A 57,503-nucleotide genomic window follows, 5' to 3' on the forward strand; every position below is an offset into this window, starting at 1 on the left:
CAGTGAACTCCCTCCCAACCGCGCAACCAGGTGATCTGGCGCTTCGCTAACTGTCTCGTGGCGCAAACACCTCTATAAACCATTTCATCGTATGAAATCTCGCCTTCAAGATACGACCACATCTGGCGGTATCCCACACAACGAACGGAAGGCATGTCCGTATGCAAATCTCCACGGGCAAAAAGCGCCCGCACTTCTGCTTCAAAATCTGAAGCCAACATCTGATGAAAACGCTGCTCAATTCGTTGATGGAGCAGTTCACGGCTCGCCGGGGCGATGGCGAACTGATGCACCTGATACGGCAGAGCGTCTCCTGACGTTTGCGTCAGTTCCGTTAAAGTTTTACCCGAAATGAAAAAAACTTCCAGTGCCCGGGAAAGCCTTTGCGGATCGTTTGGATGGATCCGCGCTGCGGCAACCGGATCAATCTCTTCCAGTTGCTTGTGCAAAACGTCCCAACCCTGCTCTGCCGCCTGCTGCTCAATCTTTGCCCTCACTTCAGGATCTGCCGATGGCAGAGGCGATAACCCCTCCAGCAGCGCCTTAAAGTAGAGCATGGTTCCGCCAACCAACAGCGGTATACGTCCCGCGGCGGTAATCTCGGCCATCTCGGCTAACGCATCGCGGCGAAAATCTGCCGCGGAATAAGCCTGCGCCGGGTCGAGAATATCCAGCAAACGGTGCGGTGCCGCACGCAGTTCCTCTGCGCCGGGCTTCGCCGTGCCGATGTCCATCCCTCGGTAAATGAGGGCAGAATCGACGCTAATCAACTCTACTGGCAAAACTTTACGTAGCTCAATGGCTAACGCCGTTTTGCCGGAGGCCGTTGGGCCCATTAAAAAAATTGCCTTTGGCAGGCTCGCCTTACTTACATCATTCATGTTTCAGGGCGGTCATCGCCTTTTGTAAATCAACAGGTTGTAACAAACCCCCTGGCGGCGCTTTCACCAGCTGCGGGCAGAGACGTTCCACCTCCGCCAGCACGGTAATCGCCTGCGCCATACTCCACGGCGAATGTTCGCTGGCCAGACGGCGGGCGATCCACTGCGCGGTATCGGCGGCATCAAACGTCGTTTGCTGCGCCAGGTAGCCTATCAGTTCAGGAATCAAGTTTTGTAAATTTTGTTGGCGTAAGGGTAAAGGCACTGCGCGAATTGTCACATGCTGCGCGTCCAGTACGATTTCGATGCCCATTTCGGCCAGCTGCGCCTGTACCTGCTGCAAAACCCTTGTTTCTTCCGGGGATATTTTCAGGCGAACGGGGATCAGCAGCGGCTGCGCGCAGGCAGCATTCACGCCGGGCGTTAGCTGCGCCTGCTTGAGCCAGCGCTCCGCCACGGTAAGGGCCAGCAACATTAGCTTACCCTCGCGTTCAAGCAGGGCCACGTCAGGCGCGACGATGGTCAGCACCCGGCCAAAACTCTGGCTATGCCCATCCAGAGAGGGTGTTGAAACCGTGATGTGCTCTTTATGCTCTACCGACGGCGTATCCAGCAGTTTGCGGTACAGCGCTCCCTGCTGCTTTTGATAGCCCGGCTGGGCGTTGGGATAGTTCGCCCCGGTCGGTCGCGGAGCGTTACCCGTCGAGGCTAAGCGCGGCGCAGACGGCTCGCGCACCGCCGCCGGTTCGGCAAAGTGATTCCGTCCGGCCGCCACGCGGTTTTCCGGAAGCGGACGCGGCTCGGGTTGTTCCTTTGCCAGCGGCAGCTCTGGCGTGGCCTGCTGCTGCAATACAGCGGCCACGCCCTGATAGATAAAATCATGCACCAGACGCGACTGGTGGAAACGCACCTCATGCTTGGCTGGATGCACGTTAACGTCAACCTGATGCGGGTCAATTTCCAGATAGAGCACAAAGGCGGGCTGCTGATCGGCGCCGAGCTTATCCTCGCAGGCCTGGCGAATAGCGTGGTTAATCAGGCGGTCACGCATCATGCGGCCGTTAACGTAGCAATACTGGATCTCAGCAAAGGCGGCGCTGCTCGCGTTCGGATCGGCAACCCAGCCGCGCAGGGCCAGATCGCCATGCTGCCACTCAATAGCCAGCGCTTTTTCCAGGAACGGCGTGCCGCAGATGGCCCCCAGCCGACGCTCCTTTTGCCCGCCTTCCGCCACCGCGCGATACTGGCGCATCACCTTACCGTTATGGCTGAGGTTAATGGTGACGTCAAAACGCGCCAGCGCGATGCGGCGGATGATCTCGTCGATATGTCCGAATTCGGTCTTTTCGGTTCGCATAAACTTGCGGCGAGCGGGCGTGTTGTAGAAGAGATCCAGCACCTCCAGCGTGGTGCCTACCGGATGCGCCGCTGGCTTGACCGTGACGTCCATATCGCGCCCTTCGGCGTAGGCCTGCCAGGCTTCCTGCTGTTCCGCCGTGCGGGAAGTAAGGGTCAGGCGGGAAACGGAGCTGATACTGGCTAGCGCTTCGCCGCGAAACCCCAGGCTGATAATCGCTTCCAGATCGTCCAGTGAGGCAATTTTGCTGGTGGCATGACGCGCCAGCGCCAGCGCCAGCTCGTCTTTTTTAATGCCGCAGCCGTTGTCGCGAATGCGGATGAGCTTTGCGCCCCCGCGTTCAATATCGATATCAATGCGGGTTGCCCCCGCATCGAGGCTGTTTTCCACCAGCTCTTTCACTACCGACGCAGGGCGTTCCACCACCTCACCGGCGGCGATTTGGTTCGCGAGCTGCGGCGGTAGAACCTGAATCGGCATGAATTCTCCTTAATTAGTCGCGGTCATCTCACCCGGCAGCGCTGCACTGGCCGTCTGGGCTGCACCGCCCTGTGGTGCAGACTGAAGCGGATGCGCCTCAAAGTATTTACGCAGGCCGTTATAAATCGCTTCGGCAATTTGCTGCTGATAGCTGTCGCTTCCCAGTAGACGCTCTTCACCGTGATTGCTGATAAAGCCGGTCTCTACCAGAATCGACGGAATATCCGGCGAGCGCAGCACGCCGAGGCTCGCATGCTCCGGGCGACGCTTGTGCAGCGATCCAACGCTTTGCAGCTGATTGAGTACGTTAGTGGCGACATCATACCCGACGCGCTGAGAATGACCGAACTGTAAATCCAGCACTGCCTGGCTGAGATACGGATCGGCCTGGCTGTTTGCCAGCACATCGCCTGCCCCGCCTAACAGTTCCGACTGCTTCTCATGCTCTTCAAGCCAGTTGGCCATTTCGCTGTTGGCGCGACGGTTGGACAGCACCCACACGGACGCACCGGTGGCGCTACGGTTCGGCGCTGCGTCCGCATGAATTGATACCAGGAAGTTGGCGTTCTGTTTGCGCGCCACGTCCGAGCGTCCCATCACGGAGATAAAGTAGTCCCCGTCGCGGGTTAACACGCCTTTAAACATCGGATCGTCATTCAGAAGCGCGCGCAGCTTGCGGGCAATGGCAATGGTGACATTTTTCTCACGCGTGCCGCCCGGGCCAATCGCGCCGGGATCTTGCCCGCCGTGTCCGGCGTCAATGGCGATAATCACCTTATCGCCGCTAGCTGGCGTACGTCGCGCGCTGACCGCCGGACGCGTCACCGTGTTGCTGCTGGTCACGGCGGTAAGACGGTCATTTTGTGATTTAAACGGATTACGGGCAGGCTCAGACGGTCGTGAGGTATACACCGGTGCCTCTACGCGCTTTGCCACAACGGGTGCAGGCGGTGGTGGCGGCACGTCGGCATTGATGGTGAAGACCACCGTATAATTCGCGCCGTTTTGCTGCTTAACCGCCTTCGTTTTGCCTTTTTCGGTGAGGTCAACCACCAGGCGCAGAGACTGGGCATCCTTCGGAGTACCCGAACGGATGCTTTTCACCAGATTATTACCGCTGAACTGAAGCGGCAGCCCCTGGATCACCCCGGACTGTTTAATATCGAGCGCCACGCTGCGGCTGTCGATTTGTGAAAAAGCATATTCAGGATCGCCCATAAAGCTGAACGTAATGCGGGCCTGGCTATCGCCATTCGACACCTGAATATCCGAGAGGCTTGCCGCCCCGGCCTGCGCGCACAGCAGTACCGTGGCAGCCAACACCCAACTTTTAACGCGATTAATCATCCCGTTATCCCTACGCTCAACCGGCTAAACGCGCCAGTAAGGAACAGCCTGATGAGGAAACCGCACTGATGCGCGCCTCACGCCCTTGTGCCTGGTAATCTAAGTGAATTTCGACATCCGGGTCAGGCAGCACACCCGCACCTTGTTGCGGCCACTCCACCAGGCAGATGGCGTCGTTGGCAAAGTAATCGCGGATCCCCATAAATTCCAGCTCCTCCGGGTCCGCAAGACGATATAAATCAAAGTGGTACACCATGATATTTTCAAGCGTGTACGGTTCTACCAGCGTGTAGGTCGGGCTTTTTACGTTCCCGTTATGGCCTAACGCCTGCAAAAAACCGCGGCTGAAGGTTGTTTTACCCGCGCCTAAATCGCCATACAGATAAATGACGGTCGCCCCCTGACAGGCCTGCGCCACGCGCTTGCCGAGATCTAAAGTGGCTTGTTCATCAGGTAAAGGAATCGCTCGATTAGTCATTTTCTACGTCAATCACATCCGGGTTAACAACACGCCGCAGCGTGCAAAAAAGATCGGTGGCCAGCATACCGCGCGTGCCATAACGGGCAGCCAGCCCGTCAGCCGCCGCACCGTGGGCCACGCAGCCAGCACAGGCTGCATCATAAAGGGGAAGTTTCTGTCCGAGCAATGCGCCAATGATGCCGGAGAGCACATCGCCCATGCCGCCGCTCGCCATGCCTGCATTACCGGCATCAATAATGCCCACGGCGTCATCGCTGGCGATGACGGTTCCCGCCCCTTTCAAAACGGCAACACCTCCGTAACGTTTTACCAGACGTTGGGCAGAAAGTAAGCGATCGCTTTCAATTTCTGCCACGCTACAGTTAAGCAGCCGCGCGGCTTCGCCGGGGTGTGGCGTCAGAATGCGATTGTGACGCTTATCCGGATTTATTGCCAGAAGGTTAAGCGCGTCGGCGTCCCACAGCATCGGTTTACGAAAGTTCTCGACTTTTTGCAGGGCCTGTTTACCCCAGCTTTGTTGCCCGAGCCCGGGGCCAATTACCACCACATCCGCCCATTCGAGGCTCTCCTCCAGCGACTGCGGGGTAAGCTCGTGGACCATCAGTTCCGGACGCGCGGTAACGATCGGCGCAATGTTTTCGCTGCGGGTGAGCACGCGCACTAAACCGGCACCGCTGCGCAGGGCCGCTTCTCCGGCCATGCGAATCGCGCCTGCGGTACCGCTATCGCCACCAATAATCACCAGCCGACCATGGTCGCCCTTATGGGACGTGGGCCGGCGCGGCGGCAGCCACCGTGCAAGCTGAGAGGCATCAAAGCGGGAAAGCTGGGTTTCCTGCCCCGCCAGCCAGTTTTCCAGCCCCAGCGCGTTGTGGTGCAGGATACCCACCACGTCCCGCGCCTTGCCGGTAAGCAGGCCCGGCTTCAGGGCGATAAAGGTCACGGTATGCGCGGCCTCGATCGCCGCTCCCGGCGTCGCGCCGGTTTGCGCCATCAGGCCGGAGGGAATATCCAGCGCAATCGCCGGAGCGGGATGCGCGTTGGCGCGCGCAATCAGGGCGGCGACGTTATCGCGAGGGGCGCGCATCAGTCCCGTTCCCAGCAGCCCATCAACAATCACGTCCACGTCATCGGGCCAGGCGATATCAGGCGCGTGAATAATGCCCCCGGCATTCAGCCAGGCTTCTCTCGCCGTACCGGCTTCTTCCGGCAGCGGTTTATCACTCTCCAGCGCCAGCAGGGTGACGCGCAGCCCCGCCGCCACCGCCAGACGAGCCACGACATAGCCGTCGCCACCGTTATTGCCGTGCCCGCACAATATCAGGTAATGCGACGCATCCGGGTAGGCCATGCGCGCAACGTTGAACGCCGCCTCGCCCGCGCGCTGCATCAGCTCATAAAGGGTGATGCCCAGGCTGTCTGCGGCCTCTTTTTCGGCGCGTCGGAGGTCATCCGCATGCCAGATGGAATGTGGTATACTTGCGGGGTTTTTCTTCACAGTATGGTCCGTCATGTCACAGCCCCTCGATCTCAATGAATTAGCGCAAAAAATAAAACAGTGGGGTGCTGAACTGGGCTTCCAGAAGGTCGGTATCACCGACACCGATCTCTCTGCCAGCGAGCCTAAGCTACAGGCATGGCTGGATAAACAATATCACGGCGAAATGGAGTGGATGGCGCGTCACGGCATGATGCGTGCCCGCCCTCACGAGCTTTTGCCGGGTACGTTACGCGTCATTAGCGTACGCATGAACTATCTTCCCGCCAGTGCGGCCTTTGCGCGTACGCTAAAAAATCCCTCTCTGGGCTACGTCAGCCGTTACGCTCTGGGGCGTGATTACCATAAGCTTCTGCGCAACCGCCTAAAAAAGCTCGGGGAAACCATTCAGCAGCACTGTGTTTCGCTGAATTTTAGACCCTTTGTTGATTCTGCGCCTATTCTGGAACGTCCAATCGCTGAAAAAGCCGGGCTTGGCTGGACAGGTAAGCACTCACTTATCTTAAGCCGCGACGCGGGCTCGTTCTTTTTCCTGGGCGAGCTGCTGATTGATTTACCGCTGCCGGTAGACGGCCCGGTGGAAGAAGGCTGTGGGCGCTGCGTGGCCTGTATGACCATCTGCCCAACGGGCGCTATCGTTGAGCCGTATACCGTTGATGCGCGTCGCTGTATCTCCTACCTCACGATCGAACTGGAAGGGGCTATTCCGGAGGAATTCCGCCCGCTTATCGGCAACCGCATCTACGGCTGTGATGACTGCCAGCTGATCTGTCCGTGGAACCGCTATTCACAGCTGACGGACGAAGAAGATTTTAGCCCGCGCAAGGCGTTACATGCCCCGCCGTTAATCGAGCTGTTTGCCTGGACCGAAGCCTGGTTCCTGAAAGTGACGGAAGGTTCCGCCATTCGTCGTATCGGCCATCTGCGCTGGCTGCGAAATGTGGCCGTCGCGCTGGGCAATGCCCCGTGGGATGAAGCGAATATTCAGGCGCTCGAAAGCCGAAGAGGTGAGCACCCACTTCTCGATGAACACATAGAATGGGCGATTGCGCAGCAAATCGAGAAGCGAAATGCCTGCGTGGTCGAGGTGCAGTTACCGAAAAAACAGCGTCTGGTCAGGGTCATTGAAAAAGGGCTTCCGCGGGATGCGTGATATATTCACAGCCTGTGAATAAAAATAGGAACTCAGGCGCCATCAGGCTTAGCAAACAGGTCAAGTGATCTCAATAACATTTTGACATGAAATTTTATCAATATAATTCATGCAATTAGGAGAATTTCATTCACCCTGCTAACTTTTTGAACGGTTCTGGTTTAGCGACTTTTCTGTGGATAACTCTGTTTACAAGAGTATTTCAAATACAACGAAAAATGTCCCCAACGACGAAACTCGCTGTGGATGATTTTGATAAGAAGTAAAAATTTGGAGCGGGAAACGAGACTCGAACTCGCGACCCCGACCTTGGCAAGGTCGTGCTCTACCAACTGAGCTATTCCCGCAAATCTGTACTGCTTTTGTTGCTGTCGTAACGTGTAATTCTCTGTCGTTACGGGAGGCGCATTATACGAGAAATCCGTTTAGCTGCAACCCCCCTCAAAGCGATTTTTTCGAAATTAAGTTCAAGTGCTTATTTAATCGGCAAGCTGAACAATTTAACGACAAAAACCCGGCCGCGCAAGGCGCCGGATCGCAAAATCACAGCTTAATAAAGTTTTCGCGATAGTACGCCAGCTCCGCCACAGACTCGCGGATGTCGTCCATTGCCTGGTGCGTCCCCTGCTTTTTGAAGCCGTCGAGAATTTCCGGTTTCCAGCGGCGGGCCAGCTCTTTCAGGGTGCTCACGTCCAGATAGCGGTAGTGGAAGTAGGACTCCAGCTCCGGCATGTACTTAAACAGGAAACGACGATCCTGGCCAATGCTGTTGCCGCAGATAGGCGATTTTCCTGCGGGCACCCACTGCTTCAGAAATTCAAGCGTCGCCAGCTCCGCTTCGCGGTCGCCCATGGTGCTGGCCTTCACGCGCTCCACCAGCCCGCTGCCGGTATGGGTTCGCACGTTCCACTCATCCATCAGCGCAAGCTGGTCATCAGACTGGTGCACCGCAATAGTTGGGCCTTCCGCCAGAATATTGAGGTTAGCATCGGTGACCAGCGTGGCGATCTCAATAATGCGATCGCGCTCGGGATCCAGCCCGGTCATCTCCAGATCGATCCAAATCAGGTTATTTTCGTCCGCGCTCATGTTATTTTCCACCCTTCTCGCATAACCGGCAGTAGCAGGTTAACTAGTATTAATTAGAGTGTATCATAGAGGTTTTGCCCGCTACGGGCGACCAGGAGCCAGCGCGATTGAGTAAAAATAAACTCTCCAAAGGGCAGCAGCGCCGCGTGAACGCCAATCACCAGCGCCGTCTTAAAACCACTACGGAGAAGCCCGATTACGACGACAACCTGTTTGGCGAAGCGACAGAAGGCGTTGTGATTAGCCGCTTCGGTATGCACGCCGATGTCGAATCCGCCGACGGGAACATCCACCGCTGCAATATCCGTCGCACCATCCGTTCACTGGTTACCGGTGACCGCGTGGTCTGGCGTCCAGGCAAAGCGGCAGCGGAAGGGGTAACGGTTAAAGGCATTGTTGAGGCCGTACATGAACGCACGTCGGTCCTTACCCGCCCCGATTTCTATGACGGCGTGAAGCCGATTGCCGCCAATATCAACCAGATTGTGATCGTTTCGGCGATTTTGCCCGAGCTTTCGCTGAATATTATCGACCGTTACCTGGTGGCCTGCGAAACCTTGCAGGTTGAGCCGCTTATCGTCCTGAATAAAATCGATCTGCTGGATGACGAGGCCATGGCCTTTGTGAATGAGCAGATGGATATCTACCGCCATATCGGTTATCGCGTACTGATGGTTTCCAGCCGCACCAAAGATGGCCTGAAGCCGCTGGAAGATGCGCTGACGGACCGAATCAGCATCTTTGCAGGGCAATCCGGCGTAGGTAAATCGAGCCTGCTTAACAACCTGCTTGGCCTTCAGCAGGAGATCCTCACTAACGATGTGTCGGACGTCTCCGGCCTCGGCCAGCATACGACCACCGCCTCACGCCTCTACCACTTCCCGCACGGCGGCGACGTGATTGACTCTCCGGGCGTGCGTGAATTTGGTCTCTGGCATCTTGAGCCGGAACAAATCTTCAACGGATTTGTCGAATTCCATGACTATTTAGGCGCTTGCAAATATCGCGACTGTAAACATGACAACGATCCGGGCTGCGCAATCCGCGAAGCGGTAGAGAACGGTGAAATTGCGGAAACCCGTTTCGAAAATTACCACCGTATTCTCGAAAGCATGGACCAGGTAAAAACGCGTAAAAACTTTTCTGATTCTGATAACTGACAACTAAGCTAAGCGTCGCTAAAATCGTCCCCCTTTTTTCAGGTTCCGGCGGCGCGCTGCCGGATCAGGAACGACAAAACAATGGCCTGGAGGCTACCTTGTTAAACTCATTTAAACTTTCGCTTCAATACATTCTGCCGAAACTGTGGCTCACTCGCCTGGCGGGCTGGGGCGCGAGCAAACGAGCGGGCTGGCTGACCAAACTGGTCATCGATCTGTTTGTGAAATACTACAAGGTCGACATGAAGGAAGCGCAGAAGCCGGATACGGCCAGCTACCGCACGTTTAACGAATTTTTCGTGCGCCCACTGCGCGACGAAGTGCGCCCGCTGAATACCGACCCTAACGTGCTGGTCATGCCTGCGGATGGGGTGATCAGCCAGCTTGGTAAAATTGAAGACGACAAAATTTTGCAGGCGAAAGGCCATAACTACAGCCTCGAAGCGCTGCTGGCCGGGAACTACCTGATGGCGGACCTGTTCCGCAACGGTACGTTCGCCACCACCTATCTCTCCCCGCGCGACTATCACCGCGTTCATATGCCGTGTAACGGTATCCTGCGCGAAATGATCTACGTGCCGGGCGATCTGTTCTCCGTAAACCACCTGACGGCGCAAAACGTCCCTAACCTGTTTGCCCGTAACGAGCGCGTCATCTGCCTGTTCGATACTGAATTTGGCCCAATGGCGCAGATTCTGGTGGGTGCGACCATTGTAGGCAGCATCGAAACCGTCTGGGCTGGCACCATCACCCCGCCGCGCGAAGGCGTGATCAAGCGCTGGACGTGGCCTGCCGGTGAAGCAGAAGGCTCCGTTGCCCTGCTGAAAGGCCAGGAGATGGGCCGCTTCAAGCTGGGCTCAACGGTGATTAACCTGTTCGCACCGGGCAAAGTTAACCTGGTTGATGAGCTTAAGAGCCTGTCAGTGACCAAACTCGGCCAGCCTCTGGCAATCTCTACCGAAACCTTCGTGACGCCGGATGCAGAGCCTGCGCCGCTGTCTGAAGAAGAGATCAAAGCCGAACACGACGCCAGCCCGCTGGTTGACGACAAAAAAGACGAAGGCTAACAACAGAAGGATCGCTGACGTGCGCCCGATTATCGTATTACTGATGGCCTGGTGCCTCAGCATGGGGGCGTACGCAGCGACGGCCCCCGACGCCAAACAGATAGCCCAGGAGCTGGAGCAGGCAAAGGCGGCGAAACCCGCTCAGCCGGAGGCCGTTGAGTCGCTCCAGTCTGCACTGAACGCGCTTGAGGAGCGGAAAGGCTCCCTCGAGCGCGCGCAGCAGTATCAGCAGGTTATCGACAATTTCCCTAAACTCTCACAGACCCTGCGTTCGCAGTTAACTAACCTGCGCGATGAGCCACGCGAAGTCCCGGCAGGCATGACCTCCGAGGCGCTGAACCAGGAGATCCTCCAGGTCAGCAGCCAGCTTCTGGAAAAAAGCCGCCAGGCGCAGCAGGAGCAGGAGCGGGCGCGTGAAATTGCCGACTCGCTCAGCCAGCTTCCGCAGCAGCAGACCGATGCCCGCCGTCAGCTGAACGAGGTGGAACGCCGTCTCGGGGCGCAGACAGGCAGCACGCCGCAAAACCAGGCGCAAAATCTTGGGCTACAGGCGGAATCCGCCAGACTCAAAGCGCTGGTCGATGAGCTTGAGCTGGCGCAGCTTTCCGCTAATAACCGCCAGGAGCTGTCGCGTATGCGCTCCGAGCTGGCGCAAAAGCAGAGCGAGCAGCTTGACGCGTATCTCCAGGCCCTCAGAAATCACCTCAACAGCCAGCGTCAGCGTGAAGCTGAACGTGCGCTGGAGAGCACCGAGCTGCTGGCCGAAAACAGCGCAAACCTGCCCGCCGGCATCGTCGATCAGTTTAAGGTTAACCGCGAGCTTTCCGCCGCGCTGAATCAGCAGGCGCAGCGTATGGATTTGGTCGCGTCGCAGCAGCGTCAGGCCACCAATCAGACGCTCCAGGTTCGTCAGGCGCTCAACACGCTGCGCGAGCAGTCCCAGTGGCTTGGCGCGTCGAACCTGCTGGGCGAGGCGTTACGCGCCCAGGTTGCTCGCCTGCCGGAGATGCCGAAACCGCAGCAGCTTGATACCGAAATGGCGCAGCTGCGCGTTCAGCGCCTGCACTATGAAGATCTTCTCAACAAGCAGCCGCAAATCCGCCAGATCCGTCAGGCCGACGGAAAGCCGCTCACCGGCGAGCAGAGCCGTATTCTGGAAGCGCAGCTGCGCACCCAGCGTGAGCTGCTGAACTCTCTGCTACAGGGTGGCGATACGCTGATCCTGGAGCTGACAAAGCTGAAAGTTTCCAATAGCCAGCTGGAGGACGCGCTGAAAGAGGTGAACGAGGCGACGCACCGTTATCTCTTCTGGACGTCTGACGTGCGGCCGATGACCTTCGCCTGGCCGATTGAAATCGTGCAGGATCTGCGCCGCCTCATTTCGCTCGACACCTTTAGCCAGCTGGGCCTCGCCAGCGTGATGATGATTACCAGCAAGGAAACCATCTTCCCGCTGCTGGGGGCATTGATTCTGGTGGGCTTCAGCATATATTCCCGTCGCCACTTCACCCGTTTCCTTGAGCGCTCCAGCGCCCGGGTGGGGAAAGTGACCCAGGACCACTTCTGGCTGACGCTGCGCACGGTGTTCTGGTCGATTCTGGTTGCGTCTCCGCTGCCGGTGCTATGGATGACGCTTGGATACGGCCTGCGCGAAGCCTGGCCTTACCCGCTCGCCGTCGCGATTGGTGATGGCGTGACCGCCACCGTGCCGCTGCTGTGGGTCGTGATGATTTGCGCCACGTTCGCGCGGCCAAACGGTCTGTTTATCGCCCACTTTGGCTGGCCGCGAAACCGCGTTGCGCGGGCGATGCGCTACTACCTGATGAGTATCGGGCTGATTGTGCCGCTGATTATGGCGCTGATCATGTTCGATAACCTCAATGACCGGGAGTTCTCCGGATCGCTGGGGCGCCTGTGCTTTATGCTGATCTGCGGGGCGCTAGCGGTGGTGACGCTCAGCCTGAAGCGCGCCGGGATCCCGCTCTATCTCGATAAGTCCGGCACTGGCGATAACATGTTTAACCGTCTGCTGTGGAACCTGCTGCTCGGCGCGCCGCTGGCGGCGATGCTGGCGGCGGCCGTCGGTTACCTTGCCACGGCGCAGGCGCTGCTCGCCCGTCTGGAAACGTCGGTTGCGATCTGGTTCCTGCTGCTGGTGGTGTACCACGTTATCCGCCGCGGCATGCTGATCCAGCGGCGTCGGCTGGCCTTTGACCGTGCCAAACACCGTCGTGCGGAAATCCTGGCCCAGCGCGCGCGCGGCGAAGAAGAGCCGAACCACGTTAACAGTACCGAGGGGGCGACGGACGCAGATGAAGTCGAGCTGGATCTGGATGCCATCAGCACCCAGTCTCTGCGGCTGGTGCGCTCCATTCTCATGCTGGTCGCCCTGCTGTCGGTTATCTTCCTGTGGTCGGAAATCCACTCCGCGTTTGGCTTCCTGGAGAACATCTCTTTATGGGATGTAACCTCTACGGTGCAGGGAGTGGAAAGCCTTGAGCCAATCACCTTAGGCGCCGTGTTGATTGCGATTCTGGTGCTGATCATCACCACGCAGCTGATACGTAACTTCCCGGCCCTGCTGGAGCTGGCGCTGTTGCAGCATCTGGATTTAACCCCCGGCACGGGCTATGCGATCACCACCATCACCAAATACTTAATCATGCTGTTTGGTGGGCTGGTTGGCTTCTCGATGATTGGGATCGAATGGTCAAAGCTGCAATGGCTGGTCGCCGCCCTGACCGTGGGCCTCGGCTTCGGTTTGCAGGAGATCTTTGCCAACTTCGTCTCCGGCCTGATCATTCTGTTTGAAAAGCCGATTCGCATTGGCGATACGGTGACTATTCGCGATTTAACCGGCAGCGTTACCAAGATCAACACCCGCGCAACCACCATCAGCGACTGGGACCGGAAAGAGATCATCGTGCCGAACAAGGCGTTCATCACCGAGCAGTTTATCAACTGGTCGCTGTCTGACTCCGTCACGCGCGTGGTGCTGACCGTACCGGCACCGTCGGATGCCAACAGCGAAGAGGTAACCCAGATCCTCTATACCGCTGCGGAACGCTGTTCTCTGGTGATCGACAACCCGCCACCGGAAGTCTTCCTGGTGGATTTGCAGCAGGGGATCCAGATTTTCGAGCTGCGTATCTACGCCGCGGAGATGGGGCACCGTATGCCGCTGCGCCATGAGATCCACCAGCTGATCCTGGCAGGCTTCCGCGAGCACGGTATTGATATGCCGTTCCCGCCGTTCCAGATGCGTCTGGAAACGCTGGACGGACGCAAAACGGGACGAACGTTAACGTCTGCGGCGCGTTCGCGCCCGGCCGGCAGTCTGTAATCTTTTCCCCCTCCCCGTCGGGAGGGGGTTTTAGCCTACTGCGCGACGTCTGCTACGCAGGCCGTCGGGCGACGGCGGTAATTCTCATAAATTCCCATTGCCAGCAGCGAGAAGAAGATCGGACCGCCGACCATCCACAGCGCGCTGCTCCAGTCACCGGCCTCTGCCACTGGCTGAATAACGGTAAAGATGTTGGCAAACGCCACGACAAGCACCACAACGGTAGTCGCCAGCAGCGTTGCCGTGCGGGTTTTGAAGATCACAAACGGTCGCTCCAGCCCCTGCTTCGCCTTGAAGAAGGGAAACGCCAGCGTCAGGAACAGGTACGGAAGCGTCATCGACACGTTCGCCATCAGGGTTAGCTTGTTGTAGAACGCCGACGCGGTATCCCCGCCAAACGACACCAGCAAAATAAACACGCACACCAGCAGGCACTGCATCCACATGGCGTTTGCGGGCATACCGGCAGTATTTAGCTGCGTTATACGATCAGGCCACAGCGCCTTTGGCGTACCCTGAACGATTGCCTTCAGCGGGGAGTAGATCAGCGTAAAGAACGCGCCGGTATAGGCCAGGAACATCGACAAGCCGGTGATACGCGCAAACCAGATCCCCAGGGTGGCCGAGACTTCCGGCGTCAGGTTCATGGCGTTACCCAGCGTCATCCCCAGGCTTTTCATCAGAACGTAGGTGATGTTGCCGAGGTTGGTGGTGTTGTTGCTCAACACCTGCTGCCAGCTGGTGCTGACGCCCCAGAGGAAAATCGCCAGCGAGTAGCCAATGGAAATGACGATGGCGGCAAAGATAATGCCTCTGGCGAAGTTCTTTTCCGGGTTCTCTGTTTTGTCGACCAGCCCGCCTACGGCTTCAATCCCCCCGTAAGCGAAGATGGCAAATACCACAAAGGAGAGCATGGCCAGCCCGGACTGATAGCCCGGATTAGGTGATGAAACGAAATTCACCTCCTGCGCGAAATGCCCCCCGTTCAGGCACAGGATGGCGATACTGGCCAGCAGCAGCACAAGGTTCAGACACATCACTGAAATTCCACCCACCGCGGTGATACGGGCAATTTTGTTGATGCCTTTCGAGGCGACCAGCGTAACCACCACCATCCAGCACACCGCCAGAATACCGACCACCTGCGTGGAGCTCAGCCCCGCCAGAGACCAGACCTGGGTTTTATCCGCACCGAAGAGAAACGTGGAGAACGGCACCCAGACCTTAGCCGCCGTGCTGACCATCCAGACGACGTAGGATGAAAACCACATGAACGTACCGATAAACGCGTAACGGGGGCCGACGCTGTTGTTCATCCACGAATAAATGCCGCCCTCCTCTTTTCGGTAAGCCGAGCCCATCTCCGCCATCATCAGCGCAAACGGGATAAAGAAGAACAGGGCAGAAACGATATAAAACGGCGTCGCGCTGTAGCCCATCAGATAGAAAGCCGACGGGCTGTTGGCAAAGCCAAACACTGAGGTAAAAATCATCAGGATGAGCCCGGTAAGGGTCATCTTTTTAAGCGAGTGGGACATATAGCCATCCGGTAAGGAAGTAAACTGCGCGGATGGTAGCAGATGACCAGACAAATATTGTGGCTATACGAGTCAAATTAAGAAAAAGACCCGTGTACAGAGAATGTGGCAGTTTTTAATGTTGTTTGCGGAGATGGAAAGGGAAATTGCCGTCTGAAACAGGCCGGGTAAGCGACAGCGCCACCCGGCTAATCTTTAAGCGCGATCGACCGTAAACGCGATCACGTCGCCCAGCTGTTCCGCGCCAAGCGCCAGCATGACCAGACGATCCACGCCCAGCGCCACGCCGGAGCAGTCCGGCAGACCGGCCTTAAGCGCTTCCAGCAGGTTGGTATCAATCGGCTGCTGCGGCAGGCCGCGCGCGTTGCGCTTGCGGTTATCCTGCTCAAAACGCTGCTGCTGTTCACGCGCGTCGGTCAGCTCGTGGAAACCGTTCGCCAGCTCGATGCCTTTGTAATACACCTCAAAGCGCTCCGCCACGCGGTGATCTTCGGTGCTGATCTGCGCCAGCGAGGCCTGGCTGGCCGGGAAGTGATAAACAAACGTCGGGCGATCTTTGCCAATCTGGGGTTCAACGCCAAAGGTGAACAGCAGCTGCAGCAGCGTGTCGCGGTCCTCTTCGGTATCCGCCACGTTGCTCAGATCCAGCTTTGCCGCCGCCTCACGCAGCTGGGTTTTATCGGCCGATAGCGGATCGATTTCCAGATGGCGCTGGAAGGCCTGCTGATAGGAGAGCGTCTCGGCTTCCGCGCAATCCAGCACCTGCTGCAGCAGATCGTCGACTTCGTTCATCAGGCGATACATGTCGTAGTGCGGGCGGTACCACTCCAGCATGGTAAATTCCGGATTGTGGTGGCGGCCCATCTCTTCATTACGGAAGCTACGGCACAGCTGATACACCGGGCCACACCCGGCCGCCAGCAGACGCTTCATATGGTATTCCGGGCTGGTCATCAGATACAGATTCATGCCCTGAGAGTGGCCAGGGCCAACAAAACGGGTTTCAAACGGGACCAGATGAATATCCGTGACCGTCGCCTGACTCATGCACGGCGTTTCCACCTCCAGGACTCCGCGGTCGGCAAAGAAGCGGCGGATCTCCGCCATAATTGCCGCGCGCTTTAACAGGTTTGGAATGGATGCGCTCGGCTGCCAGGTGGCCGTTTCGCTCATGAGTATTTTCTCCGATTTCATACAAGGGCACGAAGTCTACTCGCAAGCCGGAGCAGAGACAAATTTTGCGCAGTAAAAGTCCCTTTTCATTACGCAGAAAAATACTGTGACGAAATTCATTAATCACGATGATAAATCACCGCACAGAACAGCAAAAAAATCGAACACGTCAAATTTCCCTTCCATCTACGCGGTTATACTGTTTTACCCATAAAGGAGCAGTGGAATCGCTTCCGCAACCGCCCGTTCGGGCAGGTGAACGACCTTTAGCTCATCGCGTTGCGGGAAAACAAAAATCTGGAGGAATGTCGTGCAAACTTTTCAAGCCGATCTTGCCGTAATAGGCGCTGGCGGGGCTGGATTACGCGCTGCAATCGCAGCAGCACAAGCCAATCCGAACGCTAAAATCGCACTGATTTCAAAAGTCTACCCGATGCGCAGCCATACGGTGGCCGCAGAAGGAGGGTCCGCCGCCGTCGCGCAGGATCATGACAGCTTCGAATACCATTTCCACGACACGGTTGCAGGGGGCGACTGGCTTTGCGAACAGGATGTCGTTGATTACTTCGTACACCATTGCCCAACGGAAATGACCCAGCTTGAACAGTGGGGTTGCCCGTGGAGCCGACGTCCGGACGGCAGCGTCAACGTCCGCCGCTTCGGTGGAATGAAGATCGAACGCACCTGGTTTGCCGCCGATAAAACCGGCTTCCACATGCTGCATACCCTGTTCCAGACGTCCCTCCAGTTCCCACAAATTCAGCGCTTCGACGAACACTTCGTTCTCGACATTCTGGTGGACGACGGCCAGGCGCGTGGCCTGGTGGCGATGAACATGATGGAAGGCACGCTGGTCCAGATCCGCGCCAGCGCGGTAGTCATGGCGACCGGCGGCGCGGGCCGCGTTTATCGCTACAACACCAACGGCGGCATCGTGACCGGAGACGGTATGGGCATGGCGCTCAGCCACGGCGTGCCGCTGCGCGATATGGAGTTCGTGCAGTATCACCCAACCGGCCTGCCCGGCTCCGGCATTCTGATGACGGAAGGCTGCCGCGGCGAAGGCGGTATTCTGGTCAATAAAAACGGCTATCGCTATTTGCAGGATTACGGCATGGGGCCGGAAACCCCGCTCGGCGAGCCGAAAAACAAATACATGGAGCTTGGCCCGCGCGATAAAGTCTCTCAGGCCTTCTGGCACGAGTGGCGCAAAGGCAACACCATCTCCACGCCGCGCGGCGACGTGGTGCATCTCGACCTGCGTCACCTGGGCGAGAAGAAGCTGCTGGAACGTCTGCCGTTCATCTGCGAGCTGGCGAAGGCCTACGTGGGTGTCGACCCGGTGAAAGAGCCGATTCCGGTTCGTCCAACCGCGCACTACACCATGGGCGGTATTGAAACCGATCAGCAGTGCGAGACCCGCATCAAAGGGCTGTTTGCGGTGGGCGAATGTTCCTCCGTCGGCCTGCACGGCGCAAACCGTCTTGGGTCTAACTCGCTGGCTGAGCTGGTGGTCTTTGGCCGCATGGCGGGCGAGCGCGCGATGGAGCGTGCCGCAACCGCAGGCGAAGCAAACGGCGCGGCGCTGGATGCGCAGGCCGCAGACGTCGAGAAGCGTCTGAAAGGCCTGGTAAACCAGGAAGGCAACGAAAACTGGTCGAAGATCCGCGACGAAATGGGTCTCTCAATGGAGGAGGGCTGCGGGATCTACCGTACGCCAGAGCTGATGCAGAAAACCGTCGACAAGCTGGCGGAACTGCAGGAGCGCTTCAAGCGCGTGCGCATCACCGACACCTCCAGCGTCTTCAACACCGACCTGCTCTACACCATTGAGCTGGGCCACGGCCTGAACGTCGCGGAGTGTATGGCCCATTCAGCCCTGGCTCGTAAAGAGTCGCGCGGTGCGCACCAGCGCCTGGATGAAGGCTGCACAGAACGTGACGACGTTAATTTCCTTAAACACACTCTCGCCTGGCGCGATGCGGATGGCACCACCCGTCTGGGCTACAGCGACGTGAAAATCACCACGCTGCCACCAGCGAAACGCGTGTACGGTGCAGAAGCAGAAGCCGCCGATAAAAAGGAGAAGGCGAATGGCTGAGATGCAAAAACTGAAAGTTGAAGTGGTGCGCTACAATCCGGAAGTGGACACCGCGCCGCACAGCGCTTTCTATGAAGTCCCTTACGACGAGCAAACCTCCCTGCTGGATGCGCTCGGCTATATCAAAGATAACCTGGCGCCAGACCTGAGCTACCGCTGGTCCTGCCGCATGGCAATCTGCGGCTCCTGCGGCATGATGGTCAACAAGGTGCCGAAGCTGGCGTGCAAAACCTTCCTGCGTGATTACACCAAAGGCATCAAGGTTGAAGCGCTGGGCAACTTCCCGATCGAGCGCGATCTGGTGGTTGATATGACCCACTTTATCGAAAGTCTGGAAGCGATTAAACCGTACATTATCGGCAACCCGCGCACGCCGGATCAGGGCCCCAACACCCAAACGCCTGCCCAGATGGCGAAATACCATCAGTTCTCCGGCTGCATTAACTGCGGCCTGTGCTACGCCGCCTGTCCGCAGTTTGGCCTGAACCCTGAGTTCATTGGCCCGGCGGCGATCACGCTGGCTCACCGCTACAACGAGGATAGCCGCGACAACGGTAAAAAAGAACGTATGGCGCAGCTTAACAGCCAGAACGGCGTCTGGAGCTGTACTTTTGTGGGCTACTGCTCCGAAGTCTGTCCGAAGCACGTCGACCCGGCCGCCGCCATTCAGCAGGGTAAGGTGGAAAGCTCGAAAGACTTTCTTATCGCTACCCTGAAACCACGCTAAGGAGTGCATGATGACGACTAAACGCAAAGCCTACGTGCGGCCGATGCCGTCCACCTGGTGGAAAAAACTGCCGTTTTATCGCTTCTATATGCTGCGTGAAGGCACGGCAGTTCCTGCGGTCTGGTTCAGCCTCGAACTGATGTACGGCGTTTTTGCCCTCAAGCACGGCCCGGAAGCCTGGGCGAGCTTTGTGGGCTTCCTGCAAAACCCAATCATCGTTGTTCTGAACCTGATTGTGCTCGCAGCCGCGCTGCTTCATACCAAAACCTGGTTTGAACTGGCGCCAAAAGCCGCGAACATTATTGTAAAAGGCGAGAAAATGGGACCAGAGCCGGTCATTAAAGGGCTCTGGGGAGTGACGGCAGTGGTCTCTGTAGTCATTCTTTTTGTCGCACTGTTCTGGTAAGGAGACTATTGTGATCAATCCAAATCCAAAACGTTCAGACGAGCCGGTCTTCTGGGGCCTGTTTGGCGCAGGCGGCATGTGGAGCGCCATTATTGCCCCGGTCATCATCCTGCTGGTCGGGATTATGCTGCCGCTGGGGCTGTTCCCGGGCGACGCGCTGAGCTACGAGCGCGTGATGGCCTTTGCGAGCAGCTTTATTGGCCGCGCATTCATCTTCCTGACGATCGTTCTGCCGTTGTGGTGCGGCCTGCACCGTATCCACCATGCGATGCACGATCTGAAAATCCATGTACCGAGCGGTAAATGGGTCTTCTACGGTCTGGCGACCATTCTGACGGTGGTCACGCTGATTGCCGTGGTCACTATCTAGGTGAACAGGCCCGCCATCCGGTGGGCCTTTTATTTTTTCATCTTCTCCACCAGCCACCCGGCAAATTCACGCATGGCAGGGGTTTCCGCCCGCGACTGCAGTCTGGTCAGCCAGTAGCTCCCGAGATCGATCTGCGTCGCAAACGGCTGCACAATGCGCTCGCTGGCTAACAGATGGGTAAACATATCGACGGGCGCGATGGCTATGCCCACGCCCGCCTGCGCCGCTTCCAGCATCGTGACTGACGAATCGAACACCATCACACGATGCGTTGGTGAAGGCGGGAGTTCTCCTGCTGCCTGCATCCACGCGCTCCACTCGTCGCGTCGGTAGGAGCGCAGCAGCGTAAACCTGAGGATATCGGACGGACTGTGCAGATCGGCGGCGATATCCGGCGTGCACAGCGGCGCGAGCGGCGCATGGCAAAGAAACTCGGCCTCGGTGCCGTGCCACGCCCCTCCACCGTAGCGGATGGTGTAATCAAGCCCTTCGGCAGCCGGATCGACGCGGTTGTTATGGGTAGAAAGCTGAAGATCGATGTGCGGATAGCTGCGGCGAAAATCATCCAGACGGGAGAATAAAACGCCGGTCGCGAACGTGCCCACCACGCCGATTTTCAGCTTCTCCTGCGCGCGATGGTTAGCAAAGCGATCCAGCATTCCGGCTATACGGTCAAACGAATCATTCAGCACCGGCAGCAGGTTCTCGCCCTCGGTGGTCAGCATTAGCCCGCGCGAAACGCGGACAAACAGCTGACAGTTCAGATGCTGCTCCAGCGCTTTCACATGCTGGCTAATGGCCGAGTGCGTCACGTTCAGCTCAATGGCCGCATGCGTAAAGCTGAGATGCCTTGCGGCCGCTTCAAAGGCTCGAAGCGAATTAAGGGGGAGATAGCTTCGGGTCATCGCCTCATCCGTTAGAAAAATTAACAGCTAATGCTAAATTTAACCGTTTGTCAGATACAGTCAAATCCAACAGACTACGCCTGTCTGACGGGCCCGGACATCCCCTTGACTCGCTATTACGGTAGATTACTGATGATGAAAAAATCCCTTTGCTGCGCCCTGCTGCTCGGCGTTTCTTGCTCTGCTCTGGCCGCGCCGGTGTCGGATAAGCAGCTGGCGCAGGTGGTCGCGGATACGATTACGCCGCTGATGAAAGCCCAGTCCATTCCCGGCATGGCGGTGGCCGTTATTTATCAGGGTAAACCGCACTACTACACCTTCGGCAAAGCCGACGTCGCGGCCAACAAACCCGTCACCCCAGATACTCTGTTCGAGCTGGGCTCTATAAGTAAAACCTTCACCGGGGTATTGGGTGGAAATGCTGTCGCTCGCGGTGAAATTTCGCTGGGCGATCCGGTGACCAAATACTGGCCTGAGCTGACAGGCAAGCAGTGGCAGGGCATTCGGTTGCTGGATCTGGCGACCTACACCGCTGGCGGTTTGCCGCTACAGGTACCGGATGAGGTGACGGATAACGCCTCCCTGCTGCGCTTCTGTCAACGGTGGCAGCCGCAGTGGAAGCCGGGCACAACGCGTCTTTATGCAAACGCCAGCATCGGCCTGTTCGGGGCGCTGGCGGTTAAACCTTCCGGCATGCGTTACGAGCAGGCAATGACCGAGCGGGTATTTAAACCGCTGGCGCTGCATCACACCTGGATTAACGTTCCAGAAGCGGAAGAGAAAAATTACGCCTGGGGCTACCGTGATGGTAAAGCCGTTCACGTTTCGCCGGGAATGCTGGACGCGGAAGCCTATGGCGTCAAAACCAACGTGCAGGATATGGCAGGCTGGGTGATGGCAAACATGGCACCGGAGAAGGTCGCTGACGCCTCACTTAAGCAGGGCATCGCGCTGGCACAGTCGCGCTACTGGCGGGTAGGTTCAATGTACCAGGGTCTGGGCTGGGAGATGCTCAACTGGCCGGTGGAGGCCAAAACGGTGGTCGAGGGGAGTGACGGCAAGGTGGCGCTGGCCGCCTTGCCGGCGGTCGAGGTGGTTCCTCCGGCACCGCCTGTAAAAGCCTCCTGGGTGCACAAAACCGGATCGACTGGCGGGTTCGGCAGCTACGTGGCCTTTATTCCGGAAAAACAGATCGGCATCGTGATGCTGGCGAATAAAAGTTACCCCAACCCGGCGCGCGTTGACGCGGGTTATCGTATTTTGAGCGCGCTGAAGTAAAACACTGCCGGGTAGCGGCTTCACCCTACCCGGCCACATCCACATTTTCCTGCCGTCATCTACACTTAACAAAAAACGGTAAGGAAATTCTTATGCGCATTCTGCCCGTTATTGCCGTCGTGACGGCCGCATTTTTAGCTGTGGCCTGCAGTTCCCCCACTCCCCCGCCCGGCGTTACGGTGGTTAGCAACTTCGACGCACAGCGCTTCCTCGGTACGTGGTATGAAATCGCCCGTATGGATCATCAATTTGAACGCGGTTTAGAGAAAGTCACGGCCACCTACAGCGCGATGGATGACGGCGGGATCCAGGTCGTTAATCGCGGCTATAACCCGGATCGGCAGATGTGGCAGCAGTCGGTTGGCCAGGCCTATTTCACCGGCGCGTCGAACCGCGCCGCGCTGAAGGTCTCCTTCTTCGGCCCGTTCTACGGCGGGTATAACGTCATTGCGCTGGACAGAGAGTACCGCCACGCGCTGATCTGTGGGCCGGATCGCAACTACCTGTGGATCCTCTCCCGCACGCCAGCGATCTCTGCGGAAATGAAGCAGCAGATGCTGGACGTTGCGACCCGGCAAGGGTTTGATGTGACGAAATTAATCTGGGTGAAACAGCCGCATTAGTGCGTGCTGAGTTTTAACCCAATGATACCCGCGACAATCAATGCGAGGCTGGCAATACGCGCCAGGCTCGCGGATTCCCCCAGCAGCAGAATACCGGTAATGGCAGCGCCTACCGCGCCAATTCCCGTCCAGACAGCGTAAGCCGTCCCTACGGGCAGGGTGCGCATCGACCATGAAAGCATGACGATACTGACAATCATCGCGGCAATGGTAATAACGCTGGGCGTCAGGCGGGTAAAACCGTGGGTGTATTTCAGGCCAATAGCCCATACCACTTCGAGTAAACCGGCAATAACAAGAACGATCCAGGACATAACAGGCTCCTTAACTTAACGACAAGTTGGGGCCGTCCCCGATGAGCGATGCGCTTACGGGTCGTCCCGCAAGGCAGAGATTGAGCCTCTTATTTTGGTTAGCGTGAAATTTTTTTTCAATCCTTTTCTGCTGAACGCGTTAAGGCAAGAAATAGCCTCTGTAAGGCACGTAGTTCCGGCATTTATAACTCATCCGACTTCTCTATGATGTTAGGCTTTCTGATGGCAGGAAGCCAAACCACTAGCCGACTGCGAATATTTTATGTTCAAAATTCTTTTGGTTGACCGTTGTCACTTCACCCGCACGGGATTTGAAGCATGGCTCAATCATTCCGGCCTGTTTCCGGGTCAATTCGTCGTAACCGGGTTAAATAATCTCTTTCTTGCCAGAGAGCATATTTTGCAATGGAAGCCTTCGCTGGTGATCGCCGATTTATATAGCTTTCGGCAGGATATGCACCACTTCCAGCAGCTCTCTTCCCTGCTGATTGCCAGCGAAACGCTGCCTTTTATACTGCTGCAGTCGGGGCAGGAGCAGGAAATGACGGATTATCTTGCGCATTACCCGGTATGGTCTTCGCTGTCGAAGCATACCGATCTGGAAGGATTAGCGACGGTTATCAATGACGCCCTGACGTCATGCGCCACTGCGGAAATACCAAAAGTTGCGGCACCGCTGCTGACGCGTCAGGAAGAAAGAGTGCTGACGTTGTGGATGGATGGCGCAAGCAACCAGAAGATTGCCAGCAATTTACGTATTAACGGTAAGACGGTATATACGTACAAACGCAACATCCGCATGAAGCTGCATATGGATACGCGCTATTCCCCGTTTTTATCGCTACAGGAAGCGGAGAATTGACGGTACGGTGAAACCAGGCGCCGTACCGTCGCTTTCATTAGTTCTGAGCTTTCGTTGCTGCACCAGAAATAGCGTTACCACCGTCGGAGATATCTTCCCCTACGCCACGGGTGGTGTTACATGCAGTCAGTACCGAAGAAAGCACCAGAACAGAAAAGATCGCTGCAATTGTTTTCTTAACCATAATATCTTCCTTTTATAGCCAAAGTTATTTTGTGTATAGCAACTTAAGAATAGACAAGATCTTGTCGTTTGACGGAAAAGGAAGAATTTTTAGGAAAATTAGACGGAATTAGCTGGCCGCATGGGAAATGATATGGCCGAGATCCTGGATATCTTCACCCACGCCACGCGCGGTGTTGCAACCGGAGAGAATGGCGCCGGAGAGCGCTAACAGAAGCAGAATTTTAACGGTGCGTTTCATCTTCCCTGCCTGCAAAATCAGGCGCAGCGGGCGCTGCGCCTTATATCATGACGTAAATTACTTCACGCGGGATACGTATTCGCCGGAGCGGGTATCCACTTTGATCACTTCACCAATCTGAACGAACAGCGGCACTTTTACCACAGCGCCGGTGGACAGCGTTGCTGGCTTGCCGCCGGTACCTGCGGTATCACCTTTCAGGCCTGGATCGGTTTCAACGATTTCCAGCTCAACGAAGTTCGGAGGCGTAACGGCGATAGGCTGACCGTTCCACAGGGTCACGATGCACTCAGCCTGATCCAGCAGCCATTTGGCGTTGTCGCCAATCGCTTTCGCGTCAGCAGACAGCTGCTCGAAGGTTTCGTTGTTCATGAAGTGCCAGAACTCACCGTCGTTGTACAGGTAAGTCAGGTTCATATCGACAACATCAGCGCCTTCAGCGGAGTCAGTAGATTTGAAGGTTTTCTCAACACGGGTACCGGTCAGCAGGCGGCGCAGCTTAACGCGCGCAAATGCCTGGCCTTTACCTGGTTTAACGAATTCGCTGGCTTCAACCGCGTACGGTTCGCCGTCCATCATGATTTTAAGACCAGCACGAAAATCGTTGCTATAGTACGTTGCCATAAGGCCCTCTAAATTTGTTAACTGGTAGCTAAGCCACAAAATGGCGCATATTGTAACCCTAAACACCCCGTCCAGAGAAGATTGGTTATCGCAACTTGCCGATGTAATCACCAGTCCTGATGAATTGCTGCGTCTTTTAGACCTCGAACAGCATGAAACGTTGCGTGCAGGCCGTGAGGCGAAGCGCCTTTTCGCCCTGCGCGTTCCCCGCGCGTTTGTTGCCCGCATGGAAAAAGGGAATCCTGACGATCCATTGCTTAAACAAACGCTTACCTCTCAGGACGAGTTTATTACGGCACCAGGATACAGCACCGATCCTCTGGAAGAGCAGAACAGTGTGGTACCGGGGTTGCTGCATAAATACCGCAACCGTGCCCTGCTGCTGGTAAAGGGCGGCTGCGCGGTAAATTGTCGCTATTGCTTCCGTCGTCACTTCCCATATGCCGAAAATCAGGGCAACAAGCGCAACTGGCAGGTGGCGCTGGACTACATCGCGGCGCACCCGGAGCTGGATGAGATCATCTTCTCCGGCGGCGATCCGCTGATGGCTAAAGATCATGAGCTGGACTGGCTGCTGACTCAGCTTGAGTCCGTTCCGCACGTTAAGCGTCTGCGCATTCACAGCCGTCTGCCGATCGTGATCCCGGCGCGTATTACCGACGCGCTGGTCACGCGCCTCGAACAGTCCCGTTTGCAGGTGCTGCTGGTGAACCATATCAACCATGCGAATGAAATTGACGCAGACTTTCGTGCATCGATGGCGCGTCTGCGTAAGGCGGGCGTCACGCTGCTCAACCAGAGCGTACTGCTGCGAGGCGTAAACGACAGCGCCCGCGTGCTGGCCGATCTCAGCAATGCCTTATTTGATGCGGGCGTGATGCCGTATTACCTGCACGTTCTGGATCGCGTACAGGGTGCGGCACACTTCATGGTGACGGATGACGAGGCCCGACAGATTATGCGCGAGCTGTTAACGCTGGTTTCAGGTTATATGGTGCCGAAGCTGGCACGCGAGATTGGCGGAGAGCCGAGCAAGACGCCGCTGGATTTGCAGCTTCGGCAACGTTAGCTTACCTAACCCTCTCCCTGCGGGGAGAGGGAAAAGGCTATCAGTTCGGGCACTTATAGACCTGGCCGTTCATCTGGCTGGCGGTCGGCACAAAGCTGGACAGCATCCCCTGCGTCGGGCTGCTTACGCCGTAAATCACGTTACCGCCCATTGCCGCAGCCTGATTACGCAGGGCGTTGGCCGCACCGCGCATAGAGCCGCCCTCTTCGCCGTGCTGTCCCGACATCCAGTTGCTTTGCTCGCCGGTGGCGGTGCCTAACAGCTGGCACTCGCTGCCCGGCTTATCTTCCACAAAGCGAACGCTCTGGCCCGCTGCCGTCAGCTCATTGCTGGTGCTACAACCCGCCAGCAGCAATGCTGCACCTACAATCCCTGCACAGACTTTTATGCGCATGTTATTCCTCGTTTTCAATAAGCTGGACAGTAGTTGTCCGCGTGTAAACCTTATACTAAAAAGATGACCAAAAGAAAAATGCTGAGCATTTCTGCGAGCCAGATTCCGCCCGGCACTCCTCCGACATCTTAAATGAATTCTGATAATAACCTTTGGGATATCGTGTTTTAGCCCCCGATCGTTTTTAGTGGTGCGACGGAATCACCTCTTCTCCGCAATGCACATCTTGTTTGAGTAACGGCTCGACGGGCAATAAAAAACCCCGGGCATCGCTGCCCGGGGTTCGTTCTGAGAGGTTCAGAACAACATGATTACATCATGCCGCCCATACCACCCATGCCGCCCATACCGCCAGCAGCACCTAAGTCAGGCGCGTCGCCTTTAGGCAGGTCGGTTACCATGCACTCGGTAGTGATCATCAGGCCAGCTACAGATGCCGCGTACTGCAGAGCAGAACGGGTAACTTTAGTTGGATCCAGGATACCGAAGTCGATCATGTTGCCGTATTCTTCCGTTGCAGCGTTGTAACCGTAGTTACCTTCACCCGCCTTCACGTTGTTCGCTACCACAGACGGCTCTTCACCGGCGTTGGATACGATCTGACGCAGAGGAGCTTCCATCGCGCGCAGCGCAACTTTGATACCCACGTTCTGGTCTTCGTTCTGAGCGGTCAGGCCAGCCAGTTTAGCGGCTACACGCACCAGCGCGACACCACCACCAGCAACCACGCCTTCTTCTACCGCAGCACGGGTCGCGTGCAGGGCATCGTCAACGCGAGCTTTCTTCTCTTTCATTTCAACTTCGGTTGCAGCACCCACTTTGATTACCGCAACGCCGCCTGCCAGTTTCGCCACGCGCTCCTGCAGTTTTTCACGGTCGTAATCGGAAGTTGCTTCTTCGATCTGCTTACGGATCTGACCAACGCGGCCCTGAATAGCGGCTTCTTCACCCACACCGTCGATGATGGTGGTGGTGTCTTTGTTGATCACAACGCGTTTCGCCTGGCCCAGGTCTTCCAGGGTCGCTTTTTCCAGCTCCATACCGATCTCTTCAGAGATCACGGTACCACCGGTCAGGGTAGCGATATCCTGCAGCATCGCTTTACGACGGTCGCCGAAGCCAGGTGCTTTAACCGCAGCCACTTTCACGATGCCGCGCATGGTGTTGACCACCAGCGTTGCCAGCGCTTCGCCTTCAACATCTTCAGCGATGATAACCAGCGGCTTGCCTGCTTTCGCAACGGCTTCCAGTACTGGCAGCATTTCGCGGATGTTGGAGATTTTCTTGTCAGCCAGCAGGATGAACGGGCTTTCCAGCTCAACGGCGCCAGTTTCTGGCTTGTTGATGAAGTATGGGGACAGGTAACCGCGGTCGAACTGCATACCTTCAACCACGTCCAGTTCGTCTTCCAGACCGGTACCGTCTTCAACGGTGATAACGCCTTCTTTACCGACTTTATCCATCGCTTCAGCGATCAGTTTACCTACGGTTTCGTCGGAGTTAGCGGAGATGGTACCAACCTGAGCAATAGCTTTAGAGTCAGAGCACGGTACGGACAGCGCTTTCAGTTCTTCAACAGCGGACGCGACAGCTTTGTCGATACCACGTTTCAGATCCATTGGGTTCATGCCCGCAGCAACAGCCTTCAGGCCTTCGGTGATGATCGCCTGCGCCAGTACGGTCGCGGTGGTGGTACCGTCACCTGCTGCATCGTTCGCTTTAGAGGCAACTTCTTTCACCATCTGCGCACCCATGTTTTCGAACTTGTCTTCCAGCTCGATTTCACGTGCAACAGAAACACCATCTTTGGTGATGGTTGGCGCACCGAAGGATTTATCCAGCACTACGTTACGGCCTTTCGGGCCCAGGGTGACTTTCACTGCGTCTGCCAGTACGTTTACGCCGCGGAGCATTTTTACACGAGCGTCGTTACCGAATTTTACGTCTTTAGCTGCCATGTTCTTATTTCCTCAAATTCGTACAGTTTCGTGCGTTAATTACGCTTCAACAATTGCCAGAATGTCGCTCTCGGACATGATCAACACTTCTTCATTGTCGATCTTCTCGGATTTCACGCCGTAGCCATCGTTGAAAATGACGATGTCACCAACTTTAACGTCCAGCGGCTGCACAGTTCCGTTTTCCAGGATGCGGCCCTTACCGACAGCGATGATTTCGCCACGCGTTGATTTTGCTGCTGCAGAACCGGTCAGAACGATACCGCCAGCAGACTTGGTTTCAACTTCTTTACGTTTGACGATCACACGATCATGTAACGGACGAATACTCATTGATAGCTCTCCTTTGAGAAAGTCATTATCAGTTATGGATGACGCCGGTCCGCATGCGGTTTTCCGGCTAGTGCCCTGAGAGATGGGGATAGCTTTTTACCCCTTCAAGGGGTAGCCGAAAAAAAATTTGCGAAAGTGTTACCATCGACTCTCTTTTGACGGTGGCAGGACGAGGTAAATGAGTGGACTCAGGCAGGAGTTGGGGCTGGCGCAGGGCATTGGCCTACTCTCAACGTCATTGTTAGGTACGGGCGTATTTGCGGTTCCCGCCCTGGCGGCGCTGGTAGCAGGAAATAACAGCCTGTGGGCGTGGCCGGTGCTTATCGTGCTGGTATTCCCGGTGGCAATCGTGTTTGCCATCCTCGGCCGGCACTTCCCGAGCGCGGGCGGCGTAGCGCATTTTGTCGGTATGGCGTTTGGTCCGCGGCTGGAGCGCGTGACCGGCTGGCTGTTTCTGTCGGTGATCCCCGTCGGCCTTCCGGCGGCCCTGCATATCGCGACCGGCTTTGGACAGGCGCTGTTTGGCTGGCACGACCACCAGCTGCTGCTGGCTGAACTGGGTACGCTGGCGATTATCTGGTGGGTCGGCTCACGCGGGGCCAGCTCAAGCGCCAATCTGCAAACGCTGGTCGCGGTGTTAATCGTCGCGCTGATCGTCGCCATCTGGCTTGCGGGCGACATTACCCTGGCGGATATTCCTTTCCCCGCGGTGAACGATATCGATCGTCCGCAGCTATTTGCTGCGTTATCCGTCATGTTCTGGTGTTTCGTCGGCCTTGAGGCGTTCGCTCACCTGGCATCCGAATTTAAACAGCCCGAGCGTGATTTTCCGCGCGCCCTGATGATTGGCCTGCTGCTGGCGGGCACCGTGTATTGGGCCTGTACGGTACTGGTGCTGCACTTCAACGCGTTCGGCGACGATAAAGCCGCCGCCGCGTCGCTGCCGGGCATCGTGGTGCAGCTGTTTGGCGTAAAAGCGTTGTGGGTGGCCTGCGTAATCGGCTATCTCGCCTGCTTTGCCAGCCTCAATATTTATATTCAGAGCTTCGCCCGGCTGGTGTGGTCTCAGGCACTTTATAAACCGGATAGCCGCCTGGCTCGCCTTTCTGCACGGCAGCTTCCGATAAATGCGCTGAATACCGTACTGGGCTGCTGCGCGGTGAGTTCCCTGGGCATTTATCTACTCGACATCAACCTTGACGCGCTGATTGTTTACGCCAACGGTATTTTCATCATGATCTACCTGCTGTGCATGCTGGCGGGCTGTCGGCTGCTGAAGGGACGCTATAAGGCGCTGGCGGCCGTCGGGTTTGCGCTGTGTCTGGTGCTACTGGCGATGGTGGGCTGGAAGAGCGTGTACGCTATCGTCGTGCTGGCGGGGCTGTGGGCGTTCTTACCGAAGCGGAGCAGTCTGTGAAATAAAGCCCGGTGGCGCAACGCTTACCGGGCTTAACATTCCTTAACGATCGTCCTTGTGATCTAAGCGGTCACGCTGGTCGTCCTTGCGCTGGTATTCCCCTTCAAAGGTATCTCCCGGCCCGGTACTGAACCCACCGCCCGGCATACGGCTGAATCGCAGATGCGGCAGCAGCTTCAGAGTCAGGTGCTTCTGCACCGGCGGCAGCAGCAACAGCAGGCCGAGGAAGTCGGTGAAGAACCCCGGCAGGATCAGCAGCAGGCCAGCAATAATCAGCGACACGCTTTTGATCATTTCGGCTGCCGGGCTTTCGCCTGCGGCCATCTTCTGCTGCATTAACAGGAAATTTTTGAAACCCTGATTACGCACCAGCGACATGCCGATGACGGAGGTGAAGATCACCAGAATCAGCGTCAGCAGGACGCCCAGCACGTGGGCAACCTGGATGAAAATCGAAATCTCAATGTAAACATAGAGAAAGAAAGCAATAAATGGTATCCAGCGCACTGGCATCTCCTGTGTGGCAGGTGCCTTCGGGCCCCTGTCTGAATGTGTTCGCGAAGCGCGTAGGTAAGAGATGGAGACGGTTAGCCAAAATTCAATCGGTTTGCACGGATATTTTTTTTGGAAATATTAAAGCGGTGACCCATTTCACAGATTAATAATTATCATGGAATCGGGTCGATAATAAGTGATCCAGCTTACGGCAATTCGCTATCATCAGCATATGATCTCGAACATCGGGCCGATTGAGGGAATAATCGTCGGTCAGAAAATATTCAAAACCACATATATACTGTGTGTTTAGTACAATCCATCGGCAGCTTGAAAAGAAGGTTCACATGTTAAACAACATTCGTATCGAAGAAGACTTGTTGGGTACCAGGGAAGTTCCAGCGGATGCCTATTATGGTGTTCATACTCTGAGAGCGATTGAAAACTTCTACATCAGCAACAGCAAAATCAGCGACATCCCTGAATTTGTGCGTGGCATGGTGATGGTAAAAAAAGCCGCGGCTCTGGCGAACAAAGAGCTGCAAACCATTCCTAAAAGCGCTGCAAATGCGATTATCGCCGCGTGCGATGAAGTGCTGAACAACGGCAAGTGCATGGATCAGTTCCCGGTTGACGTCTATCAGGGCGGCGCGGGTACCTCCGTCAACATGAACACCAACGAAGTACTGGCAAACATCGGCCTGGAACTGATGGGCCATCAGAAAGGTGAATACCAGTACCTGAACCCGAACGACCACGTTAACAAATGTCAGTCCACCAACGACGCCTACCCAACCGGCTTCCGCATCGCGGTGTATGCCTCTGTGGTGAAACTGGTGGACGCGATTAACCAGCTGGGCGATGGCTTCCAGCGTAAAGCCGTTGAGTTCCAGGACATTCTGAAAATGGGTCGTACCCAGCTTCAGGACGCGGTGCCAATGACCCTCGGCCAGGAGTTCCACGCGTTTAACGTGCTGCTGAACGAAGAGACCAAAAACCTGCTGCGCACGTCCGAACTGCTGCTGGAAGTGAACCTGGGCGCAACCGCCATCGGTACACGCCTGAACACGCCGGATGGCTATCAGCAGCTGGCGGTACAGAAGCTGGCGGAAGTGTCTAACCTGCCGGTGGTGCCTGCCGAAGACCTGATTGAAGCTACCTCCGACTGCGGCGCCTACGTGATGGTGCACAGCGCGCTGAAGCGTCTGGCGGTTAAGCTGTCCAAAATCTGTAACGACCTGCGCCTGCTCTCCTCCGGCCCGCGCGCTGGCCTGAACGAAATCAACCTGCCAGAGCTGCAGGCGGGTTCTTCCATTATGCCAGCCAAGGTGAACCCGGTGGTGCCAGAAGTGGTGAACCAGGTTTGCTTCAAGGTTATTGGTAACGACACCACCGTCACCATGGCTTCTGAAGCCGGTCAGCTGCAGCTGAACGTTATGGAGCCGGTGATTGGCCAGGCGATGTTTGAATCCATTCATATCCTGACTAACGCCTGCTACAACCTGCTGGAAAAATGCATCAACGGCATCACCGCCAATAAAGAGGTGTGCGAAGGCTACGTGTACAACTCAATCGGGATCGTCACTTACCTCAACCCGTTCATCGGCCACCACAACGGCGACATCGTCGGGAAGATTTGTGCCGAAACCGGTAAGAGCGTGCGTGAGGTCGTTCTCGAGCGAGGATTGTTGACCGAAGCCGAACTGGACGATATCTTCTCCGCCCAGAACCTGATGCACCCGGCGTATAAAGCGAAACGATATACCGATGAAAGCGAACAGTAACCGTTCAGGCTAAGCTTCCGAAAGGCACGTCACTTGTGACGTGCCTTTTTTCTTTATGGGCGTTACCAAAACACAACAATTCAATATCAACTTGTTAATGAGCAAGGCAGGTCTTTATGTTTGGAGCAGAACTCGTCATCGTCCTGTTGGCGATTTATTTGGGAGCAAGACTCGGGGGTATCGGCATCGGTTTTGCCGGCGGTCTCGGTGTGCTCGTACTTACCCTTATCTTTCAGATTAAACCCGGCGCCATCCCGTTTGACGTTATCGAAATCATCATGGCGGTTATTGCCGCTATCGCGGCCATGCAGGTCGCTGGCGGTATGGACTACCTGGTGAGTCTGGCGGAGCGTATGCTGCGTCGCCATCCTAAATACATTACCTTCCTTGCCCCGCTGGTGACCTGGTTTATGACCATTCTCGCCGGTACTGGCCACACCGCCTTCTCCACGCTGCCGGTGATCACCGAAGTGGCGAAAGAGCAGGGTATTCGCCCATCCCGCCCGCTTTCTATTGCCGTGGTGGCATCCCAGATTGCAATCACCGCGTCGCCTATTTCCGCGGCCGTGGTCTTCTTCGCGGGTATTCTTGAGCCGATGGGCGTGAGCTACCTGACGCTGCTGGCAATTTGCATTCCGGTGACGCTGATTGCGGTAATGATCACCGCCGTGCTGTGCAACTTCCTCGGTGCCGAGCTGAAAGACGATCCGGTTTACCAGGAGCGTCTGGCAAAAGGCGAAGTGAGCCTGCGCGGTAGCCAGGTCTTCAGGCTGAAGCCGCAAGCAAAACGCTCCGTACTGCTGTTCCTGATTGGTATCGTCGCCGTCATGTTCTACGCGACCGCCATCAGCGACACGGTAGGCCTCATTCAGAACCCGGTTCTGCCGCGTAACGAAGCGATTGTCGTGTTCATGCTGACCATCGCAACGCTGATTAGCATCACCTGCAAAATCGACACCAGCGAAGTGCTGAACGCCAGCACCTTCAAATCCGGTATGAGCGCCTGCGTGTGCGTACTGGGCGTGGCGTGGCTTGGTGACACCTTCGTAAAAGCGCACATCAGCGATATCCAGACCGTGGCAGGCGACCTGCTGCACAACTATCCGTGGCTGCTGGCGGTGGTGCTGTTCTTTGCCGCGACGCTGCTGTACTCCCAGGCGGCGACCACCAAAGCGCTGATGCCTGCGGCACTGATGCTGGGCGTTACGCCGCTGACGGCGATTGCCTCTTTCGCGGCCGTTTCCGCCCTGTTCGTTCTGCCCACCTATCCAACCCTGCTCGCCGCGGTTGAGATGGATGACACCGGCTCAACCCGTATCGGTAAATACGTGTTTAACCACGCGTTCCTTATCCCGGGCGTGGTGGCGATTACGCTTTGCGTGGTCCTCGGCTTTATCATCGGCGGCATTGTGCTGTAAACGGTTAGCCGTTGTAAAAATAGTTAAAATTGGGCCGCTCTGCGGCCCGTTTCATTAATGACCAGACGCCTTGCGTGATATAGTGAAGACTTTCGTGATGAGGAGGTCAGCTTGTGAACACGCCTGATGCTGTTGTTGTACTGTGTACCGCCCCTGATGAAGCTTCTGCCCAGGATCTCGCCGCCAAAGCGTTGGCCGAAAAACTGGCTGCCTGCGTCACGCTGCTTCCCGGCGCTACCTCCCTTTATTACTGGGAAGGCAAGCTGGAGCAGGAGTATGAAGTCCAGATGTTGCTTAAAACCAATCTGACAAATCAGCAGGCGCTCCTCGACTGCCTCAAGTCTCATCATCCATACCAAACCCCGGAACTGCTGGTGCTGCCAGTGGTCCACGGCGATAACGACTATCTCTCATGGCTCAACGCTTCCTTACGCTGATCCTGCTGCTGTGCAGCACGTCAGTTTTTGCCGGGTTGTTTGACGCGCCCGGCCGTTCGAACTTTATTCCTGCCGACCAGGCGTTCGTTTTTGACTTCCAGCAGAACCAGCACGAGCTCAGCCTCACCTGGCAGGTAAAAGAGGGGTACTACCTCTACCGCAAGCAGGTCAGCATCACGCCGGCAAAGGCTAACGTCGGTGCATTGCAGATGCCCGCGGGCGAGTGGCACGAGGACGAGTTCTACGGTAAAAGCGAAATCTATCGTCAGCGCTTAAGCGTACCCGTCACGGTGAACCAGGCGGATAAAGGCGCTACGCTGACGGTGACCTATCAGGGCTGTGCCGACGCCGGATTCTGCTATCCGCCGGAAACGAAGGTCGTACCGCTCAGCGAAGTGAAAGCGGCTGTCGCCGTTTCTCCGCCCCCCTCCGGCGAGAGGAGCGAAGGCAATACAGACCTTCCGTTCTCAGCGCTTTGGGCCTTACTGATTGGCATTGGCATCGCCTTTACCCCCTGCGTGCTGCCGATGTACCCGCTTATCTCTGGCATCGTGCTGGGCGGCAGACAACGTCTTTCCACCGCCCGCGCGCTGCTTTTGGCCTTTATCTACGTGCAGGGCATGGCATTAACCTATACGGCGCTTGGCCTGGTGGTCGCCGCTGCCGGATTGCAGTTCCAGGCTGCGCTTCAGCATCCTTATGTGCTTATTGGGCTGTCAGCGGTATTTGTCCTGCTGGCGCTGTCGATGTTTGGTCTGTTCACCCTGCAGCTGCCCTCTTCCCTGCAAACCCGCCTGACGCTGATGAGCAATCACCAGCAGGGCGGCTCTGCGGGCGGGGTATTCGCCATGGGGGCTATCGCAGGGCTGATTTGTTCTCCCTGCACCACCGCGCCGCTGAGCGCCATCCTGCTGTACATTGCGCAGAGCGGCAACATGTGGCTCGGCGGCGGAACGCTGTACCTCTACGCGCTGGGCATGGGCCTGCCGCTGATTCTGGTGACGGTGTTTGGCAATCGCCTGCTGCCGAAGAGCGGCCCGTGGATGGAGACGGTGAAAACTGCATTCGGTTTTGTCATTCTGGCGCTGCCGGTGTTCCTGCTGGAGCGTATCATCGGTGACGCCTGGGGCATTCGCCTGTGGGCGATGCTTGGCGTGGCCTTCTTCAGCTGGGCGTTCATCGTCAGCCTCGGGGCGAAAAAACCGTGGATGCGTCTGGTGCAAATTCTTCTGCTGGCCGCCGCGCTGGTAAGCGTTCGTCCTTTGCAGGACTGGGCGTTCGGCACCCCGAGTGCCCAGGCGCAGGCGCATCTGAATTTCACCCCGGTTAAAAACGTGGATGACCTCAACCACGCACTGGCACAGGCGAAAGGTAAACCGGTCATGCTCGACCTCTATGCCGACTGGTGCGTGGCCTGCAAGGAGTTTGAAAAATACACCTTCAGCGATCCGCAGGTACAACGCGCCCTGAACGACACAGTTCTGCTTCAGGCAAACGTAACCGCCAACAGCGCGCAGGATAAAGCCCTGCTGAAGCAGCTTAACGTGCTCGGCCTGCCTACCATCCTTTTCTTCGATGCAGAGGGAAATGAGCAGCCAGCGCAGCGCGTAACCGGGTTTATGGACGCAACGGCTTTCAGCGCGCATTTGCGCAATCGCCAACCGTAAACAACACTTTAGACGGGACAAACCGTTGGGAATAGCGGAGGAGATAACCGTGCAACGCGAAGACGTACTGGGACAAGCCCTGCAATTACTTGAGATTCAAGGGATCGCCAGCACCACGCTTGAGATGGTCGCCGACCGTATCGATTACCCTCTGGATGAACTTAAGCGCTTCTGGCCGGATAAAGAGGCGCTGCTTTACGATGCCCTGCGCTATCTCAGCCAGCAGGTAGATATCTGGCGCAGGCAGCTATTGTTGAACGAAGAGCTGAGCACAGAGCAAAAGCTGCTGGCGCGCTATACCGCGCTGACGGAGTGTGTAAGCAACAACCGCTATCCCGGCTGCCTGTTTATCGCCGCCTGCACCTACTTTCCCGATCCTGGACACCCTGTTCATCAGCTGGCCGATCGGCAAAAACGAGCTGCGTATGAGTTCACGCACGAGCTGCTGACCACGCTTGAAGTGGATGACCCGGCAATGGTGGCGAAGCAGATGGAGCTGGTCCTGGAAGGTTGCCTGAGCCGTATGCTGGTGAACCGTAGTCAGGCGGACGTGGATACGGCGCACCGTCTGGCGGAAGATATCCTGCGGTTTGCTCAGTGTCGTGCGGGCGGGGCGTTAACGTAAGCGTCCCCAGAAGCCAGCACATTGCCGTAAAGTTGAGCAGTTAAACCGCTTTTTCTGAATTAGTATTGACGATCTCACGTGATTGCGGTTTAATGCGCTCCGTTGCCCGGATAGCTCAGTCGGTAGAGCAGGGGATTGAAAATCCCCGTGTCCTTGGTTCGATTCCGAGTCCGGGCACCACTATTCAAAGAACCCAGCCTATGGCTGGGTTTTTGCTTTTCTGTTCCAGCTAAATCTCGCCTCTTTCCCTGTTTCCTTACAACGGCACGTCTAATTTCAGTCATGCACTATGGTAACGCCAAAATAGTTGCCCGTGTACACTATACATCGGGCATGAGGGCAAGCTTAAACGAAGAGAATAAAACATAATTGCCATTATGCAGGAACATTAAAACTTTATTGGGAATTTTCTTAAGACTTTGCGAGATTATAATTAGTATTTATCAACTCCTTTAGCTTATCTATTTGACTTCCCGTACTATGTTGCAAATGAAAATACCCCTTGTTAGAATACCGACATAATTTATGTGGTCTCCTTTGACAAAAACCACCGATGATGCTTTTGCATTTTATCCCGCATAACCTGACCATATTTTTCAAGCGGAAGCAGCAAGTGTCTCACTTTATAAATTGAAATACCGCACAGATCGGCAAGTTCTCTGGTCGACAAGCCGCGCGTGCTATGGTCTTTTAATAAATTGAGTATCAATATTTGTTCGGGCCCTCTGATCATCGCCAGACCACTTATTCCCATTTCCGCCGCTAACATTTGCAGATTGTCATGAGGTGCGTTGTAACCTGGATGTACTGCACCCGGGTTGTATGAACACTGTGGGAGTTTCATCGTCGACTCCTTGGTTTTGAAGGAGTTAGCAGTATGTATCCCCCTGAGTCAATCAGCAACATTAGCTTCAGATGAGCGCAAAAACAGGATTTTTATCTGACATTCATAATGTTTTATCAAATTGAGTCGGTATGTTAGGGGAAAGTAAGGCTAAGGGAGAGGATCGACATGAGGTTCGATATTGAGGGATTCATCACTTTTGATACGGAGGAGGCATCCCTCCTTAACTTACTGACCGGGGATAGCGTTGAATTATCCCAAACCTCGACACGTCTGCTGGCTGAATTACTCAATCACCAGGGCGATATCCTTTCGCGAAATGAAATTTTCCAGTCCGTATTTGATAAATATGGTGCCAGAGCGTCAAACAGTAATCTGAATCAATATATCTCAACGTTACGCCGAAACCTCAGCGATCTAGGCGTTGAGAAAGAGATCATTACCACAGTTCCTCGTATTGGTTTTAAGATTGCGGACGATGCCATTATCCACAACGATCGCGAGTATCGCCCCCCCTTTCTTGAGGAAAAGATACCCAAACCGACACTCAGAACGCCGCATTTATCCATTTTTCAGCGGGCAGGCAGAATAGCTATTCTGGCCTTTGCTTTTATTCTTCTCTTAATCAAGCCGGTGGCCTTCAAATCAGACACTGACGTTCAAAAAATGATTGAGGATCAATGCATCATTTTCATGTCTCCTGCCCTGTCACTGCGCGAGGTGCAAAGTAGTTTTGACTTTACCTCCCAAAAGTTCGACTGCTCGCATCCAAAGGAGCTGTACGTCTACAAGAAACAGGTAAAAGGAACCCTGGGTAATATTATGCAACTGCTGCTCATCGAGTGTAATAAAGACAGTTGCGTAAGTTTTTATTACAGAGAAAAAAACAATGTCTAAACGCCTCCTTTTCCTTATAGTCATCGTCGGTCTGGCCCTGATCGGCATGGTTTACGCTCTTACCAGGCCTACGGCTTTCTCGTGCGAATCTCAGTTTTCTGTCTTGCAAAGCATCAACGAAGATAACATCCGTGCAGAAGGACTCATTTTTTTTAACATGACAGACGACGTTATCCTTATCAACATTGATGGTCTTCTTTCACACAATAACAAAAAATATCTAATCTCTCGCACGCTTAAGATTAGCTATAAAGCTTATAATACTAAAGCGCACCTGTATAAGATAACGCATATTAACATTCAGCGTGACAATACAGATAACGTCGACGATAAGATTGCCATAAACCTGCTGTTTGGCAAAGGCCCTGACGGGAAGCTCATTTATCTTAACAAACTTAATAATAATACAATACTCTTTGGTAACCACACATTTCCGCAGTATGGTTGCAAACGAAAATAATTCGTGTGGTTTTCTTTAACGAAGCGCAGCGTAAATTAATTTTCTTAATATCATGAATATAAACCTAATAGAATTACTGGGTTGCATCTCAAAAATAATAGATATGATCAATCCTCGACTCAACTTGCATCATGTCCGAACGGCATATATTGCCTGGCATCTTGCCCGTGAATCGCAGTTAACGTCTGCGCAATGTCGGAAGACCCTGCTCGCAGCCCTGCTTCATGATATCGGCGGGCTTAACGAGGAATCACGACTGCAGCCCATAAGCTATTACGATAATGAATTCAATAACCATGCTGCTGTGGGCGCGGAACTGCTGGCGACCGTGCCGCTGCTGGCCCCCCTTAAGACCATTGTCCGTTATCATCATATTCCCTGGGAAAATGGCAAAGGCGCGAGTGTTAATGGTGCAAAAACGCCAAAAGAAAGCCATATCATCTTTCTGGCTGATCGACTGGACGTATTAATTGCTCAATACCGTACCAGCGATATAATCACGGCCAAAGATGAAATCATAGACATTATTTCCAGTGGAGAAGATACCCTGTTTAAACCAGACTATATCCGAGCATTCCGTCGAATGACAAACAGCGCGTTTTTTTGGCGAATAATTGAATCAACAGAATTTCATGACTATATTCAGGATATCCCTCGTATAAATAATGACTCCGTTTCGTTACATAATTTCCGCGATATTGCCGGGATGCTGGCATTTATAATTGACGGCTTCAGCCATCATGGCGTCCAGCACTCTCTGGTGGCCGGACGAATCTCGGGATACCTCGCAAAAAAAATGGGTATCCCACCGGAACAATGTCTGAAAATTGAAACAGGTGGATTGCTGCATAACCTTGCTTCTCTGGCACAGTGCGATGCAACGGCGCATGCCGACGGGGGGAGTGCCGTCTGGAATGAGCTCTGTTCCATTGAAGCTATAAGAGACATTGCGCGCTGGTGTCAGATTCAAAAAACCGTTGTTGCTAAATCTGGCTGTCCGCAGGAAGTGATGATTATGAAAGCCAGCATCTGGCTGGCGTCACTGTTGCAGGGGGTTACGTTATCATCGGAGTTTAAAGCGCGCGTCGGGGAAACGGCGGAAATCGCGCCAGAGCTGGCAGGCATAGTGCAGCAACACAGTGCGGTTTTATTGCAGATCTTTCAGGAGTCCGTTAAGGAACGACGCGCTCTGGTGCAACGCATTAACCAGCTTAGCCAGCCATGAACCGCGAGAAGCCTCTTCTCGCGGTTGTTGTTCCTCAGGCGGATAACCCACCGTCCAGTACCAGCGTCTGCCCGGTGAGGTAACTGCTTCCTTCTCCGATCAGAAAAGCTACGGCACGCGCTACGTCCTGCGTTCGTCCCAGACGCCGCAAGGGAATATTCTGCCGCATGGCTTTCAGCCGTGTTTCAGGAATAGCCTGAACCATTTCACCATCAATCAGGCCTGGAGCCAGACAGTTAACCCGAATGCCAAAGCGCCCTACTTCCCGCGCCAGTGAACGCGTGAGGCCGATCATTGCCGCCTTACTGGCCGCATAGGCCGTCTGCCCACTGTTGCCCTTTATGGCCGTCACGGACGACATAAAGACGATTGCACCACTTCCCTGCATCATCATCGCTGGCAGCAGGATCCGATTCCAGTTCACGACAGCAACAAGATTGTTTTCCAGCACCTCATGCCAGTCGCGTGCTTTCTGGTGAATATGCAGCGCATCAATGGTCATTCCGGCGTTGTGAATAATTGCAGAGGGCGCGCCGAACTCACTGAGCAATGACGTCGCTAACTTCTCGACTCCAGCTTCGTCACTTCCATCGCAGCGGTAGCCTTTAACCCAGTTTGACGTACTGCGGCTGCGCGCGTATTGCAGCGTGCGGTCAATGCCGGCCATATTTCGACCGGTGAAGACGATATTCCACTCAGGCAACAGGTGGTTCACCAGGCTCTGACCAATTCCCCGGCTGCCTCCGGTGATCAACATCCATTTCTTCTCCATCTTAGCCTGCCATTTCCTGTGCAATCAGCATGCTCAGGTCGCGAAGCGTGACGGGTGGTTTTGTCATAAACATGTCAGCAGTGAGCGTTACGTTAAACTCACGTTTCGCCAGCACCATCAACTCCACATAGTCCAGGCTATCTGGTTCCAGTTCAGCCAGCGTCGTCTCAGGCGTGAGGGCTTCCGGTGCCAGATCTTTCGCATCGCAGAGCATTTCAGCGATGCTGTCGTAGATGGTTTCATATTGGCTCATGTTATTTTCCTTTTGTCAGGGCGCCGATTTTTAGCGTCACGGCACTGCTAATGTAGCGTTGTTGATAATGCGTACGCGCAGCGATTCTCACCGCTGCGCCATTTACCAGGTCGCCGACCACCACGGCGGGCAGCGTTTCAATTTCCAGGCTTTCTGAAAATGGCTCCGTAGACCAGGGTTCCAGCAGATGAGAGTCGAAGATAACCTCCTGATGGGTCTGTACTACGTGAAATCGGGAAAACAGCATATCCAGCGAGTGGCAGACCGGCAGGATGGCCGCGATGGCCTGCTGACGCAGCAGCGCGCTATCCTGAAGAAGGTGACGAAACAGCAGCGCATCAAGAAAATGCCACTGCCGGGCATCGGGTAACAGGGGTAAAAAGGTCTGATGCAGAGCAACAATTGTCGATGCACCCAGCTCCCGCTGGCTTTTTTCGTGTTCAATGGCAAAGAGATTTACCGGCGCGATTTGGCACGAGAGGTAATGCTCTTTTGCAGAAAGATCGCGCACAAAAGCAGCATCACGCTTATTCACGTCGCGCATCATCAGGTAGGCGGTATCGCGCCACAGCGGTCGGCGAAAACGTACGGTACACTTGAGAAAGGGGGCGCTGGTGGCCATAGGGCTGATAAACCGTTTCACATCCAGCGCGGCACGCATACCATGTACGCTGAGCTGATTTCCGCCACGCGCTTTCACCCACGCTTTATCAAAATGCACAGGATTATAATCTCCCGAAAACGCAGCCCACTGACGCGCATCCAGCTGGCTGTAACACAGCGTCCTCATGCGTGCTTCTCCAGAATCAGTGCCGCGTTTGCGCCACCAAAACCAAAGCTCAGGTTCAGCGTTCTGCGGATGTTACCGGCACGATGGCCTTCAATGACGTAATCCAGATCGCAGCGTTCATCCGCCTGCTGATAGTTGGTCGTCGCGGGAATGATACCGTGGCCGATAGCCTGTAAGCAGACGATGCTCTCAAACGTACCTGCGGCAGAAATTAAGTGCCCGGTGTACGATTTGGTGCTGGAAACCGGGATAGACCAGGCCGCATCGCCCAGCGCCATTTTCAGCGACTGCGTTTCATTGATATCATTGAGGGGAGTCGAGGTGCCGTGCGCGTTGATATAGTCCAGCTGCTCAGGCTGTAGTCCCGCCTGTTGCAGTACACAGGTGATGGTGTGCTCGCGAGCGAGGCAATCCTCCGCGGGAGACGTAAAATCCCAGGCATCTGAGAAATTGGCGTAACCGGTGACTTCGCCCAAAATCGTCGCTCCGCGCGCAATCGCCCCCTCACGCTCCTCAAGGCACAGCACCGCCGCGCCTTCAGACAATACGAATCCGCTACGATGGGCGCTGAACGGGCAACTGGCACGTTGAGGATCTGACGCCTCTTTACTCAGCGCCCCCAGCACGTCAATGTTCCAGATCGCACAGTGGCTTGTCAGAGATTCTCCGGCCCCTGCAAGCATCATCTGCGCCCTGCCGCTGCGGATCACTTCATACGCTTCACCAATAGCAATAGTTCCCGTCGCACAGGCAGCGACTACCGTATTCTGATAGCCATTTAGCCCCCAAAATTGACTACAGGCAGCGGTGGTAACGCTTGGCATGGAATAAAAACAGGTAAACGGAGAGGCGAGCCCTCTTGTCGCAAACTCACTCTGTGCATGGTAGCTTTCGTCCAGCCCTCCCCAACCGGTGCCCATGATCGCGCCGCAGTCTAAAGGGCTGTAGAATTCCTGCGGTGGCTCACCGCCAAAGGCCATTGCCATGGCCTGACGAGCCGCACCGAGCGTAAGCCGGGCAAAGCGTGGCAGCCGACGCCGTACCACGGCAGGAACGCCGCTCAGGCTCGGTTCGTTGTCCACCAGCCCCAGAAAGTAGGTTTTAATATTCCGCGCCGAGTTATCGACATAGCGATAGCCCAGGCGATAACGCATGATTGCCTGCCAGCTCTCATCTGCCGTGGCGCCAAGTGGGGTGACCGCACCATACCCGGTCACCACCACCCGCTTATATCCATCATTTCGCTTCATGTCTTATCATCCTGTATTGCGTGTCGCCTCCCTGTGCCAGCCAGAGCTGCAGCGTGGCGTAGAGGTAGTCGTATTGAGCCTGCGCAAGGGCATTCTCCAGGTTCAGCCGATCGTCCTGCGCGTTTAACAGCGTCTGAAAATCCACCGCCCCTGCGCGATAACGGCTTTGCGTCAGGGATAAACGCCGCTCGCTGAGGGTCAGCGACTGGTGAAGCCGAACGCGTTGTTCCTCAGCGCTCGATCGGTTTTCCATGGCATCGTCCACTTCGGCGAGTGCGCTGTAGGCGGTAGCGCGAAAAGCGATGGCTGCCTGTTTTATTGCTAAATCTGCCTGCGTGATGGTGAGCTGTCGGGTATTCCACTGAATAAAGGGCAGCGTCAGCGCGGTGCCCGTTGTGCGTATAGGATCGTGGAACCACTGGCTAAAGATCTGACTTCCGGCATTCAGGGAAGCATCAAGAGAAAGCGCGGGATAGAACTGCAATCGCGCCGCGTCATAGCCTGCCAGTGCTGCTCGCAGGCGGGACTCAGCAGCCTGAATATCAGGCCGGCGGGCAATCACCCGCAGCGGGGTATGTTGTGCAACTGGAACCTGCTGATTCACATCCAGCACGGTCGCTTCATCCGCGTGCTGTTCTGCCGGTCTGTTGAGCAACAGCGCCAGCGCATTGCGGGCGTTCTGCCGCTGCTGGTTCAGGAGGCGTAATTGATTCTGCCGCGTCAGCAGCGCCTGTCGGGATTGCAGTACATCAAGCTGACCGACCTTCCCTGCGTTGAACCATGATACGACCTGCTCAACGGTCTGCTGCGAGATTGCCAGACCGGCACGCTGATTACGGATCTGCTGGTTATAGAGGGCGATCCGCCAGTAAAGCTGAGCGGTGGTGCTGATGGTAGAAAGCACCGTTGCATGATAATCCTGCTCGCTCGCCAACGCCTGCCACTCGCTTTGCTCACGAATACGCGCCAGTTTTCCCCACAGATCCAGCTCCCAGGCGATGGAAATACCGCTGCTGTAGCTCTCCTGAGACGCCCCCCCGCTACGTACATTTTTGACGTTACTGGCCGCGCCGCTAATCGTGACGGCAGGCGTCATGTTAGTGTGGGTGAGCCCCGCCGTTACGCGCGCCTGCTGCAACGCGATCGCCGCCGCAGCCAGATCGTTATTGCTTACCAGCACCTGTTCAATCACCCGCGCTAATCGGGGATCGTCAAAACGCCAGCGGCTTTCAGCATTCTTATCCATTGCCGCAGGCCACTGGGTGGGCAACGACAGCAGCGGGCGCTGGAAGTCGCTGCGGGTTAATGCACCACATCCCGTCAGAAGTAACAGCATCGATAGCATCAGAAGACTTTTCATTCTCGGGCCAGCGCCTCGGTGGGATTGAGGCGGGCCGCGCTGCGCGCCGGAAAATAGCCAAACGTCAGGCCGATCAATGCGGAGAAGCCGCAGGCCAACAGCACCGGGAAAAGAGTAAAAACCATTGGGAACGCGTCGGTCACACAGGCGAAAAGCAGCCCAACTAACCACGATCCGAAAACCCCTGCCAGGCCTCCAAGGGCGCAAATCATCACTGCCTCAATCAGAAACTGGTTGAGGATGTCTGAGGGGCGTGCACCAACAGACAAGCGGATCCCAATCTCGTGTGTCCGTTCCGTCACCGACACCAGCATGATATTCATCACCCCGACGCCGCCCACCAGCAGGGAGATTGCCGCAATCGCGGTTATCAGCAGCGACATAGAGTCAGAGGTTTTCTGCATGGCGTTCGCCAGCCGATCGTCAGTCTGAACAAAGAAATCTTTGCGCCCATGCTCACGCAGCAGATGATGTTCCACACGCCGTGCCGCCTCATGCGGGTCCAGAGGCGGCTGAAAACGCAGAACCAGGGATTCCAGCGGTTTTTCACCCGTAAGCCGCTGCTGCAAGGCAGTATGAGGTACCCATGCGGCCATAAACCCACCCACCACTTTTGGTCCGGGGCGAGATGCAACACCGATCACCCGCCATGGCGCACCGGCAATCTGCACGATCTCGTTGAGCGGATCTTCTCCACCGGGAAACAGCGTATCGCGACCGGTTTCATCGAGGATCAGAACCGGTTCACCTTCAGCAACATCGCGCGCGGTAAAACCGCTACCCTGCACAAACCGCAGACCTTGCAGGGTGAAAAAGTCCTGCGAAACGCCGGACAGCAACATTGAGGAGTCTAAGCCCTTGCGAACGGCCAGCATGGTGGTGCTGATGACCGGCGAAACGCCCATAATCCAGGGAAGAGCCTGCAGGCTGCGCACGTCGTCCAGCGACAGCGCGCGCGCCATGTCCGGGCGCGTGTTGCCCCATCCGGTGCCGGGTCGGATCTCCAGCGTTGTGTTTCCCAGCTTGCCGATCTCATTCATGATCGCCTGCCGGGCGCCTTCGCCTGCCGCCATTGATGACACAACTGACGCAATACCGATGATGATCCCCAGCATAGAGAGAAACGCACGCAACCGGTGCCCGAGCAACGAACGCCAGGCCATGCGGACAGATTCGTGAAGGCGACGATGTAACGACGCGCGCCCGTTATCCTGCTCCGGCAACGGAACAGACGCATGAGCAGCGGTGTGCTGGACGTCGCTGATAAGTCGTCCGTCTCCGATCTCGATAGTGCGCTGTGCCTGCCGGGCGACGTCGCGATCGTGGGTAACGATAATCACCGTATGCCCTGCCCTGTGCAGTTGGTGGAATACCTCCATTAGCGCCTTGCCGCTGAGGCTGTCGAGCGCACCGGTAGGTTCATCCGCCAGGATGACATGCGCGCCGTTAATCAGCGCCCGGCAAACGCTCACTCGCTGCTGCTGACCACCGGAAAGCTGGGCAGGACGGTGCTGTAGCCGGTCTTCCAGCCCAAGCTGACGCGCAAGTCTGTGCGTGCGTGCGTGACGTTCCTGTTCAGGCATGGCGGTATACAGCGCAGGGATAGCAATATTTTCTTCCGCCGTCAGATAGGGCATCAGGTGGTACCGCTGGAAAATGAATCCCAGATAGCGACTGCGCAGGTCGGCCAGATGAAGGCTGTCAGCGTTATGTACCGGCGTGCCGTTTATCAGTACCTCGCCCGAGGAAGGCCTGTCCAGGCAACCAATAATATTCATCAGCGTGGACTTTCCCGAGCCGGACGCCCCCACGATCGCTACCATCTCCCCGGGATAGATGGTCAGTGAAATATTGTTCAACGCCGCCAGCGTTTGCGTTCCTGCATGAAAGGTACGGCAGACCCGCCGTAGCACGATAATCGGCTCCATCCGCTATCCCCTCACCTTATTCTGCGCCAGCACGACCCGATCGCCCGCCTGTAATCCGTCCAGCACTTCTGCATACTGCCGATCGTTGATACCAATGCGGACCGCGCGGGGTTGCGGTAATCCGTTTTCAAGGATGGTAACGGTGTAACGCCCGGCATCCAGCGCCTGACCTAGCGCGGCAACCGGAACGCGCAGAGCATTTCTGGCCTCGGCAATCTGGATAAATACCTGTGCCGTCATGGACGTTTTAAGTTCGCGCCCGACGTTAGGCACTTCAAATGTCCCGGTGTAGTAGACCGCCATCGCCTGCTGGTTCCCTCCAGCGCCTCGCTCACCGGAGCCGTCCAGCGTCTCCTGTGGTGCAGGCTGTACAAAACCCATGATGCCGACGTAGCGTTTTTCCGGATTAGCTATTACATAGAAACTTAGCGGCTGGCCGGGGCGTATTTTTTGTACGTCGGCCTCTGAGATGCGCGTTTGTACCTGCATCGTATCGAGGTTCGCCAGTACCAGAATGGTCGGCGCGGTTTGCGAAGAGACAATAGTCTGCCCCTCCCGGGTCACGATGCCCAACACTTCACCGTCGACAGGAGCGACGATGCGGGTATAGCTCAGGTTGGCCTGCGCTGCTTTCACCGCCATTTCAGCCTGAGCAATCTGCGCGTCGCTCACCTCGACCTGCTGCACCTGCACAGCATATTGCGCGTTGGCCTGCTCAAGCTCGCTGCGCACCCCCGAGCCGTCGCGAAGCATCATCCGCTGGCGGTCGCGTTCCTGACGGTAACGCAGCAGCGTGGCCTGCGCCGACAGTTTTTGCGCTCTGGCACTGGCCAGCTGAGCCCGTGCGTTTTTCAAATCAGACTCCTGCAAAGTCGGATCAATTTCCGCCAGCAGTTGGCCTTTTTTTACCTTTTCTCCCTGGCGAACGTACAGCTTACGCAACTGGCCGTTGACCTGAGCACCGACGTTAACCTGTACCGCCGGTTTCAGGATCCCCGTCACCAGCACGACCTTTTTAATATCGCCGGTGCCGATCGTTTCCAGCGGTAAAGCGTCGTGCGGTGAGGTTGTGTCCATCGTCAGCCAGGCTGCTGTTGACGCAACGGCAAGCACCAGAATGCAGCTCAGCACAACCCAACGATAATCAGGCTTCATCACGGCTCTCCCTCAGGCTGAGCTTGCCTGCGGCCAGCTGATAAATCCTCTGAAAGTTCGTCAGAACCTGCTCGCTATGGGAGACCACGATCAGCGATTTTCCGCTTTTCCGGCAATGCGCGTGGATCGTCGCCATCACAACTGCGGCGGTATCATCGTCAAGATTGGCGGTCGGTTCATCGAGCAATAAAACCGGGCGTGTACTGTACATTGCGCGCGCCAGCAACAGACGCTGGCGCTGGCCGAGCGAAAGCGCCGCGTGACTTTCGCGGATCAGGGCGTCAATCCCCCCCGGTAATGCACGCACCACGTCACCCAGCGCAAGGGAATCAAGCAGGGCTTCAATCCGTGCACGATCGCGTGTCCGGTAGCGCGTGTCGAATAATGTGATGTTTTCACGCACCGAGGTATTAAACAGAATGTCCTCCTGGCTTTGCAGGAAAACATAGTGCGCCAGCTGTGCAGCCGGGAGTGCAGTTCCTGCGGCATAACATTCGCCCGCCTGCGGAGTTAACAGCCCGGCAATCAGCCGCAATAAGGTGCTTTTGCCCGCGCCGGACCCGCCCACGATCGCGATGTGTTCACCTGCCCCTAACGAAAATGAGATGGATGACAGGAGGGGGTTCGCGGGATCGTAGCCGTAACACCATCCCCTGAAAGCCAAATCCGGTGCCCTTTCTGCAGGTCGCTGTAGCGCCAGAGACGAGCGGGCCTCCTCTTCACGTGGCGCAAACAGGGCATGAGCACGGGTGTCGATCACGTGTAATTGCGATTTCTGAATGATGGCGTAGAAGATCCGCGTCACATATGAGGTGAAGATTTGCCGCAGAAAGCTGTAGGCAAAAAAATCGCCAAGGGAGATCTGTTTGCTGTGGACCATCGGCAGCACCACCAGCATAAACGCCACCATTTCCAGGCTTCCGCTAAGCTGATACAGCCCTTCTTTTACCTGCTGATAAACTTTCTGACGCTGCAGACACGCGTATAAATCGCGGCTCAAGGCGGCAAACTGCCCCTGACGCTGGCTTTCCAGCGCGGCGGTTTTTACGGTCAGGATGCCCTGTATGGTCTCCATGAAAAAGTCATTCAACGCGGCGCTTTTCAACTGGAGCTGCTGGGTATACCAGCGGTCGCGGATCACGGCCCAGACGCTGATGATCCCCATCACCGTGACACCGATAGCGGAGATCGCCGCCAGTACAGGGGCAATCCAGAACATGATTGCCAGGGCGATCGCGCCGATCACCCAGTCGGAACGCAGCCCGTTATCCAGCTCAATTTTTTGTAGCAGGCCCATCTGCCAGGCAGTGAAACGGCTGAAGATCTCCCCCGGAGCACGTCTTTCAAAAAAACGAAGCGGGTTCTGAAGCAAACGAGAAAACCCAGCGCCGCTGTTAAGCAGTACAAAGCGTTTGATATAACGCTCGCTGAGCACTCGCACGCCCAGCGCCATCAGGGAAGCCGCCACAAACGCCAGCATAAACCACCCGTACGGAAAGGCGCTGTTTTCTACGCTTGAGAACGCCTGGTTGATGGCGCCACTCACCATCGTTGGCATCAGAAACAGCGTCAACGATACGAGGAAGGTCAATATCATCAGCCGATAAATGCCCGACACCTGCGCCGTCTCCTGAAGGCTCATCGCCCCCGGCACGCTTCGCGTTTTTGTGGGTAACGCAAGATGGGGCTCGGCCGTCTGCTCCTGGCCGCGATCAACGATCAGCGCGTAGCCGCTGATCTCCTGCTTAAGCGCAGCGAAAGGCAGCCACTGTTCGCCTATCGCTGGATTCATTACACAGACATGGCTACCTTTTCGCCATGCGAGCAGGACATAATGGTTCGCGCCATAATGTAAAATAGCGGGCAGCGGCAGATCGCTCAGCTCATCGTGTTCGAATAATACCGGCGTCGTCGTGATACCGAGACGTGTCAGAATGTTCATCAACGCGTCCAGCGAGGTGCCGTGATCGGATGCCGGAAAAATATCGCGCAGCGTTTCCAGAGAAACCGTTTGTCCTTGCGTTTGTGCCAGCATCGCCACGCATGCCAGCCCGCACTCGTTAGTCTCTTCCTGAAAAATCAGATTCGGGATCGTGGTTGTCATGTTTATCGTTAATGATTAATAAAGTAGAGAGAATGGCTGTGCCACAAAAGCCATTCCTGCGGATGTTCACGCAGGGTTGATTCGATAACCCTGGGCAGAACACCAGCAACGTTTAGACTGCTCACCGGAGGATGAATGTGGATGCGCAGCCTGTTGTCATAACTCAGGTGGTAAAACACCACCTGAGCCGCAACAGCACCAGCAAGGCGCACAACGCCGCTGTGCAGCTTCGCGCTGCGTCCGAATAAACGACACGGCAGTTTCGCCGCCAGACTCCCTTCAGCCTGCAGGGTGTAATCTGGGGAAATATCAGGAAAAATAATCATATTCTGCTGCCCGGTGGCGACTTCAGTGATATGCGCCATCAGGCTACTGGCAAGCGCGTTGTTCTCCTGATGGATAGAGCAGTAGGAAAGCGCAATCCCGCCCAGGGCACGGGCGCGCGCGTTATACAGTTCTGCACTGGAGGAGACCAACGCGCAGGCCTTTCCTGGCGTAACGCTGGCACCGACGATAGCGGCTAATACGTCCGAAACCGTATGAAGCGGAGCCAGAATACAGGGCGTTTTTTGCTGGTGCAGCGGTGCAACCACCGCTTCCAGTTCCGCCGTACACTCACGGATTTGCTGAAGTAGTCCCGCGTTTTGCCCCCAGGTGGCAGCCTCTTCCAGAAGGCGTCGACGCACCGCAATCCAGGCCACGTCTATCCGGCCGTTTTGACCCGTCAGGCAGCGGTAGTTTTCGTTTGCTACCGCGTTTCGAAGATGAAATAAACGTCCGGTCAATCGCAACGCACAAAGCCCTTTCGCCACGACCAACAGTACGGGAAGAGGTCCGTAGCGCACCATTTTCCGCAGGAGAAATAACGCGGTCCGCGAAAGACTGTGCCGAAGGTCGACAATTCTTTCGGCGCTGTTCTTAAAACCGAACACGCTCCAGAGAATAAAAATTCTGACCACGAAATTATTTATCCTCTTTCAGCAATTTCAGCATACGCTGTGCAAATGTCGGAAACTCGCTATCCTGGGCAACTACATAGCGTTTATTAATTATGAACATCGGCGTAGCGCTGATATTATAGTGCTCGGTAATAGCCGTCATTTCGTTGAGCCGATCTTTTACCGCCTTGCTGTAACGCAGCTTTTTAAATTTACTGACATCGATGTGATTTTTTACCAGCCAGGCGTCGAGATTTTTTTCATTGGTGAGGTCGATGTTTTTCGTGATAATGGCGTTATATGCACTCTCCCGAACAGTCTTTTCTACCCCCATAGCTTCCAGCGTGGCAAAAACAGGCGCCCAGACGGCAAGGCCATTATTATCACCTGCGATATGTATAGCGGTAAATGTGCTGCCCTGCGGTAGAGCCCGTGAAAATTCAGTCAGATTGTCTTCGTTCGCCGCACAATAATGGCAGCCATAAGACATTACTTCGATAATACCGTAGGGTTCTTTTATTGGACTTTTGGCTAGTTGTTCGCTGCTGACTTCCTGAAACGCCTGGGTCTGCGAGTCATCTTTTGCAAAAGAACTAAAGACAAAAATATGGTAATAAAGCACTGTAATCAGCGCTGAAACCATAACCAAAAACAAGGAGTAGGCTATAAGCGTAACGCGTGTAAATTGAGTCACCAGTATATTCTCGTCAGAAGTAAAGAAACCTGGAGGCGGAATCCCCCAGGCCAGAGTCGATTAATAACGGTTCGGGATGCCGCCACATTTGCTGGAATCAGCATCCTGCATAGAGGTGGTACAGCCGTGTTTATCCGTACAGGTGGTTATCTGCTTACAGGAAGTTACGCCACCGATCGTGACGTTCTGATAGGTGATTTCACAGGTTTTACAGGTTCCACCTACAACGTTAGCTGCTTCGACTACTGTCAGTTTTTTCATATTCATTTCCTTACTCAGATTTAATTGAAGTGCCATAATTTGCACCGATAATTCGACAAATCGTTCTGCCGAAAATGTTTCACAGGATCAGGGCATCATGCCTCTGAACGCTGAGAATAAGGCGATGTTGTTTCTGATATTCAATCTTTTCATTAGATGCCGTTTGATATAACTCAGGCGACGGACATCTACATTAATCTCACCGGAGATTTGCGACAGTGACTTTCCTTTAAATAACTCTTCTATTAACCACCACTCATTTCCTGAAATCGTAGGTTCCACGTCCCGGTTAAAGAGTTTTCGTCGCGTATAGCTCACCAGAGAGGGGCTGAAGCAATATCCCTGACACCTGTGTTGCAGAAGCTCCTTAAAATATAACGTTATGCTTTCCATACTTTCGCTTTTTAAGAGCCAATGGGCGGTTGGGAATATGGCATAAAGTGCAAAGAAAATGGGCATATGGTGCTTACCCAATAAAATAACCATTTTTTTATTTTCATGCTGATAGCATTCCTTCATTATTTGCAATGTATGAATTCGTTCTCGCGGCAGGCTATCCACATCACAGAGGATCCATGCGCAACACTCATCATTAACCCGACGCTGAAGCTGAGTGATAAGCTGTTCATAATCATCCGTTACGGTATATAAAGCTTCCGTCGTTTCAGCAAGTAAACTGGTAATAAGTATTCTAATTCCTTGCGAATAAAAGATGTTTTTATCGTAAAGAAAATACTGATGATTCATGTGTCACTATCCTGTTAACGCCGCTACTGATAGTTCAATGTATAATTGGCAGTGGCGGTAAATGGCCCTGCGGTTATCGTTCCATTTGTTAAGGCATCCGGCTCGGCTTCAATAAAAGCCAGAAAGCTCAGCCGTATTAGCGTGTCGTTAAGAGGGGTTGGACGGGTCGCAACGTTCAGACGCACGGGCGTTTCATCGGCTTCCAGCAGACCAATCCCAACCCCTCCCGCATTCCCGGGGGGAGTTGCGTTGATTGCCAGTCGATCCGCCAGGTTTGCGTTAGCGACGCCACTGAAAGTTACCGTTACCGCGTCAAACACGTTCGGATTACAGTCCTGCAATTGAATGGTGAAGGGTACGGGCGTCGTTTTTCCGCTGCCAGACAACGATTTTGTAGATATTTCACCAAAATCGACCTGCACGCGTTCTGACTCTGGTGCAATACTGCACGGATAAGCCATGACCACCCCTTTAAAGCTGAGATCGCCACCGGTCAACTCGGCCTTTGCCCAGGCTGGTAATACTGAAACTACCGTCAACAAACAGGCGAGGATAATTGTCATGCGATGCATATTCCCTCCTTACTGGAATTCAGCCACAACGGTTGCAGACGCGTGAAAATCACCTTCAGGGATCGATGAAGCGACGCTTTTGGCCACCGGAGCGGCAGTGAGGTTCCAGTCGCCCTGGTTGTTGGAAAATCCCGGCACGTTATAGAACGTATTTGGCACCACGGGGTTGCCCTGGGTATCGCGCAGCGCAATACCCAGCTCTGAACGATCGGTTGCTCCCTGCGTACTCAGGTACTTACCGTCTTCAAATGCCGGGTTAGCCTGCTGGATCCCCAACCTGATATTGAGTGCTCCCTGAGAAAAACTGCCGCCCTGGCATTTCACGTGTATCGGTACGTTCTGACTGTAATTGATACCGTTCAGGCGACTACCTGTCCCAGGGATGTTGCCGAAATCAACGACGATAGGCGTACCCTGATTGACGATGCATTTATCTGGAACGGTGACGACGCCGGAGGCAATGGTAACGCGCGACAGCGGGGTTTGCCCCATCACGCCAGGCCCCAGACGACCGTAAAGTGTCGCAATTTCAGAGCCCTGTAAATTCACCCCGTTGATAATGGGCCTGGTGATCATAAAGGTCACCCTTCCCTTCGCGCCGGACGCAAACTGGTTGGACAGGACGGTGCTCGGCGGGTTGCAGTAGTTCTGATTGACGTTGTTTGAAACACTGTCGAACGGCACGGTTTTGTACTGTTGCAGGTTACCGCCGATATAGATCTCAATTTTCACGTCCATATACTCATTGAGCTTGAGATAACCCGTCGTCATTCCAGATTGGGTCAGCGTCGCCTTCGATGTGTAATACACTGGCTGGTTAACCATAGGCTGCGTGCAGTAAGCCCGGCCCTGGAACATCCCTGCCAGGTCAAATTCATCCGTAACCACAGCGCCGACCTGATTGTTGGTAATATCCTGATTATTAATATTAATAAGATATTCGTAGGTGCCATTCACCGCCTTAATCTCGCCGTCCACTTCGGACCATGCCGTCCCGGGTGTCCCAAGCGTGCACATCGCCAGTAGGGCTGCATAAGGATAAGGATATTGCATCTTCAGGCTCCTTCCTGATTAACCCTGCTGGGCCGCTGGTAGCGCTTTACAGGTATTGCCATCGCAACGATATTTCAGCGCCGGATGCCCGCCATAATCGTTCACAAACATCATGGAAAACTGGCTAACGTTTGGGTCTGTTATCGCAAACTGCTGGCTCGACCTGGGGGCAATCATAATCCCCGGAAACTGCGTGATCTTCTGCCCATCATCTTTGGTCAGGTTAAGGATTGTGACGTAGTAAGGCGTTGGGTTCTGTGCTGTCATCTGACCGGCATTTTTATGAAACACCACCTGATCCTGCCAGATATCTCCCTTCATCTTCGGGATCACGGACGCCGGACGGTAAAACAGCTTAATGCGTGACTGCATAGCCAACTGTAGCGTATTGGGCTTTTCCGGCTTAGGCGGTATCTCCCTGACATTGAGATAGAAAAGGCTCTCTCTATCCTTCGGCAATTTGTCTATGTCGGCCGTTTTAGTCACGCGCGCGATCCCTTTTTGCCCCCCGTTGATGCGCTGTAACGGCGGTAAAACAATCAGAGGCGAGGAGATCTTGTTGCCCTTTTCATCCTCCACCCACGACTGAGCGAGGAAAGGAATATCCGGACTGGTATTTGAAAGATTGGCACTGGATGATGCATCTTTCTCCGTAATAATAAGGCGAGTCCGATCCAGAGAAACTCCCGCCTGGGCGCAGCTTCCCACCATACTCAAAACACACGCCGCCATCAGATAACCATTCTGTCTTTTCTTGCTCATTTTTGGCCTTTATTACAGTGAGATAACATGTCTACAGGGTTTTACGGCACGGCAATAACGTGTCCGAATGGCCATTGTTTATGCTCGGCGGGATTGTGACCTTGCATTGCTGTTTGCCGCCCCACAAAACGTTCAGGGTTTCATTAGCATTGACGCCGGAAAGCCAGGCCTTACCGTCCTCAAGCACCATCGCGACGCTAACGCCATCGGTGTTGTAAATTTCCGCTCCGAATGGCGGAACGCTGTTGTCCGCAAGCCGTACCGTACCCATCATCTTCATCCCCTTCGCGATGCCGAAAGCCTGATAGCCAATGGCGCCTTCCGTCAGAGTGGTCGTGCTGATGGATTTTGCCGGTTCGATATCGCTGTCCATTGCATCGACATCCACACGTGTATCAAAGCTGTTGTAGCTCACCACGTCCGGTACTACGGCGATACCGAAGCGGTTCGTTCGAGACTTTTCACCGTTAAGCGGCACACCGCTAATGCCGTTGGTATCGACCATGACGCGGGCCGTATTCATCGTTGCCCCGCTGTTATGCATAGCCGCTCCATGGCGGGTTGCCGTAAAACCGCCGCGCAATGTGGTGCTTAGCGCCATGAACTCATTCTGCTGATAGCTGGCATTAGTATTAATTTCAGCCAACTGAGAACGATGCAGGTAATAGCCATCTACGCTGGCGTTGCCGTTCTGGCTGGCACCCGCGCGAACCCGCCACAGGTTATTGAAGTCGCTGTTATCGGTGTATGAGGCCATCGGGCTGCTCTTACCGTTAGTGGTCTGGATATCCAGCCCCGCCCACGTGTTATCGCCTATCGGCACGGAGAGGGAGAAAGATATCGCGTCATCCTGGCGTCCCTGATAATCGGTACGGTAAGCGGAGAGATTGGCGGTAATACCGCTGATATCACCGATACGGAAGGCGCGGCCCACCGACAGGCCGTAGCGATCCTGGCTGCGTTTATTCCAGTAGTTTTGATGAGTCCAGGTGAGAAAAAGGGTTGTTGCCTTGCCCGCTTCGCCTGCCCAAAATGTTTTACTTCCGGTGAGGGTATAGAGCTCTTTTTCACGTCCTCTTTGGTCATAACCTTCGTAACGCTCATCCAGGTACTGTGCCATCGAACGGAAGTCTTCCTCCGAGAAACGGTAGCCCGCAAAAGTGATTGAGCTGTTGTATTCATCAAAGGTCTTTGCGTAACTGAGCTTGAATGAGGTGCCTTTCAGGCGTTTACCGTCAGGCTGGCGACTCCATGACTCGGTGGCATCGACGGAAATAGCCCCAAAAGCATTCAGATCGCGCCCAATACCCAGCGAGGTCGCCGTGTAGGCTTCGCCCGAAGACTGCAAACCTCCGTACAACGACCAGGCGTTGCTGATCCCCCAGGAGAAATCGCCGGAGAGGAATGATGGCCCCTTCAGGGAGTGGTCGTAACGGGACGGAGTACCGCCAGCGAGGTTGTAACGTACGTAGCCCGGACGGGTGAGATACGGGATGTTGGCAGTGTTCACCTGGAAAAGGGAGACAGAACCATCCTGCTCCTCAACGCGTACGTCGAGCGTTCCGCGTACCGAGCTGCGTAAATCCTGAATATTGAATGGACCAGCGGGCACCGTGGTTTCATAAATCACTCGTCCACTCTGGCTGACAGTCACTTTGGCATTTGAGCGGGCAATACCGTGGATCTCAGGCGCATAGCCCTGTAGAGCAGGTGGCAACATGCGCTCGTCACTCGCAAGATTGATCCCGGTGAAACGTAAGGTATCGAAAACCTGTGAGTTCAGGTAAATCTCACCCAGCGTCAGTTTCGCCGCCATCAACGGCAGTGGTCGATAAGCGTAGATCTGATTCCAGTCGAAATCGGATTGATGGTCCTGGCTGTAATAGCTGGTCTGGTATTCTCCCCGAACCCGCCAGCCCCCCACATTGGCTCCAGCCTGGCCGTACCCCGATAGTGCACTGTAGCTTTCATGCTCGTTTAACTGACGGGTAAGCTGCCCGTTCAGGCTGTAATCAAAAATCAGACCGGCAATACCTTCATCCCAGCGTTCAGGCGGCGTCCAGTCAGGATCGTTATATTTCATCCATGCCTGCGGCACGGTAATATCAAGCACGCCGGCATAGTTGCTTAATTTCGCCCCTGGCAGACGATGTAGCGAATAGCAGTTCTCGTAGATCTGAGTAGCCTGTAAACGCGCGTCCTCCTTGAGCGCAAGTTTGTCCAGCAACTCGCCGCTTATGCACGGCAATGAACGTTTTTCTCCAGGCGCTTCGACATAACGAATTTTCTCTTGCCCTACCGACTGACCGTTAATACGGATATCCAGCAGATAGTCTCCCGGTGTGACATAGTTGGCTGTCGCAAATCGCGACAGATCGATATGTGTGCGGTCCGCAGCGTCCAGGACATCGGTATTAAACTCAATACGTTCCTCTGCACTGGCCATTGCGGTATAGCAACTGGTCATGATCAGAAGAGCTATCATCGTCAGATTAGTTTTTAATTTTCCCGACATCATCCCCGCCCTGAACAAATCCATTAAAAACGTCCTGTATTCCACAGCGAATTTTTATTGTGTTAGTTACGATACGTAAGCAAACTGATAAGTGCTTATGTCTTCTCGTCTTAATGCGTTATGCA

General features: G+C 55.2%; 55 protein-coding genes and 2 tRNA genes (1 of these 57 running past the window's edge). 22 read left to right on the forward strand and 35 right to left on the reverse strand.

What is annotated here, in order from left to right:
- The 5 genes in view from miaA to nnr are tightly spaced (at most 16 nt apart) and all read right to left on the reverse strand, a layout consistent with a single transcriptional unit that may run on beyond the window.
- Window positions 1-881, reverse strand: partial view of a tRNA (adenosine(37)-N6)-dimethylallyltransferase MiaA gene (gene miaA, locus IM304_RS07405; protein WP_148421857.1) — the 5' portion only. The gene continues 70 nt to the left of window position 1, outside the view; only the first 881 of its 951 coding nucleotides appear in the window; the start codon lies at window positions 879-881; its stop codon lies off the left edge, out of view.
- Window positions 874-2,718, reverse strand: a complete 1,845-nt coding sequence (gene mutL / locus IM304_RS07410) for a DNA mismatch repair endonuclease MutL (RefSeq protein ID WP_193354886.1) — start codon at window positions 2,716-2,718, stop codon at window positions 874-876. Before mutL ends, miaA begins: the two co-directional genes overlap by 8 nt.
- A 9-nt stretch (window positions 2,719-2,727) precedes the next feature.
- Window positions 2,728-4,065 (reverse strand): N-acetylmuramoyl-L-alanine amidase AmiB, encoded by a 1,338-nt coding sequence (gene amiB / locus IM304_RS07415; protein ID WP_193354887.1) that lies wholly within the window; start codon window positions 4,063-4,065, stop codon window positions 2,728-2,730.
- 16 nt (window positions 4,066-4,081) lie between these two features.
- Window positions 4,082-4,543, reverse strand: coding sequence for a tRNA (adenosine(37)-N6)-threonylcarbamoyltransferase complex ATPase subunit type 1 TsaE (gene tsaE, locus IM304_RS07420; RefSeq protein WP_003855970.1), 462 nt, complete (start codon window positions 4,541-4,543; stop codon window positions 4,082-4,084).
- Entirely contained in the window at window positions 4,536-6,059 is a 1,524-nt protein-coding gene (nnr, locus tag IM304_RS07425; RefSeq protein ID WP_193354888.1) for a bifunctional ADP-dependent NAD(P)H-hydrate dehydratase/NAD(P)H-hydrate epimerase, read from the reverse strand. The genes tsaE and nnr overlap by 8 nt, the downstream gene beginning before the upstream one ends.
- Here nnr and queG point away from each other — a divergent pair.
- Window positions 6,058-7,197 (forward strand): tRNA epoxyqueuosine(34) reductase QueG, encoded by a 1,140-nt coding sequence (queG, locus tag IM304_RS07430; protein WP_148421849.1) that lies wholly within the window; start codon window positions 6,058-6,060, stop codon window positions 7,195-7,197. The two genes, nnr and queG, sit on opposite strands and share 2 nt — an antisense overlap.
- A 271-nt stretch (window positions 7,198-7,468) precedes the next feature.
- Here queG and IM304_RS07435 read toward each other — a convergent pair.
- Both IM304_RS07435 and orn read right to left on the reverse strand, forming a co-directional pair.
- Window positions 7,469-7,544 (reverse strand) — tRNA-Gly (locus IM304_RS07435).
- 196 nt (window positions 7,545-7,740) lie between these two features.
- The gene (gene orn, locus IM304_RS07440; protein ID WP_013095280.1) at window positions 7,741-8,286 is read right to left on the reverse strand and encodes an oligoribonuclease; all 546 of its coding nucleotides are present in this window, start codon (window positions 8,284-8,286) and stop codon (window positions 7,741-7,743) included.
- A gap of 107 nt (window positions 8,287-8,393) precedes the next feature.
- Between orn and rsgA the strand changes: the two genes are divergently transcribed.
- The 3 genes from rsgA (at window position 8,394) to mscM (ending at window position 13,856) form a co-directional block, all read left to right on the forward strand.
- Window positions 8,394-9,446 (forward strand): small ribosomal subunit biogenesis GTPase RsgA, encoded by a 1,053-nt coding sequence (gene rsgA, locus IM304_RS07445; RefSeq protein ID WP_176608903.1) that lies wholly within the window; start codon window positions 8,394-8,396, stop codon window positions 9,444-9,446.
- A 98-nt stretch (window positions 9,447-9,544) separates the two neighbouring features.
- Complete coding sequence (gene asd / locus IM304_RS07450; protein ID WP_176608904.1) at window positions 9,545-10,513, forward strand: archaetidylserine decarboxylase; 969 nt, start codon at window positions 9,545-9,547, stop codon at window positions 10,511-10,513.
- Window positions 10,514-10,532: 19 nt separating this feature from the next.
- Window positions 10,533-13,856 (forward strand): miniconductance mechanosensitive channel MscM, encoded by a 3,324-nt coding sequence (gene mscM / locus IM304_RS07455; protein WP_176608905.1) that lies wholly within the window; start codon window positions 10,533-10,535, stop codon window positions 13,854-13,856.
- Window positions 13,857-13,891: 35 nt separating this feature from the next.
- Here mscM and yjeM read toward each other — a convergent pair whose 3' ends face one another.
- Complete coding sequence (gene yjeM / locus IM304_RS07460) at window positions 13,892-15,394, reverse strand: glutamate/gamma-aminobutyrate family transporter YjeM (RefSeq protein WP_193355541.1); 1,503 nt, start codon at window positions 15,392-15,394, stop codon at window positions 13,892-13,894.
- A 195-nt stretch (window positions 15,395-15,589) separates the two neighbouring features.
- A complete protein-coding gene (gene epmA, locus IM304_RS07465; protein WP_176608906.1) occupies window positions 15,590-16,567 on the reverse strand; it encodes an elongation factor P--(R)-beta-lysine ligase in 978 nt (325 codons plus the stop codon).
- 310 nt (window positions 16,568-16,877) lie between these two features.
- On the opposite strand from epmA, the gene frdA reads away from it, so the two are divergent.
- From frdA to frdD, 4 genes are read left to right on the forward strand one after another with little or no spacing between them, the layout of a single operon-like run.
- Window positions 16,878-18,668: a fumarate reductase (quinol) flavoprotein subunit gene (gene frdA / locus IM304_RS07470; protein WP_148421839.1), complete on the forward strand. Its 1,791-nt coding sequence runs from the start codon at window positions 16,878-16,880 to the stop codon at window positions 18,666-18,668.
- The gene (gene frdB, locus IM304_RS07475) at window positions 18,661-19,395 is read left to right on the forward strand and encodes a fumarate reductase iron-sulfur protein (RefSeq protein WP_148421837.1); all 735 of its coding nucleotides are present in this window, start codon (window positions 18,661-18,663) and stop codon (window positions 19,393-19,395) included. The genes frdA and frdB overlap by 8 nt, the downstream gene beginning before the upstream one ends.
- Window positions 19,396-19,405: 10 nt before the next feature.
- A complete protein-coding gene (gene frdC / locus IM304_RS07480) occupies window positions 19,406-19,801 on the forward strand; it encodes a fumarate reductase subunit FrdC (protein WP_193355542.1) in 396 nt (131 codons plus the stop codon).
- A gap of 10 nt (window positions 19,802-19,811) precedes the next feature.
- Window positions 19,812-20,171, forward strand: coding sequence for a fumarate reductase subunit FrdD (frdD, locus tag IM304_RS07485; RefSeq protein WP_148421835.1), 360 nt, complete (start codon window positions 19,812-19,814; stop codon window positions 20,169-20,171).
- Window positions 20,172-20,200: 29 nt separating this feature from the next.
- On the opposite strand, the gene ampR is transcribed toward frdD, so the two are convergent.
- Entirely contained in the window at window positions 20,201-21,076 is an 876-nt protein-coding gene (ampR, locus tag IM304_RS07490) for a LysR family transcriptional regulator AmpR (protein ID WP_193355543.1), read from the reverse strand.
- Between the two features lie 132 nt (window positions 21,077-21,208).
- On the opposite strand from ampR, the gene blaACT reads away from it, so the two are divergent.
- Window positions 21,209-22,354, forward strand: coding sequence for an ACT family cephalosporin-hydrolyzing class C beta-lactamase (gene blaACT, locus IM304_RS07495; RefSeq protein WP_193355544.1), 1,146 nt, complete (start codon window positions 21,209-21,211; stop codon window positions 22,352-22,354).
- A 92-nt stretch (window positions 22,355-22,446) separates the two neighbouring features.
- Window positions 22,447-22,977 carry a lipocalin family protein gene (locus IM304_RS07500; RefSeq protein WP_193355545.1) on the forward strand — a complete coding sequence of 177 codons (531 nt, stop codon included), beginning with the start codon at window positions 22,447-22,449 and terminating at the stop codon, window positions 22,975-22,977.
- Here IM304_RS07500 and sugE read toward each other — a convergent pair.
- Window positions 22,974-23,291 (reverse strand): quaternary ammonium compound efflux SMR transporter SugE, encoded by a 318-nt coding sequence (gene sugE / locus IM304_RS07505; protein WP_063450951.1) that lies wholly within the window; start codon window positions 23,289-23,291, stop codon window positions 22,974-22,976. The two genes, IM304_RS07500 and sugE, sit on opposite strands and share 4 nt — an antisense overlap.
- Window positions 23,292-23,553: 262 nt before the next feature.
- Here sugE and IM304_RS07510 point away from each other — a divergent pair, with 262 nt between their 5' ends.
- Entirely contained in the window at window positions 23,554-24,153 is a 600-nt protein-coding gene (locus IM304_RS07510; RefSeq protein WP_148421829.1) for a LuxR C-terminal-related transcriptional regulator, read from the forward strand.
- A gap of 37 nt (window positions 24,154-24,190) precedes the next feature.
- On the opposite strand, the gene ecnB is transcribed toward IM304_RS07510, so the two are convergent.
- From ecnB to efp, 3 genes are all read right to left on the reverse strand, one after another.
- Window positions 24,191-24,337 carry a lipoprotein toxin entericidin B gene (gene ecnB, locus IM304_RS07515; protein WP_003855942.1) on the reverse strand — a complete coding sequence of 49 codons (147 nt, stop codon included), beginning with the start codon at window positions 24,335-24,337 and terminating at the stop codon, window positions 24,191-24,193.
- 108 nt (window positions 24,338-24,445) lie between these two features.
- Complete coding sequence (locus IM304_RS07520; RefSeq protein ID WP_148421825.1) at window positions 24,446-24,577, reverse strand: entericidin A/B family lipoprotein; 132 nt, start codon at window positions 24,575-24,577, stop codon at window positions 24,446-24,448.
- A gap of 57 nt (window positions 24,578-24,634) precedes the next feature.
- A complete protein-coding gene (gene efp / locus IM304_RS07525) occupies window positions 24,635-25,201 on the reverse strand; it encodes an elongation factor P (RefSeq protein ID WP_003855940.1) in 567 nt (188 codons plus the stop codon).
- A gap of 40 nt (window positions 25,202-25,241) precedes the next feature.
- On the opposite strand from efp, the gene epmB reads away from it, so the two are divergent.
- Window positions 25,242-26,270 carry an EF-P beta-lysylation protein EpmB gene (gene epmB, locus IM304_RS07530; RefSeq protein WP_148421823.1) on the forward strand — a complete coding sequence of 343 codons (1,029 nt, stop codon included), beginning with the start codon at window positions 25,242-25,244 and terminating at the stop codon, window positions 26,268-26,270.
- A 40-nt stretch (window positions 26,271-26,310) separates the two neighbouring features.
- Here the strand turns inward: epmB and IM304_RS07535 are convergent, their stop codons facing one another.
- The 3 genes from IM304_RS07535 to IM304_RS07545 all read right to left on the reverse strand — a co-directional run bounded on the left by IM304_RS07535 (window position 26,311) and on the right by IM304_RS07545 (window position 28,955).
- Window positions 26,311-26,664 (reverse strand): DUF4156 domain-containing protein, encoded by a 354-nt coding sequence (locus IM304_RS07535; RefSeq protein ID WP_003855938.1) that lies wholly within the window; start codon window positions 26,662-26,664, stop codon window positions 26,311-26,313.
- Between the two features lie 311 nt (window positions 26,665-26,975).
- Window positions 26,976-28,622 (reverse strand): chaperonin GroEL, encoded by a 1,647-nt coding sequence (groL, locus tag IM304_RS07540; protein WP_015572446.1) that lies wholly within the window; start codon window positions 28,620-28,622, stop codon window positions 26,976-26,978.
- Between the two features lie 39 nt (window positions 28,623-28,661).
- Window positions 28,662-28,955 (reverse strand): co-chaperone GroES, encoded by a 294-nt coding sequence (locus tag IM304_RS07545; protein ID WP_003855929.1) that lies wholly within the window; start codon window positions 28,953-28,955, stop codon window positions 28,662-28,664.
- A 178-nt stretch (window positions 28,956-29,133) separates the two neighbouring features.
- Between IM304_RS07545 and yjeH the strand changes: the two genes are divergently transcribed.
- Window positions 29,134-30,372, forward strand: coding sequence for an L-methionine/branched-chain amino acid transporter (gene yjeH / locus IM304_RS07550; protein WP_193355546.1), 1,239 nt, complete (start codon window positions 29,134-29,136; stop codon window positions 30,370-30,372).
- A gap of 42 nt (window positions 30,373-30,414) precedes the next feature.
- Here the strand turns inward: yjeH and IM304_RS07555 are convergent, their stop codons facing one another.
- Entirely contained in the window at window positions 30,415-30,879 is a 465-nt protein-coding gene (locus IM304_RS07555; RefSeq protein ID WP_176608913.1) for an FxsA family protein, read from the reverse strand.
- A 335-nt stretch (window positions 30,880-31,214) separates the two neighbouring features.
- Between IM304_RS07555 and aspA the strand changes: the two genes are divergently transcribed.
- The 6 genes from aspA to IM304_RS07585 all read left to right on the forward strand — a co-directional run bounded on the left by aspA (window position 31,215) and on the right by IM304_RS07585 (window position 36,978).
- Window positions 31,215-32,651 (forward strand): aspartate ammonia-lyase, encoded by a 1,437-nt coding sequence (gene aspA / locus IM304_RS07560; protein ID WP_003855923.1) that lies wholly within the window; start codon window positions 31,215-31,217, stop codon window positions 32,649-32,651.
- Between the two features lie 116 nt (window positions 32,652-32,767).
- A complete protein-coding gene (locus IM304_RS07565) occupies window positions 32,768-34,069 on the forward strand; it encodes an anaerobic C4-dicarboxylate transporter (protein ID WP_193355547.1) in 1,302 nt (433 codons plus the stop codon).
- Between the two features lie 113 nt (window positions 34,070-34,182).
- Window positions 34,183-34,506 carry a divalent cation tolerance protein CutA gene (gene cutA / locus IM304_RS07570; RefSeq protein ID WP_059354422.1) on the forward strand — a complete coding sequence of 108 codons (324 nt, stop codon included), beginning with the start codon at window positions 34,183-34,185 and terminating at the stop codon, window positions 34,504-34,506.
- On the forward strand, window positions 34,482-36,173 hold the full coding sequence (locus IM304_RS07575) for a protein-disulfide reductase DsbD (protein WP_193355548.1): 1,692 nt from the start codon (window positions 34,482-34,484) through the stop codon (window positions 36,171-36,173). The genes cutA and IM304_RS07575 overlap by 25 nt, the downstream gene beginning before the upstream one ends.
- Before the next feature lie 49 nt (window positions 36,174-36,222).
- The gene (locus IM304_RS07580; protein WP_148421810.1) at window positions 36,223-36,798 is read left to right on the forward strand and encodes a transcriptional regulator; all 576 of its coding nucleotides are present in this window, start codon (window positions 36,223-36,225) and stop codon (window positions 36,796-36,798) included.
- A gap of 104 nt (window positions 36,799-36,902) precedes the next feature.
- Window positions 36,903-36,978, forward strand: a tRNA-Phe gene (locus IM304_RS07585).
- Between the two features lie 343 nt (window positions 36,979-37,321).
- Here IM304_RS07585 and IM304_RS07590 read toward each other — a convergent pair.
- Window positions 37,322-37,642, reverse strand: a complete 321-nt coding sequence (locus IM304_RS07590) for a FaeA/PapI family transcriptional regulator (protein WP_193355549.1) — start codon at window positions 37,640-37,642, stop codon at window positions 37,322-37,324.
- Between the two features lie 168 nt (window positions 37,643-37,810).
- On the opposite strand from IM304_RS07590, the gene IM304_RS07595 reads away from it, so the two are divergent.
- From IM304_RS07595 to IM304_RS07605, 3 genes are all read left to right on the forward strand, one after another.
- On the forward strand, window positions 37,811-38,539 hold the full coding sequence (locus tag IM304_RS07595; RefSeq protein WP_193355550.1) for a helix-turn-helix domain-containing protein: 729 nt from the start codon (window positions 37,811-37,813) through the stop codon (window positions 38,537-38,539).
- Window positions 38,532-38,999, forward strand: a complete 468-nt coding sequence (locus IM304_RS07600) for a FidL-like protein (protein ID WP_148422630.1) — start codon at window positions 38,532-38,534, stop codon at window positions 38,997-38,999. The genes IM304_RS07595 and IM304_RS07600 overlap by 8 nt, the downstream gene beginning before the upstream one ends.
- Before the next feature lie 103 nt (window positions 39,000-39,102).
- Entirely contained in the window at window positions 39,103-40,224 is a 1,122-nt protein-coding gene (locus IM304_RS07605) for an HD domain-containing protein (protein WP_193355551.1), read from the forward strand.
- A gap of 34 nt (window positions 40,225-40,258) precedes the next feature.
- On the opposite strand, the gene IM304_RS07610 is transcribed toward IM304_RS07605, so the two are convergent.
- The 16 genes from IM304_RS07610 to IM304_RS07685 all read right to left on the reverse strand — a co-directional run bounded on the left by IM304_RS07610 (window position 40,259) and on the right by IM304_RS07685 (window position 57,378).
- Window positions 40,259-40,996, reverse strand: coding sequence for an SDR family NAD(P)-dependent oxidoreductase (locus tag IM304_RS07610; protein ID WP_148422632.1), 738 nt, complete (start codon window positions 40,994-40,996; stop codon window positions 40,259-40,261).
- A gap of 1 nt (window position 40,997) precedes the next feature.
- The gene (locus IM304_RS07615) at window positions 40,998-41,249 is read right to left on the reverse strand and encodes an acyl carrier protein (protein WP_148422633.1); all 252 of its coding nucleotides are present in this window, start codon (window positions 41,247-41,249) and stop codon (window positions 40,998-41,000) included.
- Between the two features lies 1 nt (window position 41,250).
- Window positions 41,251-42,039 carry a MaoC/PaaZ C-terminal domain-containing protein gene (locus IM304_RS07620; RefSeq protein WP_176608919.1) on the reverse strand — a complete coding sequence of 263 codons (789 nt, stop codon included), beginning with the start codon at window positions 42,037-42,039 and terminating at the stop codon, window positions 41,251-41,253.
- The gene (locus IM304_RS07625; RefSeq protein WP_148422635.1) at window positions 42,036-43,289 is read right to left on the reverse strand and encodes a beta-ketoacyl synthase; all 1,254 of its coding nucleotides are present in this window, start codon (window positions 43,287-43,289) and stop codon (window positions 42,036-42,038) included. Before IM304_RS07625 ends, IM304_RS07620 begins: the two co-directional genes overlap by 4 nt.
- Window positions 43,276-44,649: a TolC family protein gene (locus IM304_RS07630; protein WP_176608920.1), complete on the reverse strand. Its 1,374-nt coding sequence runs from the start codon at window positions 44,647-44,649 to the stop codon at window positions 43,276-43,278. The genes IM304_RS07625 and IM304_RS07630 overlap by 14 nt, the downstream gene beginning before the upstream one ends.
- The gene (locus tag IM304_RS07635) at window positions 44,646-46,577 is read right to left on the reverse strand and encodes an ABC transporter permease (protein ID WP_176608921.1); all 1,932 of its coding nucleotides are present in this window, start codon (window positions 46,575-46,577) and stop codon (window positions 44,646-44,648) included. Before IM304_RS07635 ends, IM304_RS07630 begins: the two co-directional genes overlap by 4 nt.
- Before the next feature lie 3 nt (window positions 46,578-46,580).
- Window positions 46,581-47,732 (reverse strand): efflux RND transporter periplasmic adaptor subunit, encoded by a 1,152-nt coding sequence (locus IM304_RS07640; RefSeq protein ID WP_193355552.1) that lies wholly within the window; start codon window positions 47,730-47,732, stop codon window positions 46,581-46,583.
- Window positions 47,722-49,836 (reverse strand): peptidase domain-containing ABC transporter, encoded by a 2,115-nt coding sequence (locus tag IM304_RS07645; protein WP_193355553.1) that lies wholly within the window; start codon window positions 49,834-49,836, stop codon window positions 47,722-47,724. Before IM304_RS07645 ends, IM304_RS07640 begins: the two co-directional genes overlap by 11 nt.
- Window positions 49,837-49,844: 8 nt before the next feature.
- Entirely contained in the window at window positions 49,845-50,795 is a 951-nt protein-coding gene (locus IM304_RS07650; RefSeq protein WP_193355554.1) for an ABC transporter, read from the reverse strand.
- A gap of 4 nt (window positions 50,796-50,799) precedes the next feature.
- Window positions 50,800-51,417: a DsbA family protein gene (locus tag IM304_RS07655; RefSeq protein ID WP_193355559.1), complete on the reverse strand. Its 618-nt coding sequence runs from the start codon at window positions 51,415-51,417 to the stop codon at window positions 50,800-50,802.
- 111 nt (window positions 51,418-51,528) lie between these two features.
- Window positions 51,529-51,729, reverse strand: a complete 201-nt coding sequence (locus IM304_RS07660) for a DUF4762 family protein (RefSeq protein ID WP_148422641.1) — start codon at window positions 51,727-51,729, stop codon at window positions 51,529-51,531.
- An 87-nt stretch (window positions 51,730-51,816) separates the two neighbouring features.
- The gene (locus IM304_RS07665) at window positions 51,817-52,476 is read right to left on the reverse strand and encodes a DNA-binding response regulator (RefSeq protein WP_148422642.1); all 660 of its coding nucleotides are present in this window, start codon (window positions 52,474-52,476) and stop codon (window positions 51,817-51,819) included.
- A gap of 23 nt (window positions 52,477-52,499) precedes the next feature.
- Entirely contained in the window at window positions 52,500-53,048 is a 549-nt protein-coding gene (locus IM304_RS07670; protein ID WP_193355555.1) for a fimbrial protein, read from the reverse strand.
- A gap of 9 nt (window positions 53,049-53,057) precedes the next feature.
- A complete protein-coding gene (locus tag IM304_RS07675; protein WP_193355556.1) occupies window positions 53,058-54,101 on the reverse strand; it encodes a fimbrial protein in 1,044 nt (347 codons plus the stop codon).
- Between the two features lie 18 nt (window positions 54,102-54,119).
- On the reverse strand, window positions 54,120-54,863 hold the full coding sequence (locus tag IM304_RS07680) for a molecular chaperone (RefSeq protein ID WP_193355557.1): 744 nt from the start codon (window positions 54,861-54,863) through the stop codon (window positions 54,120-54,122).
- Window positions 54,864-54,894: 31 nt separating this feature from the next.
- On the reverse strand, window positions 54,895-57,378 hold the full coding sequence (locus IM304_RS07685) for a fimbria/pilus outer membrane usher protein (RefSeq protein ID WP_193355560.1): 2,484 nt from the start codon (window positions 57,376-57,378) through the stop codon (window positions 54,895-54,897).
- Window positions 57,379-57,503: the final 125 nt, after the last annotated feature.

The sequence above is a fragment of the Enterobacter cloacae complex sp. P40C2 genome (assembly GCF_014930695.1).
GTDB classification, from domain to species: Bacteria; Pseudomonadota; Gammaproteobacteria; order Enterobacterales; family Enterobacteriaceae; genus Enterobacter; species Enterobacter pasteurii.

Coding starts and splice junctions, on each gene's coding strand:
- IM304_RS07620 (WP_176608919.1), bottom strand. CDS start 42,039: ATGAGGACGCTGTGTTACAGCCAGCTGGATGCGCGTCAGTGGGCTGCG.
- IM304_RS07510 (WP_148421829.1), top strand. CDS start 23,554: ATGTTCAAAATTCTTTTGGTTGACCGTTGTCACTTCACCCGCACGGGA.
- frdB (WP_148421837.1), top strand. CDS start 18,661: ATGGCTGAGATGCAAAAACTGAAAGTTGAAGTGGTGCGCTACAATCCG.
- yjeM (WP_193355541.1), bottom strand. CDS start 15,394: ATGTCCCACTCGCTTAAAAAGATGACCCTTACCGGGCTCATCCTGATG.
- ecnB (WP_003855942.1), bottom strand. CDS start 24,337: ATGGTTAAGAAAACAATTGCAGCGATCTTTTCTGTTCTGGTGCTTTCT.
- IM304_RS07545 (WP_003855929.1), bottom strand. CDS start 28,955: ATGAGTATTCGTCCGTTACATGATCGTGTGATCGTCAAACGTAAAGAA.
- amiB (WP_193354887.1), bottom strand. CDS start 4,065: ATGATTAATCGCGTTAAAAGTTGGGTGTTGGCTGCCACGGTACTGCTG.
- IM304_RS07575 (WP_193355548.1), top strand. CDS start 34,482: ATGGCTCAACGCTTCCTTACGCTGATCCTGCTGCTGTGCAGCACGTCA.
- mutL (WP_193354886.1), bottom strand. CDS start 2,718: ATGCCGATTCAGGTTCTACCGCCGCAGCTCGCGAACCAAATCGCCGCC.
- IM304_RS07520 (WP_148421825.1), bottom strand. CDS start 24,577: ATGAAACGCACCGTTAAAATTCTGCTTCTGTTAGCGCTCTCCGGCGCC.
- IM304_RS07635 (WP_176608921.1), bottom strand. CDS start 46,577: ATGGAGCCGATTATCGTGCTACGGCGGGTCTGCCGTACCTTTCATGCA.
- IM304_RS07680 (WP_193355557.1), bottom strand. CDS start 54,863: ATGAGCAAGAAAAGACAGAATGGTTATCTGATGGCGGCGTGTGTTTTG.
- IM304_RS07565 (WP_193355547.1), top strand. CDS start 32,768: ATGTTTGGAGCAGAACTCGTCATCGTCCTGTTGGCGATTTATTTGGGA.
- IM304_RS07615 (WP_148422633.1), bottom strand. CDS start 41,249: ATGAGCCAATATGAAACCATCTACGACAGCATCGCTGAAATGCTCTGC.
- IM304_RS07500 (WP_193355545.1), top strand. CDS start 22,447: ATGCGCATTCTGCCCGTTATTGCCGTCGTGACGGCCGCATTTTTAGCT.
- IM304_RS07600 (WP_148422630.1), top strand. CDS start 38,532: ATGTCTAAACGCCTCCTTTTCCTTATAGTCATCGTCGGTCTGGCCCTG.
- ampR (WP_193355543.1), bottom strand. CDS start 21,076: ATGACCCGAAGCTATCTCCCCCTTAATTCGCTTCGAGCCTTTGAAGCG.
- IM304_RS07660 (WP_148422641.1), bottom strand. CDS start 51,729: ATGAAAAAACTGACAGTAGTCGAAGCAGCTAACGTTGTAGGTGGAACC.
- IM304_RS07675 (WP_193355556.1), bottom strand. CDS start 54,101: ATGCAATATCCTTATCCTTATGCAGCCCTACTGGCGATGTGCACGCTT.
- yjeH (WP_193355546.1), top strand. CDS start 29,134: ATGAGTGGACTCAGGCAGGAGTTGGGGCTGGCGCAGGGCATTGGCCTA.
- blaACT (WP_193355544.1), top strand. CDS start 21,209: ATGATGAAAAAATCCCTTTGCTGCGCCCTGCTGCTCGGCGTTTCTTGC.
- frdC (WP_193355542.1), top strand. CDS start 19,406: ATGACGACTAAACGCAAAGCCTACGTGCGGCCGATGCCGTCCACCTGG.
- IM304_RS07595 (WP_193355550.1), top strand. CDS start 37,811: ATGAGGTTCGATATTGAGGGATTCATCACTTTTGATACGGAGGAGGCA.
- IM304_RS07625 (WP_148422635.1), bottom strand. CDS start 43,289: ATGAAGCGAAATGATGGATATAAGCGGGTGGTGGTGACCGGGTATGGT.
- nnr (WP_193354888.1), bottom strand. CDS start 6,059: ATGACGGACCATACTGTGAAGAAAAACCCCGCAAGTATACCACATTCC.
- tsaE (WP_003855970.1), bottom strand. CDS start 4,543: ATGACTAATCGAGCGATTCCTTTACCTGATGAACAAGCCACTTTAGAT.
- IM304_RS07645 (WP_193355553.1), bottom strand. CDS start 49,836: ATGACAACCACGATCCCGAATCTGATTTTTCAGGAAGAGACTAACGAG.
- IM304_RS07630 (WP_176608920.1), bottom strand. CDS start 44,649: ATGAAAAGTCTTCTGATGCTATCGATGCTGTTACTTCTGACGGGATGT.
- queG (WP_148421849.1), top strand. CDS start 6,058: ATGTCACAGCCCCTCGATCTCAATGAATTAGCGCAAAAAATAAAACAG.
- IM304_RS07670 (WP_193355555.1), bottom strand. CDS start 53,048: ATGCATCGCATGACAATTATCCTCGCCTGTTTGTTGACGGTAGTTTCA.
- epmB (WP_148421823.1), top strand. CDS start 25,242: ATGGCGCATATTGTAACCCTAAACACCCCGTCCAGAGAAGATTGGTTA.
- groL (WP_015572446.1), bottom strand. CDS start 28,622: ATGGCAGCTAAAGACGTAAAATTCGGTAACGACGCTCGTGTAAAAATG.
- orn (WP_013095280.1), bottom strand. CDS start 8,286: ATGAGCGCGGACGAAAATAACCTGATTTGGATCGATCTGGAGATGACC.
- IM304_RS07685 (WP_193355560.1), bottom strand. CDS start 57,378: ATGTCGGGAAAATTAAAAACTAATCTGACGATGATAGCTCTTCTGATC.
- IM304_RS07605 (WP_193355551.1), top strand. CDS start 39,103: ATGATCAATCCTCGACTCAACTTGCATCATGTCCGAACGGCATATATT.
- IM304_RS07665 (WP_148422642.1), bottom strand. CDS start 52,476: ATGAATCATCAGTATTTTCTTTACGATAAAAACATCTTTTATTCGCAA.
- epmA (WP_176608906.1), bottom strand. CDS start 16,567: ATGAGCGAAACGGCCACCTGGCAGCCGAGCGCATCCATTCCAAACCTG.
- IM304_RS07535 (WP_003855938.1), bottom strand. CDS start 26,664: ATGCGCATAAAAGTCTGTGCAGGGATTGTAGGTGCAGCATTGCTGCTG.
- IM304_RS07655 (WP_193355559.1), bottom strand. CDS start 51,417: ATGGTTTCAGCGCTGATTACAGTGCTTTATTACCATATTTTTGTCTTT.
- efp (WP_003855940.1), bottom strand. CDS start 25,201: ATGGCAACGTACTATAGCAACGATTTTCGTGCTGGTCTTAAAATCATG.
- sugE (WP_063450951.1), bottom strand. CDS start 23,291: ATGTCCTGGATCGTTCTTGTTATTGCCGGTTTACTCGAAGTGGTATGG.
- IM304_RS07590 (WP_193355549.1), bottom strand. CDS start 37,642: ATGAAACTCCCACAGTGTTCATACAACCCGGGTGCAGTACATCCAGGT.
- aspA (WP_003855923.1), top strand. CDS start 31,215: ATGTTAAACAACATTCGTATCGAAGAAGACTTGTTGGGTACCAGGGAA.
- IM304_RS07640 (WP_193355552.1), bottom strand. CDS start 47,732: ATGAAGCCTGATTATCGTTGGGTTGTGCTGAGCTGCATTCTGGTGCTT.
- IM304_RS07610 (WP_148422632.1), bottom strand. CDS start 40,996: ATGGAGAAGAAATGGATGTTGATCACCGGAGGCAGCCGGGGAATTGGT.